Genomic DNA, 56,768 nt, shown 5'->3' with positions numbered 1-56,768 from the left:
TCTTACTATTATACTAAAAAATTGGATAGAATTCAAAAAAAGGATGCATCGAAAAGAGGTCGGGACAAAAGTCTCCAACCTCAGAAAACAATTTGATCAAGTTCAACCGTTCTCTTAGAAAATAACACGGAAGAGTCCATACAATAGCAAGATGGAACCAAGAACGATCCGGTATTTCCCAAAGACGGTGAAATCATGATTTTTCACATAATCTGTCAAGAAGCGGATGGCATACATGCTGACCACAAAGGCCACTCCCATCGCTACCAGTAGAATAAAGAGTTGCCCCAGTGCTAGTGAATGTCCGCCAAGAGCGAATTTTCCAACCTTTAAGAGGCTAGCCCCAAACATGGCTGGAATCCCCAAATAAAAGGTAAATTCTGTCACCACTGGGCGGCTAACACCATTGATCAAACCACCTACAATCGTAGCACCTGAACGGCTTGTTCCTGGAAATAGCGATAAAACTTGGAAGAGTCCGATATAAAGAGCTGTTCGATAAGGGAGCTTATGCAACTCCGTTACTGCTGGCTCAACTTGTTCCCGTCTTTCCAGATAGATAAAGGCAATCCCGTAGGTGATCAACATAATCGCAACGGAAATCGAATTGTGGAAATGCGCCTCAAACCAATCATCTAATTTAAAAACAAAGACAAGCGGAAGGGTTGCAACCGCAACTTTTGCCCATAATTGCCAAGTTCGACGTACTTCTAGTGGAGATTTACCAGGTTTGAAGGGATATAATTTATCGAAATAAATCACCACAACCGCTAGGATCGCTCCCAATTGGATCACAACATTGAACATCTCCATAAAGGCTGGATCTTGATTTTTAAACTGCACAAAATCCTGTAACAGAATCAAGTGACCTGTACTTGAGATCGGTAACCATTCTGTAATCCCCTCGACAATCCCAAAAAGAACCGCCTTGATTAATTCGATCAGAAACATCTTTTTCTCCTAAACTTACATTTGCTCTATTATATCATAAATCTATGGACTGGACCAGGCCTTCTAAACTAGAAGGGACAGAGCGACCAAGACCATTCTCAGCGCTACTTAGAAGGCGCCAAAGCCTCCTCCGCCTCCTCCGCCAGAGAAGCCTCCTCCACTACCAGAAGAAACTGTGAAATGACTAGCTGTCGATGCTGTCGATCCATAAGTAGACATGGCATGACTTGAGTGGGTCACATCATGATAGAATGGGGTGTAAACGAAGGCGTTTAAGGCTTGATTTTCTAACTGAATATTCCGAAGTTTCATGACCTTTGTGACCTGATCGGCTACACCATACAAGGCCGCATAGACCAATAAGCGATTCCATAGGACTAGAGACTGCAACTCTGCTTCGTTGAGGTGGGCAATCTCTTTCAACATCCGACCAAAACTATCCCAGTAATAGCGTTGCTCAGCACCCGCAAGATTGACAACCCCATCTCGTAAGCATGCTTTAAAGACACCATTGAAGCGCACTGGCATAAACCAAAGTATGAGGATCCCTATCAAACAAGGAACAGAGAACCAACCCATCCCAAAGATGGCAAAGATTTCTGCTCCAAGGGCGATAAACCAAGCAGCCCAACCAAAGAAGAGGCTTCGTCTAGCTTGCGCTTCTTCATTTGCCTCTAAAGGGCGATAGTAGCTTGGCAAATGGAGATCTTCCACCTTGCGATGAACATCTTTGGCTACCTGGTTGACAGCAGCATCAAAGCGACCCTGAGCCCTACTTCCTAGCGAACGAATAGCATCTTGATCTGCTTTTTTGGCATGTTTGTATACGTCATCACTAAATTCATAATTCTTAAAGAGATCTTTAACGGTACAGGAAACCTGATCCCCAAAAGCCATATTCATAAAAGAGCGTTCAAAATCATCCACATGTCCATGAGACTTCCTGGTCAAAACAACTTCATTTCCTTGTTGCTCGTAGACAATCACTCCACGATCCATCAAATCCAGCAACGTAGCTTGAAGCATTTTTTCAAATGTAAATACCGGAGGAGTCGCCTTCTCTTTATTGGTCGGGGAGGCCTCGTCTAATTCAGCTGAATAAACAACCGAACTCATAATTAGAGGTGCAATGTCCTGTGGAATCTCATAAAGACGAGTATCGGTCGGATAGGTAACACCAGGCCAAATCATTTTTTTGAACCGATTGCGACCCAAGAGAGAAAGAAGCCAGAGTGCAATAATTAAGGCTGGCAAGATCCATTTCCAAAACATGCGTGTCCAGTATTTTTCTTGTTCAATTTTGGCTTGGTTCTTATGAAATTCATCCAATTTGGTCAAACCTGTATTTCGACCAGAATCATACAAAGTAGATAAGTCTGACTTCAACCAGTATCCATACAACTCCACCGCTTTTCCCTTGCCTAAGTTATAGAAAGTAGCAGAATAGATTCCATCTTCTTTTTTTACAGTCACATCTGGTCCCATAAAGGCTGTATGGATATACAGTTCCGATTGGGCATTGGCTGGTGCGAACTTAGGAATGACACGAAATTGAACTTCATCCACCTTCTGATCACCATCAGTAATTGGTTTCCAGTTCAACTGCAAGATATCCTTGTGTGAATAAAGAAGATTTTTTAATTTCCATGTGACTTTAATTTTGACTGTATCTGTCGCCACTCCACTGTTATAAATTTTCACTCGGTAGCCATCACCTAGATTCGTAATCTCGGGTTCTCTTTGAAGATCACGGCCTTCCACCTCAACCTTTGGCGGCATCTCAATTGCAAAGCCTTGTGGCATGTTCCCCGCAGTTCCTAGGCTAACATACTGCCCTCTATAAGAATCTTTGAAATAATAGACCAACTCCTCCTCATAGGTGGCGTCGTCCCAGGTGTCCAAGGTCAAGGTTCCACCATAGTACAATACATCATAAGATGGACTAGATGCATGGACATTCTGACTGACAAAAAGGCAGGCCAGAAAGGCGAAAAAAACATACAAATACTTTTTCATTTGATCACGCTCCTTTGTATTATTATAGCATTTTTTAAATAAAAAGAGGAGCATGCTTGAAATGCAACCTATTTTACCGTACAATAGGAAGAGTTAAAATAAGGAAGAGGAGAAAAAATGAAAAAAACATTATTCGCGCTCTTAACAGGGCTTTTCATTTGCCTAGGCATCACACAGGTTGCTCATGCAGATGACTATTTACGAATCGGAATGGAAGCGGCCTACGCTCCCTTTAACTGGACCCAGGAAGATGATTCAAATGGAGCCGTGAAGATTGATGGTACCAACCAATATGCTAATGGGTACGATGTCCAAATCGCCAAAAAAGTTGCTGAGGATTTAGGTAAAAAACCTTTGATCGTGAAAACATCTTGGAACGGTTTAATTCCAGCACTCACATCTGGTAAAATCGATATGATTATCGCCGGGATGAGTCCCACTGCTGAACGTAAAAAAGAGGTCGCCTTCTCTAATAGCTACTATACCAGCGAGCCAGTCATGCTGGTCCGCAGAGACGGAAACTATGCGAATGCTACTAGTCTAGATGACTTTAAAGATGCAAAGGTTACCTCTCAACAAGGGGTCTACCTCTACTCGCTCATTTCTCAACTCAAAGGGGCAAAACAAGAAACCGCCATGGGAGACTTTGCTCAAATGCGTCAAGCGCTTGAATCCGGCGTCATCGATGCTTATGTTTCCGAACGTCCCGAAGCCCTAACTGCCGAGTCCGCTAATTCTAAATTTAAGATGATTCAATTCAAAAAAGGATTTGAAGTTGGGGAAGAAGATGCGACGATCGCTATCGGGATGAAGAAGGGTGACACTAGAATTGACCAAGTCAATGCCGCACTAGCTAAGATTTCGTCTGAAGACCAAGTCAAACTCATGGATGATATGATTAAGAAGCAACCAGCTTCCAGTGATGCTAGTGATGATAAGCAGACATTCTTTAGCCAAATGATGAAGATTTTAAAGGATAATGGCCCACAGTTCTTACGGGGAACTGGAATGACCCTCTTAATCTCCATGACAGGTACCATTGCTGGGTTGATTATCGGTTTGTTAATCGGTGTCTTCCGGACAGCTCCGAAGGCTAAAAATAAATTCCTTGCTGGATGCCAAACTGCCTTTGGTTGGTTCCTCAATGTCTACATTGAAATCTTCCGTGGAACTCCGATGATCGTTCAATCCATGGTCATTTTCTACGGTTCCGCCCAAGCCTTCAACATTTCCTTGGATCGTACCTGGGCCGCCATCTTTATCGTATCAATCAATACCGGAGCTTATATGAGTGAGATTGTTCGTGGTGGGATCCTAGCAGTGGATCCAGGTCAGTTTGAAGCAGCGACTGCTCTAGGAATGACCCATGGACAAACCATGCGCAAGGTCGTCCTTCCACAGGTTGTTCGCAATATCTTGCCAGCAACAGGGAATGAATTTGTTATTAACATCAAGGATACATCTGTTTTGAATGTTATCTCTGTAGTTGAACTGTACTTTACAGGAAATACGGTCGCAACTCAAAACTACCAATACTTCCCAACCTTTACGATCATTGCTGTGATTTACTTCGTTCTCACCTTTACTATCACACGAATCCTTCGCTACATCGAACGTCGCTTAGATTCTGATACTTATACTACAGGTGCCAATCAAATGCAAGTCAAAGAGGTGAAATAATGGCAGAAAAAATTCTTGAAATCCAACATTTAAAAAAATCTTACGGTCAAAATGAGGTCTTGAAAGATATTTCGCTCACCGTTGAAAAAGGAGAGGTGATCTCCATCATTGGGAGCTCTGGTAGCGGAAAATCAACCTTCCTTCGCTCCATCAATCTTCTAGAGACTCCTACAGCTGGAGAGATTCTCTATCGTGGACAAAATGTTCTTGATCCTGAGTATGATCTTACCCACTACCGCGAGAAATTAGGGATGGTTTTCCAAAGCTTTAATCTCTTCGAAAATTTAAACGTCTTGGAAAATACCATCGTTGCACAAACAACCGTCCTCAAGCGCGATCGTGAAACTGCAGAGAAAGTTGCAAAGGAAAACCTTGAAAAAGTCGGTATGGGATCTCAATATTGGGCTGCCCGTCCGAAACAACTTTCAGGTGGTCAAAAGCAACGGGTCGCCATCGCACGCGCCCTCTCTATGGATCCTGATGCCATTCTCTTTGATGAACCAACTTCTGCCCTAGACCCAGAAATGGTTGGGGAAGTCTTGAAAATCATGCAGGACCTCGCTAAAGAAGGACTCACCATGATTGTCGTAACCCACGAAATGGAATTTGCCCGCGATGTCTCTAGCCGGGTCATCTTCATGGACAAGGGTGTCATCGCTGAGCAAGGAGATCCGAAAGAAATCTTTAGCAATCCAAAAGAAGAACGGACCAAGGAATTTCTTCAACGCTTCTTACATTAATCTCTTGAAACAGTTTGCTTACCAGTATGGAAGCAAGCTGTTTTTGTATCGCTTCTGCTTTTGAGGCATCGAAAAAACCAGAGAGCACACTCTCTGGTTTTCAATTGGAACAACAAATTAATCTTCAAATTTTTGATGATTTTTGTCATAAAAATCAATCAATCCAAGTGCAGTTTCAAACGAGATGTTCTTTACTTTTGCACGTCCTTGAGCCAAGGCAATGATAGACATTTCACGGGCATTTGTTTCTTTGCTGATACGATACCCTGTAATTTTCTTATCACGTACCCATCCAACAACTGATTCTACTTTTTCAAAGTTCGATTTAGCCATGATCTTTCTCCTATATTATTATTTCCAATACTAATATAAATTTTTTTGCACATTTTGTCAACTAAAATCGCTGAAAATACGAACCTTTTTTAAAAAATGATAAAAAGTTTACTTTGCTTTCAGGGCTGATAATATTTGTGTACGAATGTTTTCAACGCCATCAGGGTTTGCTGGTAGGAAAATCGTATTATTCCCTTCTTTATCTGCAAAATTATTTAGGGTATCCAAGTACTGGTTGGTTAAGAGAATAGACATGATTTGTTCTTCCGTCAAGTCTACATTCGCACCTTTTAACTCTTTAATAGAGTCTGCCAATCCATCGACAATGGCCTTCCGTTGCTCGGCAATACCAACCCCGTGCAAACGGTCTTTTTCCGCCTCAGCTTCGGCAGCAGTCACGATCTTGATCTTGTCTGCTTCTGCCAATTCCTGAGCCGCCACGCGTTTTCTTTGCGCCGCATTGATCTCGTTCATGGATTGTTTCACTTCGGCATCTGGCTCAACTTTGGTGATCAAGGTTTTAACAATAATATATCCATAAGTTGACATTTCTTCTGCCACTTGTTTTTGAACTTCAAGGGCGATTTCATCTTTTTTCTCAAATAATTCATCCAAGGTCAACTTAGGCACAGAAGAACGAAGAGCATCTTCAATATACGATTTAATCTGTGATTCTGGACGCATAAGTTTGTAGTAGGCATCCTTTACGTTGCTTTCATTCACTCGGTATTGCGTCGCCACATTCATGGTAACGAACACGTTATCCTGAGTTTTTGTTTCAACCACGATCTCACTCTGCAAGACGCGCAATTGAACTCGTGCGGCAATTTTATCGATGCCAAAAGGCGCTCGCATATGAATACCACTATCGCTAATTTTTTGATAGCGACCAAAACGCTCGATGATGGCAACAGATTGTTGCTTGACCACATATAGTGAGCTGATCACAATGAATCCTGCAACCATTAGCAAGAATAAAATAAAGATAAAAAATACAGGCATAAAAAGTTCCTCCTTTTAATTTACGCATATCATATCACAAGTCTTCATAAAAAAGCAATATATTCCATAAAAATATATTGCTTAAATTGTCGATTATTTCTGCATGATACTCAGACCAGCATATTATAGAGAGTTTCATTTCCGTTCAAGTTAATGAAAGACGGATCAAAACGCTCAATACGATTGACCAAACCTGCATAGTCATGCTTATTGGCCAAAGTAACCCCAATCAAGACAGGGCCAGTCCCCTTACTAGCACGCTTGATGTATTCAAAACGTGTGATATCATCATTTGGTCCTAAGATATCATTTACAAATTCGCGAAGGGCCCCTGGACGTTGTGGGAAGTTGACGATAAAGTAGTGTTTTACTCCATCGTAGATCAAGGCCCGTTCTTCCATCTCAGGCATACGGTTAATGTCATTGTTCCCACCTGAAATAATACAACAAATGGTTTTCCCCTTGATGTATTCGCGCAAGATTTCAAGGGATGCTACACTAGCTGCTCCCGCTGGTTCGGCTACGATCCCTTGCTTAGAATAAAGATCAATCAAGGTCTCTGAAATCAAGCCTTCATCGACCCCAACAAGAGTTTCCACATGCTGGCGGGTCACTTCATAAGTCGATTGTCCTACCTTTTGCACAGCAATCCCGTCTGCAAACTTATCAATTTCTGGTAATTTGACGGGACCACCTGCTTCAAAAGCAGCCTTCATGGAGCGCGCTCCTTCAGCCTCTACCCCAATGACCTCAATCCGAGGATCCGTTTCTTTGATGTAAGTAGAAACACCTGAAATGAGGCCTCCTCCACCTACAGGAACAAGGACAGCATCAAAGGAAATCGATTCTTTTCGAGCTTCCTCAAGAATTTCATAGGCCACTGTTCCTTGGCCAGCCTGTACGTGTGGATCATCAAACGGGTCAATAAAGGTCCGTTTTTCTGCAAGAGTAAATTCTTGAGCTGCCTTAGCTGACGCGTCAAAGGTATCCCCGACCAACTTAATCGTTACATAGTCCCCACCAAAGAATCGGACTTGGCCGATCTTTTGTTGAGGTGTTGTGATCGGCATGAAGATGGTTGCTGGAATCTTCATTTCATTACAAGTATAAGCAACTCCTTGCGCATGGTTTCCCGCAGAAGCACACACTACCCCACGCTCACGCTCTTCTTTTGAGAGTTGAGAAATTGCAAAATACGCTCCACGAATCTTGAACGAACGAACACGTTGGGCGTTTTCTTTTTTCAAATAAATCTTTGCCCCATATTTTTCAGATAAATAGTGGTCGTATTCAAGGGGCGTATTGACAACGACTCCACTTAATATTTTATGGGCCTTGGCCACATCTTTTGCTGTTATCATTTCTTACCTCTGTTGCTGTGTATTGATCAAAAAAGCAAGCTAGGGTGTCCCAACTTGCTTAGTCTTCTACAGACAATTAGTTGTAGATTTTGAAGGCGTCATCGTCGTTTTGACCAACGAATGGCATTGCTTTACGCAATTCAGCACCAACTTTTTCAATTTCAAGTTCTTCAGCTTGTTTGCGGAAGGCTTTCAAACGTGGGAAACCAGCATCGTGGTCTTCAACGAATTCACGCGCAAATTTACCTGATTGGATATCAGCAAGGGCAGCTTTCATGTTTTCTTTTACTTCTGGACCGATAACACGTGGACCAGTTACGAAATCACCAAATTCTGCAGTATTTGAACATGATTGACGCATTTTCTTGAAGCCACCTTCGTAGATCAAGTCAACGATCAATTTCATTTCGTGAAGGACTTCGAAGTAAGCCAATTCAGGTGCATAACCAGCTTCTGTCAAAACTTCAAATCCAGCTTCGATCAAGCTTGTCAAACCACCCATAAGAACGGCTTGTTCACCAAACAAATCTTCTTCTGTTTCTTCTTTGAAGGTTGTTGAAAGAAGACCAACACGTGCTGAACCAACACCTTTTGCCCAGTCCATTGCGATGTCTTTCGCGTTACCAGTAGCATCTTGGTAGACAGCGTAAAGTGCTGGTACACCAAATCCTTCAGTGTAAGTACGACGTACCAAGTGACCTGGTCCTTTTGGTGCCACCATGAAGACATCTACGTCTTCAGGAGCTTTGATGTAACCAAAGTGGATATTGAAACCATGGGCAAAACCAAGAGCTTTACCAGCGCTCAAGTTTGGAGCGATTTCATCTTTGTAGATATCTTTTTGGATTTCGTCTGGTGCCAAGATCATGATGATATCAGCCAATTTAGTTGCTTCTGCAACTGGGTAAGCTTCAAATCCATCTTCTTTTGCTTTATCGAATGATTTACCAGGACGCACACCGATGATGACATCATGACCTGAATCACGCAAGTTTTGTGCGTGTGCATGACCTTGTGAACCATAACCGATAACGGCGATTTTTTTACCATCAAGTGCTGGTACTTTAACGTCTTTTTCGTATTCCATTTGAACTGCCATAAGTAAAATCTCTTTTCTATTATATTATTTGCCTTTTTAAGGCGGGGTTAACAATGTTAAGGTGAGAATTAATCTCGAGTAAATCCGGTTGCACCGGTGCGGGCGATGTTTTTAATCCCATAAGGTCGAATAACACGAATGAGGGCTTCGCTCTTTTCTGCATTTCCCGTCATTTGAACGGTGATAGAGCTTGGGGCTACATCGACCACGGTCGCACGGAAAGGTTGAATAATGGCCAAGATTTCTGCTCGCTTCTCAGCAGGTGCAGAAACTTTCACCAGGATCACTTCGCGCTCCAAGTGTGGTTTATCAGTGATATCCCGGACACGGATCACATCCACTTGGCGGTTGAGCTGTTTGATGATTTGCTCTACTTCATCATGCGAAGCAACATCAATGATAATGGTAATCCGCGATACATTAGGGTTTTCTGTTGCGCCAACAGAGATGCTTTCGATATTGACTTGACGTCTCGACAAGACTCCAGTAAAGCGGTTCAGAACACCTGAGCGGTTTTGAAGTTTGGCTGTTAACATTCTACGCATTAAACTTCACCCCCAACATCTCATGATTACTCTTACCAGCTGGTACCATCGGCAAGACATGCTCTTTCCGAGAAATGTCTACTTCGATGAACATTGGTACATCTTCTGTGATGACTTCCAAATCCTTCTCAAGAGTTTCAGGATTATCAAATTTATAATTCTTGATCCCGTAAGCTTGCGCCATCAATTGGAAATCTGGAAGGCTATCAAAGACTGACTCTGACGTCCGACCATCATAGAAGGCTTCTTGCCATTGACGGACCATTCCAAGCGAGTGGTTGTTGAGCATAACGACCTTGATCGGAACCTTATAAATATTTAAGATTGCCAATTCTTGATTGGTCATTTGGAAACCACCATCTCCGACAAAGAGAACAACTTCTTTATCTGGATTGGCAATTTTCGCTCCGATAGCTGCAGGAACACCGAATCCCATCGTTCCTAGACCACCAGATGTTACCAATTGGCGCTCATTTTGGTAAGGATAGTATTGAGCTGCCCACATTTGGTGTTGTCCAACGTCTGTGACGACAATAGCGTCTCCCTTGGTCAACTCTCCAATGCGTTCAATCACAGCTTGTGGTTGCACAACCCGTTCCTTCTTATCGTAAGAACGAACCCGGTTCTTATCTTGGGTCACCTTTTCGATCCACTTTTCAGTGTTATTATGAACCGTTGGCTCTGCTAGCAACTGTTGCAAGGCTTTCTTTGCATCGCCAACCACAGGAATGTCGACAGCAATGATCTTACCAATCTCTGCAGGATCAATGTCGATATGGGCAACCTTAGCATTTTTAGCGAAAGTCTTTGGATTCCCTGTCAAACGGTCGTCAAATCGACAACCAACACTGATCATGAAATCCGTCTCTGTCATAGCGATATTGGCCGCGAAGGATCCATGCATGCCTCCCATCCCTAGGAAAAGAGGATGACTGGTTGCAATCGTTCCTTGGCCTAACAGACTGGTCACTACCGGAATTTGATAGCGCTCTGCTAGAGCAATCAACTCTTTTGCAGCTCCAGCGTAACTCACCCCACCACCAGCAAGAAGAACTGGTTTTTTAGCCTTACTCAATTGCTTCAAAATCTTTTTGATCTGCAATTCATTGGGTTCAATGGTAGGCTGGTAGCTTGGAAGCTTCACACTTGGTTCATAGATAAAATCTGTCTCTAAAGCAGACACATCCTTTGGAAGGTCAATTACCACAGGGCCAGGACGGCCGGTCGTCGCAATATGGACAGCTTCTGTGATAATTCGTGGAATATCTGCCGTCTCACGTACTTGATAGTTGTACTTGGTGATGGGCATGGTAATTCCCACGATATCCGCTTCTTGAAAGGCGTCTTTCCCGATCCCAGCACGATTGACTTGACCAGTGAAGACTAATAGGGGAACGCTATCGCTCATGGCATCTGCAATCCCTGTAATGGCATTTGTAGCCCCCGGTCCACTAGTGACGACTGCGACACCCAGCTTTCCAGTTGATTTGGCGTAGCCTTCAGCCTCATGCAAGCATCCTTGTTCATGACGACCCAAGATATGCTGGATACCCTCAAAGCTATAGATGGCATCGTATAAAGGCAAAACCGCTCCACCAGGATAACCAAAAATCGTGTCAATGCCCAAATCACGCAGGGTTTCAAGAACGAGCTCTGAACCGGTTTTTGCAGTTTCTAAGGTAATTTTCTCCATGTCTCTCCTTTCCAGTACTTTGTATATCAAATTAGCATGCTACTATCATACCATTTTTAGAAAATATTTCAAGGAAAAATAGTAAATTTTCTGAATTTTCTATCCAAATCCGAAGAATGAGAGTTTTTCTAAAAATGCTAGGTCTATCAGAAAAAAAGTCCCTAGGAACTCCTAGAAACTTTTCTTCCTTATAACCAACCCTTTTCTTGGGCAATCTTTGCTGCCTCAGTCCGATTCTCTGCATTTAACTTGGTCAGAATGGCTGACATATAATTGCGGATGGTCCCGTTAGAGAGAAATAATCGATCAGCAATTTCTTGGTTGGAAGCTCCTTTGGCGACTTCTTTTAGGACTGCTTGCTCCTGAGAACTTAGAGGATTGGGATGGGTCAAGATTCCCTCCATTAATTCAGGAGAATATTCTTTTTGACCTGCCAAAACCGTATGAAGGGTCCCCATCAAGTCCGTGATCCGGCGTTCTTTTAAGACATAGGCATCGACTCCAGCCTTCAGGGCCCGCTCAAAGTAACCCGGTCGCTTAAAGGTGGTAACGATGACAACCTTGAGCTGGGGTTGTTGACTTTTGGCCCATTCCAACACTTCTAGCCCTGTTTTGATGGGCATCTCAATATCTAAGATAGCAATATCAACTGGATGGGTTTCGAGTAAGCGAATAGCTTCTTGCCCGTCTCCAGCCTGCAAGACTTCTTCTACATCCTCTTGCAAAAGCAAGAGCTGGCAGAGGGCATCGCGCAACATACTTTGGTCTTCAGCAACTAATAAGCGCATCTTATTTCCTTTCTTGATAGGGGATCCGTATTTCTATGCGGGTTGGCTTGTGACGACGACTGATCTCTAACTCTCCTCCCAATAAGGCAATCCGTTCGCGGATCGAGTGCAGATCCTTATCGGAAACTTTACTAAAGCCGATGCCATTGTCTTCTGCAACCATTTCTACACCTGTCTCGGTGGAGCAATAAGAGAGAAAGGCCTGCGTCGCTTTGGCATGTTTGATCATATTAGTGGCTAATTCCAGAGACACCATGGCCAGAGCAGACTCTAGGATCGGCGAGATGCTAGCTGTATCGAGCTCATTCTGAATCTCCACTTTGACTTGCGCCACTTCTAGCATTTGCTGGACAGTTTCTAGCTCTCTTGTCAGGGTTCGCTGCTTCAAGTTCTCCACAATCTCTCGGACTTGGTGCATGGACTCTTGACTGATAGCTTGAATCTCTTGCACCTGCTCCTGCGCCTTCTCAACCTGACCCAATGCTAAGAATTGATCAGCTAGGTCCGCCTTGACACTGAGCATGGCAAAGGTGTGTCCTAGACTGTCATGCAGATCGCGGCCAATCCGATGGCGCTCGTTTTCTGCCAACAAGAGATTGATCTGGGCATTTTGCTTGGCATGGTCAGCTTTCAACTCTTCCACCATCCGAATCCGAATCATGCCGTAGGTCATGGCATGGGTAAAAAAGAAAATAATGATTAAAAATACCCATTCATACTCCATCGCACTCTGTTTGAAAAAGATGGCCCCAAAAAGCAGGAATTGCGATAGAAAAACTGTCCAAAGATAGGGAGAGCGAAAATTGCGAATCTCAAAGTGATAGACCAATAGGTTGCTGATGAAGAAATAAAACCAAAAATAGTTGGCGTTAATAAAAAGAGTATTTCCTGCTACATAGGCTAGGAGGTATAGCCAACAAATCCAGGTCAGCTTTTTGTTTTCAGTAATCAAGACTCCTAGATAGGAAGCAATAAACAAGAGGGCTAAAAAGAAGTGCCAGTAGGGGACCTCCCCTAATAAAATAGAGATAAAGGGAAAGCCCATAAAGACTAGGCTAGCGTAAAACATATAATGGATACGCTTGAGTTTTTCAATCATGAACGAACCTCAGAATGATGACGATAAACAATGACAAGGGTAAACAAGACCAGGGTAAACAAGGTTAAATAGAGACTAGCAACAACATTGATCTGCCCCTTGTTTAAAAAGGTCTTGATCAGCTCCATCAATTGATAGGTTGGTAGGCATTTGCCGATGGCTTGCATCCATTCTGGAAAGAGGCTAATGGGCATCCAAAGGCCACCCATGACAGCGAGCCCCATGTAAAGGAGATTACCCACAACAGACATCAATTGACTAGAAGGAAGCAGGGTCAAGACCAGACCGAGAGCCACAAACGCTAGGCTTCCTAGGATGAGAAGGAAGGCTCCTAAGATCCAATCCTGCAGGGGCATATTCACATGCCGCACCACATGGCCTACGGTAAAGACAACTCCAATCGATAGGAGAAAATCGACAAAGAGACCCACAACCTTTATTAGATAATATTCTACCATAGATACGGGGGTATGGCGCAAGACTTTTTGCCAATTATTGAGTCGATCGGTTTCAAGAACGGTTGGAAAAGAAAAGATAGCCGTAGACATCATGGAAAAAGCCGTCATGGACAAAAGATAATCCCTCATAAAGTGAGCGGGTGCCCCTGGCGTGTCCTGGTACATCCCTGAAAAGAAAAGATAAAAGGCCGTGGGCATCCCAATTGATAACAAGTAATAAATGGCCTGGCGACTGGTCAAATGCCACTCAACCACGCCGAGAGCTTTCATGCGTTTCATCTTCTCTACCTACTTCCTTTGTATTTTCAAAAATAGAATCCAATAAACTTCGATTGGTCACTTCGATTTCTTGGATCGAACATCCTTCTTCTTGCAAGCGAGTCCACAAACGATTGGCGTCGCGTGTCACAACCTGAAGAGCATCGGGTTTAATGACCACTTGACCAATGCCTTCCATCTCTGCCACTAGAGCTTGGTAGCGTAGAGGTAGGGTGAAATGTTTTTCTACCTCTTCGCTTCTCATAGCGAGAGGTGTCGTATCCCGAAGCAAATGGCCCTGATGCAAGACCAGGATCCGATCAGCTGTATGTTCTACTTCCTCGATGTAATGCGAAGAATAGACAATGGTCACGCCTTCTTCCTTTAAATGCCCGACGATCTCCCAAAAGCGTTGGCGAGTGGACGTATCCATCCCCGCAGTTGGCTCATCTAAGAAAAGTAAGCTAGGACGACCAATCAAGGTTAGAACAAAGGATAAGAGGCGCTTTTGACCACCAGACAACTTACTAGCCAATTGTTTCTTTTGTTCTGAGCTAAAACGTAATAAATCATCAATTTCTTCCCCTGTTAAGGGTTGGGGATAAATAGAGCGAAAGAAGTTGATCAGTTCCTGCACGGTTAACTTTTGAACGATGGCATTCTCTTGAGGGAGATAGGACACACTAGCCTTTAACTGAGGATGACCAGGTGCCTTCCCCTCTACTTCAATAATCCCAGAAGTCGCCTTCATATCTCCCAGAAGACAGTTCATCAAGGTTGTTTTCCCAGCTCCGTTTGGTCCGATCAAGGCCAGACAATCCCCCCGTTCCACTGTGAAAGAAAGATCTTCTAGGATCACCTTTCCTTTGATACTTTTGTTCAAGTTCTCTACTCTAATGACACTCATGAGACTCTCCTTTCAACCAGATTTGACCAGCTGGAATGATGACAAAGACGACCAAGGTCACTCCCCAAACTGTTTGGAAAAACCAGCTAGGAAAATGGGCAGAAAACCAGCCCGTCATCATCTCAGTTGCCCAAAGGAGCAAACACAAAACAGCTACCAATCCAATTTCAAACTTCTTTTTCATTGCTCCATTTCCTTTTTAACCGCCTTGATCATTTTCAATCCTTCTTGAACCACCCAGCTCATGATGCCAATCCCAGCAAATAATTCCCAAGGAAAATGGTAATAGAGACTATCATCCTTTGAAAAGATCAAATAAACGACCATCCCAACCACTGTCAACGTAAACACCTTAAACAACCATTGTTTCATTTTTTCTTACCTCTTACTTTCTGACTTTATTATATGAAAAGAAAGAAGAGGCAACTAGATGATTTTGTCACTCGCTCACATGACAAATGTCACTAAAAAAAGCCGAGTGACTTCACTCGACTTTTTCTATTCTTCTTACTGGCCTTCTTCTTTCATGCCATGCAGTTTCAAGGCCTTGACCAAGGCATCTGCCTTCATGTTTTTCAAATCATTGAGACCAGCATCTTTGAAGTAAGAAATTTCTTCTAGAGACTTGGCATCAATTTGGTTGAGGTCAATCACACTGGTTGAGAGCAATTTTTTCTCTGGGGTGACTGTGTATTCCAAACTAAAACCGGGAACGGTTTTTAGCTTCTTATAGTCTTCATTTTGCTCCAGCAAAGCTTGAATGGCTGCTGTGAGCTCTTCAGGTGACTTTTCTGCTGCGATGGTCCCAAGTTGTTGGGGCAGATCGGCCGTCACTTCGATGCGAAGGTTTTCAACCTTGTCTCCCTTAGACTTGATGATATCCCGGTGTTTTGTTCCATTGATATCTCCTACTAAGGTTGTGGTTTTTTCTTCATTTTTTACTTCTTTTTTAACAGAGGAACTGCTAGATGAGCTAGCGGTTGTAGTTTTCTTTGTTTGGGATTGCGAACAACCAGTCAATACCAAAATGGCTAGCCCAAGGGTTACAAAAAATTTCTTCATTTTTATAACTCTCCTTTCACATACTGATACCAGTATAACATATCGCGTCTTTCTTGTCTAAAAACTCCACTGCTCAAACCATTTCCCCCTCTTTTCAAGCTCTTCCATTTGAATAAAAATCTGATGAATGTGAGACTTTTTGCAGAAACCCCTTTTTCTCACGAATAAAGCTTCCGTGTAGGGGTCGCTTCAATCTCAATCCCTCTGAATCACGCTGCTTTCATAGGGAATCTCCTCGTTTTTCTATATACAAAAAAAGGTTCCGAAAGGAACCTTCTGTTCAATTATTCTACACTAAACAAGTATGGGTAGACTGGTTGGCCACCTTGGTGGATTTCCACTTCTACATCTTCGTATTTTTCAGCAAGGGCTTGGGCCAATTCATTTGCCAACTCCTCACTGCCGTCTTCACCGACATAGATGGTCACAATTTCACTGTCTTCATCCAACATATGAGCGAATGTTTCTTCCAAGGTTTCCATCATATCTGGATTTGAAACAACGATTTTGCCATCGACCATTCCAAGATTATCATTTTCATGGATTTCAAGCCCATCAATAGTGGTATCGCGAACCGCTGTTGTCACACTACCAGACGCAACATCACCCAATGAAGCGCTCATGCGTTCGTAGTTTTCTTCGATCGATTTGCTTTCATCAAAGGCAAGAAGACTAGTCAATCCTTGAGGGATAGTCTTGGTCTCAACAACTGCTGCAGGTTGATCAATCACTTCTGCTGCAGATTGAGCCGCCATCAAGATATTTTTGTTGTTTGGCAAGATAATGATGTTGCGCGCATTCAACTCTTCAACCGCTTTGACAAAGTCTTCTGTTGATGGGTTCATGGTTTGACCACCAGAGATGATGTAATCAACTCCTTGCGCTTTAAAGATATCAGCCAATCCGTCACCCGCAACGACTGCGATGATGGCATATTCTTTTTCTTCAACTGGCTTCGCTTGACGCTCTTCTTTTTCAACTTGCGCTTCGTGTTGGTTACGCATGTTGTCGACTTTGACCTTGACCAAGCTTCCGTACTTAAGACCTTCTTGCATGACAAGACCTGGATCTTCTGTATGGACGTGAACTTTGACAATCTCATCGTCATTCACCACCAATAGGGAATCCCCAAGGTTGTTCAAATAGTTACGGAATTCATCGTAATCGAAGTCTTTGACATAGGTTGGACCTTGTTTCAAAGCGACCATGATTTCTGTACAGTAACCAAACTTGATGTCTTCAGTTGCGACATGGCCAGCGACTGACTTGTGGTGTTCTGCATTGATCATTTCTGACATGGTTGCAGGTGTTGCTTGGAACTCTTCAGAAGCGATGAATTCACCTGTCAAGGCTGACAAGAATCCTTCATAGATGAAGACCAACCCTTGACCACCAGAGTCTACCACGCCAACTTCTTTCAAGACTGGCAACATATCTGGAGTCTTGGCAAGAGCTGTTTTAGCCCCTTCAAGAGCGGCACGCATAACTTCTACTGCATCGTTGGTAGATTCTGCTTTTTTCTTAGCCCCGATGGCTGCTCCACGAGAAACCGTCAAAATGGTTCCTTCAACCGGCTTCATAACGGCTTTATAAGCAACTTCTACCCCAGATTGGAAGGCTGCTGCAAGCGCTGCTCCATCCAATTCTTCTTTGTCTTTGACACTTTGAGAAAATCCGCGGAACAATTGAGAAGTGATAACTCCTGAGTTCCCACGCGCACCCATCAAGAGACCTTTAGCGAAGATCCCTGCTGCTTCTCCAACAGTTGATGCAGAACGGTCAGATACTTCTTTGGCCCCATTTTCTATGGTCATTCCCATATTGGTTCCTGTATCTCCATCTGGTACAGGAAAGACGTTCAAAGAGTTTACATATTCCGCTTGTTTATTTAAGCGCGTAGCCCCCGCTTGAACCATTTCTTGAAATAAACTTGTAGTAATATTAGCCACGATTATTCTCCCACAATCTTGATATTTTGAATATAGACATTCACAGTATCCGTAGTGATTCCAAGTTGATTTTCCAAACTAAATTTCACACGTTCTTGAATATTTTTTGAGACTTCGCTAATCTTTGTTCCATAGCTCAAAACAGTGTAAACATCAACTGCGATAGTTCCTGCTTCCGTTGTTTTGACAACAACACCTTTAGAGAAGTTTTCTTTCCCTAGGAGGGCTTGGAAATTATCTTTGATCGCATTTTTGCTGGCCATTCCAACCACACCGAATATCTCAGTAGCAGCACCGCCTACAACAGTTGCGATAACCTCATCAGTCAATTCAATTTGACCGTCCTTTGTATTGATTTTTACTGTCATAATTTCTACCTCAAAAGTATTTTATATTCTATTTTACCATAAAAGAGATCAACTGTAAAAGGGTAGGGACTATTCTTCTCCCACTGTGACAGCTGTCTCTAGAGAAAAAGAAAAGAACCTCTATGAGGTTCTATATTCTTTATTAAACGCGTTCTACTTTACCAGATTTCAATGCACGAGCTGAAGCCCAAACTTTTTTAGGTTTACCATCGATAAGGACAGTTACTTTTTGAAGGTTTGGTTTTACGGCACGTTTTGTTTGGTTCATAGCGTGTGAACGGTTGTTACCTGATACAGTCTTACGACCTGTGAAATAACATACTTTAGCCATTTCTGTGTTTCCTCCTATTAGATCTAATATAACGGATGTGCTAGCACCACATACCGTACTATATTACCAAAAAAAATCTCTCTTGGCAAGCTTTTGGCCAAAGTTTTTCATTTCCGACTTAAGAAAACGAATTCGCTCCCACATAGATAATTTCCAGATTTCCTAAGGAGACATCGCCTGTAATGTAGAAATCCTTGCTAGTCAGAGCACTTGGATTTTCCTGATGTTGGATCGCTGAGAGGGAATTATCCACATTAACATGGACGCGCCAATCACTTGGTACATAGAGGCTCAGACTCCCAAGGGAAACATCGACAACAAACTGAGCAGAAGGACCCTCGATGCGGCAATTGTCAAAATAAACCGATGCTTCTCCCATACTCACATCTGCACTTCCGCGGGTAAAGTGTTGGTCATTGAGATATTTTGTCACTGTTGAAAAAGTGACATCAATGTCATTGCCATCCGACTTACTCATGGACCCAGCAGAATAGGAAGCTAGGCGGGCTTTTGTTTTCTTAGAGGGTTTAAACAAAATGTTGAGCCCAATCACAGCGAGAATTGAGGAAAGGATGACAACTGAATTTGAAACTGGGAGGAAATGGTATTGCCCATTGAGACAAAAGAGGGCTAAAAGTCCATAGATGAAGCCCCAACCAAAATGGCGTTTTAAGAAACTAGAGAGGGACAGGACGGCAAGCAAGGTAACCCAAGCTAAGGTCCAGATGCTGATGTCCCATTTTACAAAATAGCCCTGTAAAAGGAGTAAGGCTGCTAAAAGGATTAAGAATACTCCGATTAATTTTTTTCTCATGATATTACCTCATTTCATTTAGTCGTTCTTTTAAGAGTTGATAGTAGCGTCTGGATACGTGAACCTGCTTATGGGTCTGATAGAAATTGACCGTGCTGGTTCCTGAAAAAGACTTTTCTAGAGAATATATCTGCTTTGCGTTGACAATGGTGGATTTGGATATCCGACAAAAGGCGATGGGAAGCAGCTCCTCCAACTCATAGAGCTTCTGCTTAACCTCATAGGCCTCGTCCTTGGTGTGCCCAAAAATCTTCTCCCCGTCCGTCTCAAAAAAGAGGATCGATGCCACATCTAGAAAATACTCACTTCGATCCTTGTAGAAGGCCAAAGGAGCAACCTTTTGTTCGAGGATTCTCTCTTGCAGCTGGGTCAACTCCGGGGTCAAGCGCGGAGCTCGAATCAAGATCTCAGGCTCGTCCATTGATGGATCCAATTCGATTCTAACTTTCATAAAACTCCTTTCCCAACGTTTTGATAGTACCATTATAACAGCTGTTGAAAACAAAACAAGGGCTTTTCAGTAAGTGGCACGTTTTCCCCATCAAGAGGTCGTATTTGAGAAGTAAAAAAGAGAGTGGGACAGAAATCGGTCATTCGTTAGAATTCGATTCCGTCGTCCCACCTCCGCACAGTTGAGTAGGGCTGTATAAGCTGATGAAATCAGCGTAGTAGAGCCCACTCAACCACTGCGTCTTGCTCTACAATCCAAAGACAATTGAGAGGCTAGGATTTTTATCCCAACCTCCTTTCTTTATTTATTACTTTCCTTGTCCGGTAAAAGAAAACTTAGACCTACACAAGCGAGCACACCTGCTGTGATAACTAGACCATTTGAGACCGGCAAGAGATCGTAAATCGCATTTGCGATCATAAATGCGATCAAGGCGCAGATAACACTTGCCTTGTAATCTTTTTTCAAGAGATTTTCAAGTGTAAAGAAAGCAAATAAGAGAACAGGGAACAAAGGCCAGATATTCACATCGATCTTTGGAAAGCCAACCATTCCCATTATCACAACTGCAAGAGCAGCAAGAATCAATGAAAGTCCAAGTAATTTTTTCATCATATACCTCGTTTTCAATATTCGGAAGTTTTTTTCCTTTGATGATTCTATGATAACAGAGAGCCCCTAAGGCAACAAGGACTTTTGACTAAGTGGTCAAAAATGGCGCCTATGCGGTCAAAAAAAGGAGCGAGACCGAACGAATATGTGATCACCATCATTCGTCGTCTTGTTCCTTTAAAGCAGTTTCTTCCTATGCCGATTGCAGGGATCGAACCTGTGACCTACGCGTTACGAGTGCGTTGCTCTACCAACTGAGCTAAATCGGCGATTACCTTCTTAGTATAGCACTCTGATAGCGGATGTCAAGCACTTTTAGTTGATCTTTTTAATCAGAATCTGACATGGATTCTGTGGATCCCATAGTTGCGGAAAAATCTCTAATTTTTTAAAACCAAGACTGCGATAAAAGACATTTGTTCGGTCATAATCTTTATTTGAACCTTCTGCGACTGTTTTGACCTGTAGGTAGTCCACTTGTTTGACTGCTTCTCTTTCTATAGTCGTAATTAATTCCCTTCCAATTCCTTGACCTTGGAATGATTTTTTCACGCCTAGACAGTCAATTTCAGCACAATCTTCACTCGAATATGATAAACTTATAAACCCTACTACATCACTTTCTTGATAAGCAGCCCAAACTCGTAAATCCTTAGCTCCTTCAATGTAGGCTTGCGTGCTTTCTGGTATTCCAAACCATTCTGGCAAATCCCTTAAAATCTCAGCGACAACTGCCATTTTTTGATCTTCACCCTTGACTTCTTTAATTACAAACATCATAAGTTCCTTTCTTGATTTTAGTCTTACTTTACCTCTTACGAACCAGCACTTTCGTAGGCATCCAATCCCCTGTCCCAAAGTTTGAGGGAAATAACAAAGAAAACAAGGGAAATCAGAATCAAACCACCAATATTAAAGAGTCCATCCTTGTCCTGCAAGAAATAGCTGGCAGGATAGTAGGCCGTAAAGGCGAAAGGTACAATAAAGCTAATTAACCAACGAAGGAGCGAATTGTAAATAGAAATAGGATACTTGGCAAAATCATTAAACATATAGAAAATGTAAATCATGGCACCTGACTGCTTGGTCCAAAAAGCGATGCTGGCTGTAGCAATTTTCAAGGAAGTATAAATCAAGGTCGCAAAAGGAATACAAACTAGAAAAATCAGGAATTTTGGAAGAGTCCAAGCAATGCTAGTCGCTGTTGTCGCTAGTAAAATTCCACCGACCAAAAGTTCACCCAAGGCATCAATCTGAAAGGTCTCAACGAGGATGTGAAAGAGAGGATTGATAGGACGAGTCAGATACTTGTCAAACTCCCCTTTTCGAACTAGTCGTTGACCTAAAGCCCAGAGATTGTCAAAAAAGAGATGATCTAGTCCCTTTGGAATTAAGGAAAATCCATAGATAAAGGCAATTTCTTGAAAAGTCCAACCTTCTAGGGAGGGAATGTGTTGAAAGATGACATTGAGAAACAAGAGGTTCAGGCCTTGAGTCAGAAAGACTCCCAACACACCAACCACAAAATCTACCTTGTATTCCATGATTTGCTTGATGTACTGTCTGATAAAAATCAGATGCATGCGTTGATATTTTTTCATACTAACCTCCCTGAATGGTGATAAATGACTGGACTCGTTTCCAAATCAACTGAGACAAGCCCACCATCACTATAAGCCAGAAAAGCTGAAGCAAAAGTGCTTGAAGAATCTGACTAGCATCGTATTTCCCAACAATAATCATGACCGGAGTGTAAATTAAGGATGAGAAAGGTAAGAAGGACAGAATATCTGAAATGACCTTTGGAAAGAAAGCCAAGGGAATCAAACTCCCAGACATAAAGGCCACTATGGAAGTCTTAAGTAGGTTGGAACCCCAAAGATTTTTAAATACAAAGGCTGAAAATCCAAAGCAGATATTAAAGAAAAAGTTAATCAGATAGGCCAGCGTTAAGCTAAAAAGATAAAGGGTAGTTAGTCCCAGCACTTCTACAATCCCTTGCCCAGATAAGATTTTCATCAAAACAATGACACTTAAAAATGGCAGTCCAACAGAGATAAAAATCAACCACCTGGAACCAAGCTCCGTAAAGAGGTAAGAAGCCGCAAAATGCACTGGTCGCAACAAGCGCATGATAATGGAACCATCCTTGACCTCATCACCAATCATAAAGGAAGAATCCGACCTAGTCAGAAGATTAGTCACAAAACTCATGATGATGTAGAGGGTGATATCCGCCATACTGAAGCCCTGAATCAAAGGCTCCTGGGAGGAATCAAAGACAGCCTTCCAGAGATAGAAAGCGACAAAAGCCCCCATGACATCACCAATCCGATAGAGAATAAAGTTGACTCGATAGCTAATCAACTCCTGAATCCCTGCATTGATAAAGGGTTTATAACGTCTCCACAATTTGACCATCTTAGAGCTCCTTTCGGTAGAAGCGACGGATAATATCCTCAATATCCGTATCTACCATCTTCAAATCACGGACTTCAAAATCAGATAAGGTTTGCTTGATAATATCGGCCGACTGGTAGCAGGAACTATCGAATTCAATATTGAGAGTATTTCCTTGTCTATCAATGGACATATCAGGCAAGCCCTCATAATGAGAGAGGAGATGATTTTGACCTGGCGTCAGCTCAAAGGAGAGAGTCTTCATCTTGCCAAAGGTCTCCTTGAGCTGGCTAACCGTTCCATCAAAAATCTCTTGCCCCTTATCAATCATAAAAATCCGATCACAGAGTTGCTCAATATCACTCAAATCATGAGTAGTCAAGAGAATAGTTGTCTCTTCCTCCTGATTAATCTGAGTAACGGCCCGGCGAATGTTGTCCTTGACCGACACATCCAAACCAATAGTCGGTTCATCTAAAAAGAGAACCTTGGGATTGTGAAGTAAGGAAGCCGCAATATCCGCCCGCATCCGTTGACCTAGTGAAAGAGTCCGCACAGGATCCTTGATAAATTCCTTCAAATCCAAAACTTCATTCAAAAAGTCCATGCGCTTTTGGAAAAGCGAGTCCGGTACATCATAGATCTCTTTCAAAACCGTGTAGGTCTCTTGCAAAGCCAAATCCCACCATAGCTGGGTGCGTTGTCCGAAAACGACTCCAATATCCTTGACATAATCTTGGCGATTATCCTGGGGAATCTTGCCGTTAATCCGACAAAAGCCAGATGTGGGCTTCAAAATTCCTGTCAGCATTTTGATGGTGGTTGACTTCCCAGCACCATTTGCCCCGATAAATCCTAAAATCTGCCCTTTTGGAACTTCAAAAGTTAAATCCTTGACCGCTTCAAAGGTCTGCTTTTCAGGATGAACAAAGGAGCGCAAGGCTCCCTTTAACCCCGGCTCCTTAACTGTCTTCACAAAATTTTTCTGAAGATGTTGAACTTCTATCATTGCCATATCTATCTCCCTATCGTAAGAAGCAACATTGTATTTTTGACTACAAATATTCTAAATCCTTACTTTCTACACTTTCTCAATATTATTACAGAAGGCTTTATACCAACCTATTATAATCTAATAAAAACAGGAATGCAAGCGTTTGCTTATAGATCATGAAATTAGAGATTTCTCTCTTAAAATGAAACTTTTAATCAAAAATTCAGTTAAATAGTTTCCTTAAGACACCAAAAAACCACCCTCACGGGCAGGTTTATTGTTAAGAAAAAGAATTTTTTTTAATCGAGAAAATTAACGATTCTACTATTAATCCTCCAGCATTTAATTATTATCATCAGTCTCAATGGATTTTTTAAGCCCTCAATTATTCTCCAAAAATTCTTTAATGCGAGAAACAATAGCATCGCTTTGATAATGATAGAGGTCGTGAGGCGCATCCATATAGACGACTTGAACATTAGACTGGTCGCTTGCAAATCTCTCTGCATAACGTTGCCACTCTGATTGGCTAAAGGTCGTGCCTTCACCGTTAGAAACCAGGAGTAAGGCTGGAATTTTCGGATTAATGCTAGATGGAACTTTCTTGGCATTTTCCTTTGCCAAACGGGATTCATGAAGCATGGCTTGTGACATCAACTGCTTATATGCTAGTAATTTATATTGTTGTCGTTCAGTTTCAGTCAGAGTTGGATTTTTTATATAAAAGGACTCAGGGAAATAGCGTAATAAGCCAATCTTACTGCTCCAATAAGCCACAGTAAGCAAGGCCTGATTATCCTTTAAATCCTCATAACTTGCTGGTAATGCCCAATCCAGGCCAACCAAGGCTTTCACTTCATTAGGATATTTTTCTTGCCAAGCAAGGCTCTCAAGGCTAGCCATTGAATGAGAAACAATCACATAAGGCCCCGAAACTTCGGCTTGAGACAAAGCTTGACGGGTCTCAGAAAGAACCGTCATCACATCTCTTGATTGATCACTATCTTCACTAAAACCATATCCCGCTCGCTCTACGACGACTACTTTGTATTTTTTGGATAGGGAATCTGTTAGATTCTTAAAGTCTAATATAGGTGAAGCAATACCTGCACCTGAAAGAAATACTATCGTTTCAGATCCTTCTCCTTTAACAGAGACGTTCATTCGATGTCCATTGACCGTCACCTCTTTACCGATAGGAGTCAGAAGCTTACTTTCTTTTTGCAAACTAAGTTGGTGAAAACCAAATGTGCCTCCTAGAAAAAGGATAAGAAAAACAAAAATGATCCAGCAAAACTGTTTAAATTTTTTCATAGGCATATTGTACAAAAATTAAATCCCGGAAGCAACTTTTCCCAAACAAAAAAACAAGATCCACATGGGACCTTGTTTTCCTGTTTTTATTAAGCTTTGCCTTCTGAACCGAATACGTCGATACGTTCTTCAACAGCTGCTGTAATTGCTTCGAAACCTGGTTTCAAGAATTTACGTGGGTCGAAGAGTTTCTTCTTGTCGTATTCTGCTTCGTTTGCATCGTATTCACGTACGAATTGACGAGTAGCATTTGCAAATGCGATTTGGCATTCAGTGTTCACGTTAACTTTCGCAACACCAAGTTTGATCGCTGCTTGGATTTGATCATCAGGGATACCTGATCCACCGTGCAATACGATTGGGAATCCTGGAACAGCTTCAGTCAATTTTTGCAAGTGGTCAAGGTGAAGACCTTTCCAGTTTGCTGGGTAAGGACCGTGGATGTTACCGATACCTGCAGCCAAGAAGTCGATTCCTGTAGCAACCATTGCTTTAGCATCTTCGATTGGTGCCAATTCACCATCACCGATGATACCGTCTTCTTCACCACCGATAGTACCAACTTCAGCTTCTACTGAGATACCTTTAGCATGAGCTTTTTCAACGACATCTTTCGCCAATTTAAGGTTTTCTTCAACTGGAAGGTGTGAACCGTCAAACATGATTGAAGTGTAACCAGCTTCAATACATTCAAGAGCATCGTCGTAGTGACCATGGTCAAGGTGAATAGCAACTGGTACAGTGATACCCATTGATTCTACAAGGTTTTCAATAAGGGCTTTACATACTTTGTAACCACCCATGTATTTAGCAGCACCCATAGAAGTTTGGATAAGTACTGGAGCTTTCTTAGCTTCTGCTGCACGCAAGATAGCTTGAGTCCACTCAAGGTTGTTTGTGTTAAATCCACCAACTGCATAACCATTGTCACGAGCTGCTTGGACAAATTTTTCTGCTGAAACGATTGCCATGTGTAATAGGCCTCCTATAAATTTTTGTGGGATTGATCCCACTTACATTGTTTATTTTATCACTTTTTAGATGAAATTGCTAGCTTTTCCTGTGTCTTTAAGCACTTTCTTATGATAAATAGGGCAGAATCTCCTATCTCCTAAGGCTTTCATCCTAGCAAATAAGTAAAAGAGAGTGGGACAGAAATCGGTCATTCGTTAGAATTCGATTTCGTCGTCCCACCTCCGCACAGTTGAGTAGGGCTGTAAAAGCTGATGAAATCAGCGTAGTAGAGCCCACTCAACCACTGCGTTTTGCTCGACAATCCAAAAACAATTGAGAGGCTAGGACTTTTGTCCCAGCCTCAATTCTCTTCTTTAATTTTTTTTAGCGAAAGGAGAAAGGCGATCCCGCAAATCACAAGGAGTACTGCTACAACCCATTGAGAATAGAAATAAGCAGCAAATAATTGACTGTCGGTGAACATTTTTCCAAAAAGCCCCTTTACCAATCCCTCAAGAAAGGGAATATTCTCACACACAGCAAGGATTGACGCAAGAAAGAGAATACTGCCCGCTATCAGAAAAAGATGAAGAATCCATTTTTTGATTCTTTTTTCATCTCTGAGCAGATACTTAGAAGCAATCGCCACTAAAAAAATGAAAAGATTCCATATGTTTAAGGCGATAAAATATCTAAAAGTATCCTTGTATGCGCCTATCGCCATAGCTAAAATCATAATAGGACCGAAAAAATTAATGGCACTTCCCAATAGTGCAAAGAGGCTATCGGCCAAAACCAGATACTTCTTCTTCATTTTCTCACCTCATCTCACACCTATTCTACCACAAAGAAATTTGAAAATAAAAAAAGATAGCCAAAGCTATCTTGATCCGATGCGGAGAGAGGGACTTGAACCCTCACGACCTAAAGCGGTCACAGGATCCTTAGTCCTGCGCGTCTGCCAATTCCGCCATCCCCGCGATTGAGTACTTTACTAGTATATCAATCAACAACTTTTTTGTCAAGAATTTTTTCAAAGTTTTTTCAGAGTTTGTCATTTTTTCACAAAAAGGGAGAGTGGGACAGAAATCGGTAATTCGTTAGAATTCGATTTCGTCGTCCCACCTCCGCACAGTTGAGTAGGGCTGTAAAAGCTGATGAAATCAGCGTAGTAGAGCCCACTCAACCACTGCGTCTTGCTCAACAATCCAAAAATAATTGAAAGGCTAGGACTTTTGTCCCAGCCTCCCTTGATTTTTATTTGCTATCGTGGTTTTCAACTGCCGCTGTGATAAAGGCTGTGTAAAGTCCTTCTGGGCGGTTTGGACGGCTTGACAATTCTGGGTGGTATTGGCAAGCGACAAAGAATTTGTTTTCTGGGATTTCAACGATTTCGACCAAACGGTTGTCTGGTGAAACGCCTGAGAAGACAAAACCTGCTTCTTCGAACTGTTCACGGAAAGCATTGTTAAACTCATAACGGTGACGGTGGCGACGTTGTACCACTTCTTGATTGTCATAGGCAGCAGCTGCTTTTGATCCTCGTTTGAGTTTAGATGGGTAAAGACCGAGACGGAGCGTTCCTCCCATATCTTCCACATCGATTTGGTCCCGCATGATATCGATAATCGGATACTTGGTTTCTGGATCCAATTCGGATGAATTAGCTCCTTCCAAGCCTAAAACGTGACGGGCAAATTCGATACAGGTTAACTGCATCCCCAAGCAGACACCCAACATTGGGACGTCCTGTTCACGCGCATACTTGATGGCTTGAATTTTTCCTTCTGTTCCCCGTTGACCAAAACCACCTGGGACAATGATCCCATCCGCATCTCCAAGGAGTTCTGCCACATTTTCAGCTGTCACATCATTGGCATTGACCCAATTAATCTTGACCTCTGCATCATTGGCATACCCTGAGTGCTTCAAGGCCTCAACGACAGAAATGTAGGCATCTTGCAATTCTACGTATTTTCCAACCAAGGAAATCTTGACCTGTTTCTTAAGGTTCATGACCTTGTCGACCATTGCAGACCATTCTGTCATATCTGCTGCAGGAACATCCAATTTCAAATGGTCACAAACGATTTGGTCCATATTTTGTGCTTGCAGGTTCAATGGGATTTGGTACAAATGTTCCACATCAAGTGACTCGATGACAGCCTCTGGTGCCACATCACAGAATTGAGCCAACTTGTTCTTAATTCCTTGACCAGCTGGTTTTTCTGTACGGATGACCAACATATTTGGTTGAATTCCAAGACCACGCAATTCTTTCACAGAGTGTTGGGTCGGCTTGGTTTTCATTTCTCCCGCAGCCTTCAAGTAAGGTAGAAGAGTGGTGTGGATGTACATAACGTTTTCAGCACCAACATCTGCCTTCATTTGACGAAGAGCTTCAAGGAATGGAAGGGATTCAATGTCTCCAACTGTTCCCCCGACTTCTGTGATGATGACATCTGAATCCGTCGTCGTCGCTGCTCGTTTGATCTTTTCTTTCAAGGCATCTGTAATATGAGGAATAACCTGTACAGTCGCGCCCAAGTATTCTCCGCGACGTTCTTTGCGAAGAACTTCGCTATAAATTTTCCCTGTTGTCACATTTGAGTACTTATTCAGATTGATATCAATGAAGCGTTCATAGTGACCAAGGTCCAAGTCTGTCTCTGCACCATCGTCTGTGACAAATACTTCCCCGTGTTGGTAAGGGCTCATCGTCCCTGGGTCAATATTGATATAAGGGTCAAATTTTTGGATGGTCACTTTCAATCCACGATTTTTGAGCAAGCGACCAAGACTTGCTGCGACAATCCCTTTCCCGATGGATGATACGACACCACCCGTGACAAAAATATATTTTGTTGACATGTGCTTTCCTCTTCTTCTAATGTTGTAGAGGCCATTCCTCTTTGCAGAAAAAACAAAAATAGCTCCCTAATCCTTAGGGAGCTCCGACCTCAAAATGAGGTGCCCGAACAATATCTTACCGCAAATGGTCTACTTTGTCAAATTGAAAATTTCATGAAAATTATTTTCTCTGTTTACACGACCTTTTCCACTCCATTTTGTGTGACGAGAAATTTCTCAAATTGAAGCCGAGGCATGCAAGAAGCAAGGTCCTTGTGGATTCGCTCTAGCGCTTCTAAACGCATCTCGACTGACGTCTCGGTATTTCCTTGGATGACAAAGAGGGCGTTTTGCGTAGTCTCCTCAAATTTGTAATGGTCACTATCGCGTACATCCAACCAAGCCAAAACTCCTTTTTGATCCCGGTAGACAGGATCTGTCGGTGCGACATGTTTTTCACTAGAAAGGATCGGGAGGAAGAGATCGTCTCTTTGACTCACTGTAAATTCAATCGGTCCCTCAATCTTATCTAGGTCATGTCCTCCGATCGCGAGAAAAGACTTCAGAGATTCGACATTATAGATATCAATGATGCTATTGATCTGAGGAAGAGCTCCTCGATGCTGGATGTTTCGGATAAGAGCTAGGACCGTTGGGGGATTTTTCTTGATGCTACGCCCTACATTTTGCAAGAGGTCTGTATACCCTTTGATGACAGGAGATGCCACTACTTCTTCTGTCTGACACTGGAGCGCCCATTGTTCAAGCTCTTTCTTCTTTTCAAGAAAAGAAGGGAGCAAAACTGCTTGAGGATCCACATTTCTAGCAATTCCGACCACAACCGTATCAATACCAAGAGCTACTAAACTTTGATCTAAACGAAAGTCCATCTGGAACACCTCCTATTGGGAAACCTTACACGTTTATCATACGCCATTTCGCCACTTTTTTCAATGCAAACAAAAAGAAACAAGGAACAATTTTTTTCAGAAGATAGATAAACTATTTTTATTGACATATAAGTCAATAAATTACTTGCAATCCATCTTCTACTTTAAAAAAATCAAAGGATATTCTGAAACTTTCCACCGTGAGAAAAGTGCCTGAAACGTTTTTGTTTCAGGCACTCGGGAGTTTTGAAACCTTAGGTTCAAAACTAAGTCATGGAACTTCGTAGAAGTTCGCTGACGTCCGTACTCATCTAAGGAAAGTTTCTGGGAAAACTTCGTCTTCAATAAAAAAACAAGGAACAATTTCCTTGTTTCATATGATTTATTCTTCTTCCTCGTCTTCAGAATCCTCTTCTTCGTCGTCTTCTTCGCTTAATTCAACTTCCTCACCCAAATCATCTGGTACGATTTCATTGATTTCAGCATCGTAAGCTTCGACTTCACTCTTTTCATCATCTGGATTTTCTTCATCATATGAAAGAGCTGGATCTGCTTCGTAAACTTCTTCGTCTTCTGGATCGTCGTCGTTGTAGTCGATCGCATCTTCGTCTCCATCCATGAAGGCATTGACACGTTTTTTCTTCCGTTTCTTAGGAGTTTCATCTTCGTCTGTTTCTTCAAGAGCGATGATTTCTTCGTCAACTTCATCGATGGCATACCATGAACGAAGACCCCATTTGTTATCTCCAAGTGGGATAAAGCTTCCATCTACATTCAATTCTGTGTAGAACAATGGAAGAGCTTCACGGATCTCGCTGTTTGATTTTTCAAGGTAATTTTGAATTTCATTTACAAGATCGCTAAAGTACATTTCATGGTCACGTCCGCGTAATTCCAAAATCGCACGCGCCACTTCAATCATAGAAAGTTCACTTTTTTCTTGTCCAGCAAATACTTCTAATTCCAAGGGTAAATCTCCTTATGTTTCATTTCCTAAATGGAGAAGGATCCGGTCTTAAACCTCATCCTATCCTCAATGATAGATTGAAAACTTCTCGCCACTAAATCTATCACGCATTTTATCGTTACACTCTATTGTACGATAAATTTCCCCTTTCGTCAAAGGAAAATTCCAGGATTCTCCATGAAATCAAAAAAAGAAGAGCCTCACGGCTCTTCTTTTTTATCTAAATTATTTTACTTTTGCTGTGCTTGTGATCACGTTCACTGCTTTCTTCACTGTGATGTCATGTTTCAACATTTCTGGTGAAAGAAGGTTGCGAACTTGTTCAACTGGCATGTTGTAATCTGCTGCCAATTGTTCGATTTCAGCGTTGATTTCTTCTTCAGTTGCTTCGAAGCCTTCTGCTTTCGCTACTGCTTCAACCACAAGGTTTGTCTTCGTACGGCTTTCAGCTTCTGCTTCGTATTGTTTGTGAAGATCTTCTTGAGTTGTTCCAGTGATTTGGAAGTACATTTCAGGTGAGATACCTTGACGTTGCATGTTTCCAAGGAACTCGTTGATTGAACGGTGTACTTCTTCGTGGATCATTTCTTCTGGAAGGTCAACGATTTCAGCGTTTTCAACTGCAAGATCGATTGCTGCTGCTTCTACTGCATCGTTGTATGCTTCTTCTTTAGCTGCTGCCAATTCCTTACGGTATTTTTCTTTCAATTCAGCAAGAGTTTCAACTTCTTCGTCGATGTCTTTTGCCAATTCATCGTCAAGAGCTGGTACTTCTTTTGCTTTTACTTCGTGGATAGTTGTCACGAATTTCGCTTCTTTACCTGCAAGGTCAGCTGCTTGGTAGTCTTCTGGGAATGTTACGATCACATCAACTGTTTCACCAGCAGAGTGTCCAACCAATTGGTCTTCGAAACCTGGGATGAATTGACCTGAACCAAGTCCAAGTGAGAAGTTGTCACCTTTACCACCGTCGAATTCAACACCGTCGATAGAACCTACGAAGTCGATCACAACTGTGTCACCTTCTGCTGCAGCACCTTCTTTAACAACCAATTCAGCCAAGTTGTTGCGTTCGCGTTCGATACGAGCATCCACATCAGCGTCTGTTACTTCTTTAGAAACTTCTACTGACACTTCAAGGTCTTTGTATGCACCCAATTTTACTTCAGGTTTTGTGACAACAGCTGCTGTCAATGTCCAGTCTTGACCTTTTTCCATAGATACAACATCGAAAGTTGGTTGTGCTACCACTTCGATTCCAGCTTCTTTAACAGCTGCTTCGTATGCTGCTGGAAGAAGATCGTTCAAAGCATCTTGGTAAAGTGCTTCTTCACCAAAACGTTGGTTGAAGATTGGACGTGGAATATGACCTTTACGGAATCCAGGTACGTTCAAAGTTTTCTTAACTGACTCAAACACACGGTCCAAAGCAGGTTTGATTTGCTCTTGGCTGATTGTGAAAGTCAATACACCGTGGTTAGTTTCTTTGTTTTCAAATGATACAGACATTCTGTCTCTCCTTAAAATAATATAGTCATTCCTTATAATTTTACCACAAAACTTTGAAATTGCAAGTTTTAAAACGTTTTTGCCTCTCTTTTCATCCAAAAAAACTAGCCCTTAAAAGCTAGTTCTGATTATGATTTTCGGATGGGATCATCGAGGTAGAGAGCACGGGCGCCACCGATCAATTTTGGACGACTGGCCAGGGCTGTGACATGGGCTCCACCTAGTTCACGCAAGATAGGGCGAATCGGAACTTGCACGTGTTTGACATGCATCCCTACTGAGGTATCTCCGATGTCTAACCCGGCTTGAGCTGTGATAAATTCCACCTCAACAGGATCCTTAAAATACTTGAAAGCTGCGAGTTGTCCAGCACCTCCTGCATGGAGACTCGGAAGGACATTGACGATTTCTAGCTCCTTCTTGTCCGCCAATTCTCTTTCGACCACCAAGGCGCGATTGAGATGCTCACATCCTTGTACCGCCAGATAAATCCCTCTTGGATTCAACTCATCTAGCAAGGTCTGGACAATAGCTTCGGCAATGTCGATGTTGGAGGCCTTTCCAATTTGTCCTCCTGCAACTTCACTTGAAGACATCCCGAGGACTAGAATCTGTCCTTGGCGGAGACGACTTTTTTCCAAGACATCTACCAGGATTTCTTTTGTATCCTTCTTCAGTTGCTCCAGATCCATGAATTAGCTTCCTTTCTTTTGAAATGCATAATAGACCACATAGCCTAAAGCCATTCCAACAAAATTCTGAGCGAGGTTATTCGGAATGTCCGAGATAGCAGCACCCCAGCCATTGCCTAAAAAGAGGGCAGAAGCTAGTGCGTAACCGCCTACCATCACAACTGTCGCAAGAAGCAAGCCTAGGTAACGAGCTTTGCCCTTGAAGCCAGCGAAATAGCCTTGTCCCCCGTGAAAGAGGAGACTAAAGAACATCCACTGAGGATATCCTGAAATCAGATCCAATAAGAAGGCTCCGACACCACCGACAATAGCACCTTCCTTGCGTCCAAAATAGAAGGCTGTGAAATACACTCCAAGATCTAGCAGGGTGACGATCCCTGTCGGAGTTGGAAGTTTTGTATAGTAGCCAAGTACAACTGTCAAGGCTGTCAAAATGGAAATGCGGGCAATGAGTTGAGTTCGATTAGATGTCATATTGTACTACTCCATACTGGTCTGAATGTTGAATCGCTTGGAAAACAAAGTCTTTAGAGGCTTTAACAGCTTCAAGTGGAGATTTCCCTTGCACCAACTGGCTGGAAATGCTAGATGCAAAGGTACAACCAGCTCCTGTATTGTTCTTTTCTAAGACTGGCTCTTCAATGACGGTGAAGTCCGTCCCATCATAAAAGACATCGATGGCCTTTTCTTTATTGAGACGATTGCCCCCTTTGACCACGACATTCGCTGCTCCTAATTCGTGGAGCTTACGCGCTGCCGCCTTCATATCGTCGAGCGATTGAATCTTGCTTTGGGTCAAGATCTCAGCTTCTGGCAAGTTTGGCGTGATGATGGTCACATAAGGGAAGAATTTGATCAATTCGTCTCGAAGAGCTGAAACTTCTACATCATGGCTTTCCTTGCAGACCAAGACAGGATCTAGTACCACAGGGATCTCCGCATGGGCTTTGACATAGTCCAAGGCCAAGTCTGCCACTTGGACATTTGGTAAAAGACCGAGTTTAATAGCAGAGAAAGGAACATCTTTGAGGGAGTTGAGCTGTTGCGCAAAGGTCGTCGGATCCACCGGAATCACTTCAAAACCGTGCTCCGTCATGGCGGTCAAACAAGTCACCGCTACAAAACCATGCTGTTTGTTAGTCGTATAGGTTGCAAGGTCTGCGTGAAGACCTCCCCCACTAAAAATATCATTTCCTGAAATAGCTAGAATCAATTCATTACTCATAACGGATCTCCTTTAAATATAAGCCATTTGGCGCTGCTGTAGGACCTGCTAGATTGCGGTCCTTCTTTTCTAAAATTAGATCGATCTGCTCGATCGGCATCCGATCATTTCCAATCTTCAACAAAGTTCCCACCATATTGCGGATTTGCTTGTAGAGAAAGCCATTGCCCGAAAAGGTAAAGACAAGGCGATGATGTTCTGCATCCTCGACCAAGCGAGCCTCTGTAATCGTACGAACCTTGTCTTCCACACTGGTTCCTGAAGCTGTAAAACCAGTGAAATCATGGGTTCCCTCTAACTTTTGGATGGCTGCTTGCATCTTTTCCACATCCAAAGGATAAGGATAGTGGGTGGCATAGTGGCGCATCATGGGGTTCTTGGGACGACCATAATCCACGATAAATTCATAGGTCTTGCTGTGCTTCTTGTAGCGTGAGTGAAAGTCATCTTCTACTTGCTCCACTCGGATGAAATCAATATCCTCTGGGGTTTGGGTATCGAGGGCAAAGCGAAGCTTCTCCTCGTCCCGCGCTTGAGGGAGATCAAAATGAATCACCTGGCCAAGAGCATGGACACCGGAATCCGTTCGCCCCGCTCCATGAACGGTAACAGGGGTTCCTTGATTGAGGCGCGTCAAGGTCTTCTCGATTTCCTCTTGCACACTACGGGCATGCGGTTGGCGTTGAAACCCTGCAAACAAGGTCCCGTCATATGAAATGGTTGCTTTGTATCGTGTCATGGTTTTATTTTAGCAGGATATAGAAGGGGTTACAAGAGTGAAAAATTCAAACTGTCCGGGTACAGTTTTGCAAGTACAAAAAGAGGCTGGGACAAAAGTCCTAGCCTCTCAATTATTTTTGGATTGTCGAGCAAGACGCAGTGGTTGAGTGGGCTCTACTACGCTGATTTCATCAGCTTTTACAGCCCTACTCAACTGTGCGGAGGTGGGACGACGAAATCGAATTCTAACGAATTACCGATTTCTGTCCCACTCTCCCAACTTCGACCTGTTACAAATCAACTAGGTCTCAGTCTCTTTTTTTATTTTTCAAGTCCATTCCTGCTGCTCCTAAGATCGCTCCTAGTAAAGCGAGACCCAGATCAGATTCCACTCCTGTTTCTGGAAGTTGCTTGTTAGAAGATACTGTTTCTGGATGGACCGCTTCTTCCACAGCTGCTGGAATTGGCGTTGGGGTATTTCCTGATACTTCTGGTTGATCCTTCGCGATCACATGAGGTGTTGACTGATCTGGAACCACTTTATTTACAAGCACGTCTGACTTCACTGGTGCTTCTACTGAAGGGCTTGTTAGGATCACGACTTCTCTGGTACCGACTTCAACAATTTCTGCAACCGGCTCTGTTGCAACTTCTGTAGCGATCACTTTTCGACTTTGATCAAGCGTCGAAACCTCTACATACTCAAGACCTTGCCCTTTAACTCCAGCCTGGATTACTCTGCGTTCTCCTTTAGCGAGATCTGGATTGGTGCGTTCCACAAGGTCAAAATCAAGTTCTTTTTCTACGATTTCAAGACTTGGTTTATATTCCACTAGGGCTTTGACGTCATTTTCAGCCAAGCTACCCACTTGCGTAATTGGCTTGAGCCCTGCAAGGGCTTGGGTCAGAGTGGCCACTTCTTGATCCACCTGATCTTGATGAGCACGGCTCACATTCCAATTCAAGCTATCTAAGACTTTCGCAAGTGCTGCGCGAGATTCTGGTGTGTAAATATCTAGATCTGTTGGCACCGTAGCAACTGCTTTTCTAAGAGCAGTGAAGTCTGCCTTGAAATAGTCCTTGTTGTGGTTGGCAAAAGCTTCCATGAGATCAAAGACATTTTTTTCTATGTATTCTTCACTTGGGGTATCACACCAAACAGCTACCATGCTACCGACCATTGGCAAAGATGTTTCTGGATATGTTGTACTTGGGAGTTGTCTAAATGGAGTAGCAGCTGCATTGGCAATCGCTTTTTCAATATAACCACCACCCGTTTCAGGTGTTCTCCCCAAAACATAGTACCAGTCTCCGTTGGTATTAAGGAATTTATAACCCTTATCTGCCAAATACTGTGGTGACGCAAGGTTATAGCCCCACCATCCTTTAGACCAGTATGAAATCAAGACGTCCTTGTCAAAGGCAACATCATCTTCATCTCCATAATAGAAGCCATCGTTAAAGGCCATTGGCTGCAAGCCTTTTTCACGCGCCATGGCTGCAAGACTATTGGAATACTCCGCAAACTTACCATAGAGGTCATACCACTTGAGGTAGTACCAACCTTGCGCACTGGTAGCGTCATTGGCATATTCATCCGTTCCGTAGTTAAAGATCTTAGACTTGTCTTTGAAGTAGTCCATGTACTTTCCAATCAAGGCTTTGGTAAAGTTGACTGCTGCTTCATTGGTCAAATCCATGGTTGTTTTTGAAACCGTATCAAAGCTGGCTTGTGGATTTTCAATGCCCAATTTTTCCATGGCCACCAACAAAGCATCCATGTGGCCAGGACTATTGACTGCCGCAATCAAGCCGATTCCTTTAGCAGTAGCATAAGCATGGAGTTCATCCATTTCTGCTTGAGTCAAGGCTTGACCATTTGGATCATCGTAATAGGCCTTGGTGCCTTCTAAAATGGCTTTTTTTACATCATCACTGGCATAGGTTTTGCCATTGGCTTCCACCGTCATGTCATCGAGCACGAAGCGCATGCCATCGTTTCCAACAAGGAGGTGCAAGTCAGAATAGCCAAGCTCACTGGCCTTATCTACGATCCGTTTCAACTGATCCAGCGAGAAGTATTTGCGACCTGCATCGATCGAGATGACCTTCTTCATAGCAAGTTTTTCTGCCACTTCTTTTGCTGCAACTTCTTTCGCGTAGCTTTCCGTATACACCAAAGCATCTTGAGCTGCTTTGAGATGGTCGATCAAGGTTTTGGCCTCTGCTCGAGTGGTGTTTGCTCCTGCCCCTTCTAAAGCTTTTTTAGCTGCTGTAAAGGCTACTAGAGATTCCGGTGTATAGTGGTCCAAATCAGTTGGAGCTTCCGAAAGAGCTTTTTCGACCACTTCAGGATCTGCTACAAAGTAGTCCGCATTCTTGTCCGCGAAGGCATGCATGAGCTTAAAGAGAAGGTCTTTTTTGTAGGTTGCAGATGGCGTATCTGCCCAGGCAGCTACCATGCCACCGATGAAGGGAACCTTAGCCCCATCATTTTTTTGAACCACATCAATCGCTGACTTGGAAATTCCTTCGAGACCTTGATCAAGGTTGTACCAACCAGATCCAGCCTTGTCCCGTCCAAGCACATAATACCAAGCATCATTGGTATTAAGAATCTGATGACCTAGTTCAGACAAGAGTTTTGAAGAAGCGACATCATAGCCATTCCAGCCACCTGTCCAGTAGGACACAATGATATCCTTGTCAAAAGTACCATAGGAAGTATCGCCATTGTAGTAGATTCCATCATTGAAGGCCATTGGTTTCATCTTGTGTTTTTTCACAATGGCTGCTAGATCATTGGCGTATTGGATGAATTTTTCATAGCCTTTTTCTGGATAGCCTTCACCTGGCCAATGCTTGCTAGCTTGGAGAACCTGCCAACCATGGGCATCTGTGGCATCGTTGGCATATTCATCCAAACCAATATTGAAAATGTCTGCCTTGCCGCTGAAATAAGCCGCATACTTGTCTACCAAGGCTTTGGTAAAGTCTAAGGCTTTTTGGTTGTCCAAATCAACTGTCCGAGCTGATTTTTTAGTGCCAAAGTAATTAAAGTGAGGGTTTTCGATGCCCAATTGTTCCATGGCTGTCAGAATCGCATCCATGTGACCTGGACTATTAATAGTTGGGATGACGCCCACTTTCTTCGATTTGGCGTAGGCCAAAATATCATCCATTTGAGCCTGGGTCAAGGCTGTCCCGTTCGGATCATCGTAATAAGCTTTTGTCCCTTTTTCAACCGCATCTGTCACGGCTTGGCTAGAATAAGAAGTATCTCCCACTTTCAAAGACATATCATCCAGCACAAAGCGCAAGCCGTCATTTCCAACTAGAAGATGCAAGTCTGTATAGCCCGTCTTACTAGCTTCATCAATGATTTCCTTGATTTGCTCTGGTGAGAAGTACTTGCGACCGGCATCGATCGAAACAATCTTTTTCTTGGCTAATTTTTCTTCCTGATCAGGATCTTTAGCAGGCGTTTCCGTCGCTGGTTGAGCTGCCACATCCGACTCTGCGACAGAACTTGCTTCTTCGCGAATCAAACGGTCAAGATCTGATACCCGCAATTCACGATCAGGCAGTGTCGGTTGACTTTGATCGACGATTGGGGCAGGAGCCGTTGGTTTTTCTACTGTTGGCTGAGAAGCTTCCTCATTAAGGGAAATCGTCGACTCACCCTCGTTTGGCTGAGTTGGAACTGTCGTTGAAGGGCTGTCTGTAGCCGTTGGCGTATCAGCTGCTACAACATTCGCGCCAGCAAAAAATCCTATGAGCACCGAAGCAGCTCCTACTGCATACTTGCGAATCGCATAACGTGGTTGATCTGATTTCATCAGGACCTCCTAAATTGTCATTGTAATCGTTTTCTTAAATTTACCACGATATCTTAATAAATTCAATGAGGCTTCTCATTATTCTTTAATTAGGAGAGGAAGTTCTTGGATTCGATCCAAAATAAAACGAGCTCCTTACTCAAAAGGAAACTCGTTCATTCTTATAAATCATCTAAAGCATCTTTGACCTTGTCAAAGAACCCTTTTTTCTTTGGGTTGACCTTCAAATCACTTGCTTCCGCAAAGGCTTGAAGGGCTTCTTTTTGCTTGTCATTTAAACCAGTTGGGGTGACGACATTGACAGATACATATTGATCCCCCATAGCACCACCACGCAAGCTTGGAGCCCCTTTTCCACGGAGGCGGAATTTCTTACCGGTTTGGGTTCCTTCAGGAATGACCAAATCGACATCTCCGTGAACAGTTGGCACATGGACCGTATCTCCAAGAGCTGCTTGAACAAAGTTCAAGTCTAACTTGTAGTAGATGGTTGAGCCATCTCGTTCGAAACGATCGCTCGGCTCAACATTGACAACAACATACAAGTCCCCGTATGGTCCACCGTTAAAGCCAGCTTCTCCTTGACCAGCTAAGCGGATTTGTTGACCCGTTTCAACTCCGGCAGGAATCTTGACATTCACGCTATGAGCTTGTTTTTCATGACCTGTTCCACGACAAGTCGTACATGGATCTTTGATTTCTTGACCACGACCATGACAGACATCACAGGTCACTTGACGGCGCATCATCCCAAGAGGGGTCTGAGTATCCACATTGATGACTCCAGAACCATGACAGCGTCCACAGGTCACCGGACTAGTCCCTGGCTTAGCTCCAGAACCATGACAGGTATGGCAGCTAGCTTCCCGATGGTACTTGACTTCTTTTTCCGCACCAAAAATCGCTTCTTCAAACTTGAGATTGACGCGGTATTGGAGGTCATCCCCTTGACGAGGTGCATTTGGATTACGACTTGCACCACCACCAAAGAAGCTAGAGAAGATATCTTCAAAGCCACCAAAACCAGCACCATCAAAGCCACCAAAACCACCTGCTCCGCCACCGAAGCCACCATTGGCACCCGCAGCACCATATTGGTCATAAGCAGCCCGTTTTTGCTCGTCACTCAAAGTCTCGTAAGCTTCTTGAACTTCCTTGTACTTTTCCTCAGCACCAGGCTCCTTGTTGATATCTGGGTGATATTTTTTAGATAATTTCCGATAGGCTTTCTTGATCTCGTCTTGAGATGCATTCTTTGAAACGCCCAAACGGTCATAAAATTCAGTATTGTTCATACAAGATACTAAGAGCGAACAGAAAGCGACTGAAATTTAGGAAACCGACAAGAAATCCTGATTTCTTAGGCGGTTTATCTAATTTCCAAGCTTTCCGCTCGAGTTCAATTCCCCGAACACTCTTTGTTCCTTTCTATAATTTTCATGTACATCTTTAGAGGGTGTTTTCTATACTCTGCTTCACTTGATCAAACTCTTCATCTGATAGAGTATATATCAAATCCTCTTCTGCATACTCGTTTTGTTCTTTAAAATAGTTGTCCGTATTCTCTGCCAGCCCTAAACTTAGAATCACTTTTCTTGCAAACTCTTGATGTGCAAAACCGATAGCCGTAATGATTTGTTTATCTTGCACAAGAACTTTCGGTTGGAAATTTTCACGTGGAAGAAATTCAAAATAGTCAAAGAAGTTTTGCCAAATTCCACCTGTGAATTTCGTGTCCTTCAACAGACCTGCTTTCGCTAATAAAAGTGGCGCTGAAGAAATGGCTGCAATTAGGATATCTTGCTCACCAAGGTCCCTCAAGAACGAAATCAATTTCTCATCCTGTAAGGCAGGCCCTATATTGACCATTCCTGGCAAAATCACACAAGAATACTCTTCTATACAGATTTGATCCAGTGTTTTGGTCGGTTGACAGAGCAAGCCATCCTCAGAGACCACCATCGAATGATCTGAAGCGACATAATCAATCGTGACGTCAAAAGACAGAGCTAAAGTACTCGTTAAAGCAGTTATCTCATAAAGAGAAAAATTAGGATAAATCAAACAAAGTACTTTTTTCATAGGCAACATCCTCTATTTTACCGAAAAACAGAGGCTGGGTTGCAACCTCTGGATTTCTTTTTATCATTTAGTTGTTAAGCTGAATTGAGCACGCCCTAACCTCTTGGTGAAAAAGATAAATCTTCCTAGAAACTAAAGTTCCTGCGTCAGATTTCCTATTTTCACTGTGAGGTTTTAACGGGCTTTGCATCTTACTTTTCAGTAAACTCTCCGTCTACGACGTCATCGCCTGCGTTGCCTGATGCTTGTGCTCCTTCAGCTCCTGCTTGTGCTTGTTGTGCTGCTGCAGCTTGTTCGTAAAGTTTAACAGCCAATGCTTGTGCTTTTTCGTTCAAGGCTTCAAGTTTTGCTTTCATTTCTTCAAGGTTACCTGATTCTTGAGCTTTCTTAAGATCATCAAGTCCTGCTTGAGCTGCGTCACGTTCTGCATCAAAGCCTTTGCCTTCAGTTTCTTTGATGGTCTTTTCAGTCGCAAAGATAGCTTGGTCTACTTCGTTACGAAGGTCAACTTCTTCTTTACGTTTCTTATCTGCTTCAGCGTTAGCTTCTGCATCTTTCATCATGCGGTCGATTTCTTCATCTGTCAAACCTGAGTTTGATTGGATAACGATTGTTTGTTCTTTTTGAGTTCCAAGATCTTTCGCTTTAACAGATACGATACCGTTCTTGTCGATGTCAAATGTAACTTCGATTTGTGGGATACCACGAGGTGCAGCTGGGATATCAGTCAATTGGAAGCGTCCAAGAGTCTTGTTATCTGCTGCCATTGGGCGTTCCCCTTGAAGAACGTGGATATCAACGGCTGGTTGGTTATCTGCTGCAGTTGAGAAGACTTGTGATTTAGAAGTTGGAATTGTAGTGTTGCGGTCGATGAGTTTTGTGAAGACTCCACCCATTGTTTCGATACCAAGTGACAATGGAGTTACGTCAAGAAGGACAACGTCTTTGACGTCACCAGTGATCACACCACCTTGGATCGCAGCACCCATAGCCACAACTTCGTCAGGGTTCACTGATTTGTTTGGTTCTTTACCAGTTTCAGCTTTAACAGCTTCTACAACGGCAGGAATACGAGTTGAACCACCGACAAGGATGACTTCGTCGATATCTGACAAGCTCAAACCTGCATCTGAAAGGGCTTGACGAACTGGAGTTTTTGTACGTTCTACAAGATCACGAGTCAAATCGTCGAATTTCGCACGAGTCAAAGTCATTTCCAAGTGAAGAGGTCCAGCAGCTCCTGCAGTGATGAACGGCAAGCTGATTTGAGTTGAAGTCACACCAGAAAGGTCTTTCTTCGCTTTTTCAGCTGCGTCTTTCAAACGTTGAAGCGCCATCTTGTCTGTTGACAAGTCGATACCATTTTCTTTCTTGAATTCTTCAACCATGTAGTCGATGATTTTTTGGTCAAAGTCGTCACCACCGAGTTTATTATCCCCTGCAGTTGCCAATACATCAAAGACACCATCACCCAATTCAAGGATAGATACGTCGAATGTACCACCACCAAGGTCGAATACCAAGATTTTTTCTTCTTTATCAGTCTTATCCAAACCATAAGCAAGGGCTGCTGCTGTTGGTTCGTTGACGATACGTTCTACTTCAAGACCAGCGATTTTACCAGCGTCTTTAGTTGCTTGACGTTGAGCATCGTTGAAGTAAGCTGGAACTGTGATGACAGCCTTCGTTACTTTTTCACCAAGGTAGTCTTCAGCGTAACCTTTCAAGTATTGAAGAATCATCGCTGAGATTTCTTGTGGTGTGTATTCTTTACCATTTGCAGAAACTTTTTCAGAAGTACCCATCTTAGATTTGATAGAAATCACTGTATCTGGGTTTGTTACTGCTTGACGTTTTGCAGCGTCACCAACGATGATTTCACCGTTTTTGAATGACACTACAGATGGAGTTGTGCGGTTACCTTCTGGGTTTGCGATGATTTTTGATTCAGTTCCTTCAAGAACTGCTACTGCTGAGTTTGTTGTACCTAAGTCAATACCGATAATTTTAGACATATGTTTTTCTCCTTAAGTTTTTCTTCCTTTTTTGATATTTCCCTTAAGTGGTGGGGACGTGAGCAACTCCCTTCGGGATTTCATCACTTATTTTTGAGCCTACTGTCTCAAAAATCCCCTGTTTCAGTAGCACAAGCTACTGAAACTTTCACCACGGCGGGAAATATCTTCCTTGCAAGCCTCCGGCTTGCGTTTTATCTTTCTTTCATAGTTTAGTGTCGTTTCGGACAAGGCAGCCTAGTTATAAACCACTACCATGGCTGGGCGTAGGATGCGGTCATGGAGTTTGTAGCCTTTTTGGAAGACTTGTGCGATAGTGTCTGCTGGATGTTCGTCATCTGCAGGTAAGGTTTGGATGGCCATGTGGTAGTTATGGTCAAAGGCTCCGTCCGCTGGAATTTCTTCAATTCCTTCTTCTTTCAGAGCATGTACCAAACTTTCTTGGACCATTTCCAAGCCCTTCTTCACATCATCTGTCAATCCTTCTACGGCAAGGGCGCGTTCGAGGTTGTCCAGTGATGGTAAGATCGCTTTTGCCAAATCTTGGCTACGGTATTTTTGTAATTGCTGACGTTCTTCATTGGCACGGCGCTGAATGTTTTGCATTTCTGCATGAGCACGAAGGTATTTGTTTTCAAATTCCTCGGCACGCGCTTGTGCTTCTTCTAACTCAGAAGGTTGGTTACTTTCCTCTACAACTTCTTCAGTTGTTTGGTCAACTTCTTCTTTCACGTCTTCTTTTTTGATATCTTCTGTCAAGGCATACACCCCTTTCATTTGATCTTAATTTACTTCATAATGGTTGCTGTTGAGGTAACGGTAGTAGTCCGTCAACTTCATAACCAGTACCCGTCCGATGACATTGACCAGGCTAATCACACGCCTGTAATCCATCTCTACGGGACCGATCACATGCATGAGGGCCATCCCACGATAAGGCACTAGGAACTTGTGACTAATCACCGTCACATTTTTCAAGGCCTTTTCTTGGGATTCTGCAACCAGGATCTGGGTCATTTGGTCTTCTGGCATTCCCCCTCGTAACTCCAAGGCTACGTGTTGGGGATAATCTAAGAACTGATAGGTCTGAAGATCGGCGTAGGTTAATGATGAAACCTTTCCTTCTACAAAAACCAGTTCTTGAAACAGTTGCGAGAAGACGTAATCAAAGAGATCCAGCACATTGTCTGTCGTCTTGAAATAGCGCTGTACAATCTGTGGAATCTCTGTCCGCAGGCGGTAGTGAATATCCAAGACTGTATTTCCAATGAAACGCTCTTGAACCAGCTGATGGAAGATTTCCAAGTCACTGGTTAAGAAATTCTTTGGAATGGCAAACTGGACGGTAACAGGCTTTGATTCATCCAAGGTCAGAACCGCTAAGGCATCGTGGTTGGATAATGGAACAATCTCAAAACCGGTCAAGCGCTGACGTGTCGGTTCAACATCCTGAATCACTGCGGTGTAACCCGTCATCTGGGCTAGTAACTTAGCTGTAGCATCCAAGATATCGTCTAACTTAAAGGCTTCGAAATCAAAGGCTTTCACCACCTGGTAGACATCTTGCTCATCAATTAACTCTAGATCAAGCGAGTTCTGAACAAAATATTGAAAACCAGCTCGACTAGGCATTCGGCCACTCGAAGTGTGGGCCTTTTCTAGTAAGCCTTGTTTTTCGAGGGCAGCCATGTCGTTTCGAATGGTCGCGCTACTGGATTGAATCACATCTTGTAGCGCTTTTGAACCGACTGGTTCGTGGGTCTTGGTAAAGATATCGACAACAAGATTGAGAATCTCATTTTGACGTTCTGTAACCATGACCTCACCTCTCTTTCATTTTTTAGCACTCTAAACACTTAAGTGCTAAACCATGATTCTATTATACACCCATCCAAAAGAAAGTCAAGAGAAAAATCCAAAAAATTAGCACTCTTTTTTCAAGAGTGCTAAAAATCATTCTTAAGACCTAGAGAAGTGAATCCCCTCCTATTTTCCAGCCTTTTTCAATAGTTGAATATATTCTTCCAATACTAGCTGATGCTTGGCCATATACTGGGCATTTTCTACGCCAACATAACGGAAATGCCAATTCTCAAATTTCACCCCCGTGATGTTGCTCTTCCCATCTGGGTAGCGAAGGACAAAGCCATATTGCGGTGCGATGGCAGCCAGCTGCATGCCCAACTCATCACTTTGACCAGCTTCGACACTCATATCAATCGCAAGCCCCGTCTGGTGTTCACTAGCACCAGGGACCTGTACCTGAGTCTGCACCTGCTTTTCAGCTTCTTCGTGCGAAAGGCCGCTAGCCTCTAGTTGCGCAACACGCTCATTATAGAGCTCTGTTTGCTCGGCCACACTTCGATAGCCTGATATCAAGGTTTCTTCTGGGGCAATTTTTCGAGCCGCTTCTAAAAATTGACGAGTCGGTTCTACAATCCGACTATCCACTTTGATAGCATCCACATCTGTTAATTGTGGGTTCAGCTCAGGCTTCACATTGTCACGATTGACCAAGATCAACTGCCAGTCTTTGGTCGAAACGGCTGGTAAATCTGATTTTTCTTCCTTTTTCTTAGAAGAAGAGGGAGTCGTTACAGCTGTTTTTTTAGCCTTCCAAAACTGAAGCCCTGAAAACAAGCTTGGCTTCGCTAAGTAAACACCAATTCCTGATCCAAGGACCACAAGAAGAAAGAAACTCAATAGGTAAGGCCACCATTTCTTACGTTTTTTTCTTGCGCGTCTATACTTATTCGTCATGGCCACCCTCTAGAAGTTTTGCTCCAACCTTACGATAGGACAGATCCCCAATCTTTTCAATATGAAAGGCACCATCTTCATAGGCCAAAACCGTCACGCTTCCGTTGTCCAAGACCAATTCTTCGACCGCTTTTGGATCAATGAGATAAATCAAGGTCGTAATGGTCATACCATGGCTAACCACAATAGCATTGCCACCGCCAGCTGCTTCTACCTCTTTTGCGATAGCCTCAAATCCTTCTTTGATCCGACTACTCAAGGTTCCCCAGGATTCAGCCCAACCAGTGGTATCCACTTCGACGATCCCTTCTGCTAACTCCATCAGGCTCAACTGATGGAAATCATCGACCTTAAAGACACGGGGTAAAACTCCCATGAAGAGATCGCCATCATAAGCACCGTCAAAACTACCAAAACACCACTCGCGGATCCGTTTGTCATAACGATAAGGGATTTTCCCTGTCAGACCGAGTTCTTGAAGAATAATTCCCATGGTTTGAATGGTGCGTCCAGAATCACTCGAAACAGCCTCTTCAAAAGAAAGCCCAGCTTCCTTGAGACCAAGTCCTAATTCTCGAATCCCACGCTCTCCTGCTTCTGTCAGCGGAGTGTCTGACCAGCCCTGTGCCCGCCCAATGGTATTAAACATGGTTTTTCCATGACGAGCAATATATAATCTGGTTTTTGTCATTGTATTACCTCCGTATGTATCTCTTTCATTATATCATTTTTTGCAAAAAGAAAGTAGGAAAGCTCTTACAAGTTTTGAGAAAAAGAAAAGGCCATGACCAAAGGGTCAGCCTTTCATTATGGACTAGGATTCTTGCAAGCTTTCACCGACCTCACGGTAACTGCTATCTCCAATCCCCTTAACCGTCAATTTTCCATCTTCATATTCTACAAGAGTAACACTACCATTTGAAAGAGGCAGATTGAGATTTGGTTTTCCTTCAATTAGGCAGACCAAGGTCTGAATGGTCCAACTATGGCTGACCACCAAGGCATTGCCTCCTCCATTTTCTTCTACTTCTTTGGCAATAGCTTCAAAACCTTCTAAGATTCGGCCTTTCAAAACCTCCCAAGGTTCAGCCCAATTCGCTGTGTCCACTTGGCAGATGCCATTGGCCAAGTCTTCCAAGGTCAAAGTCTTATAGTCTTCTACATCTAGCACGCGCGGCACGACACCATGAAAGAGCTCCCCACCGTAGGCCCCATCAAAGCTACCAAAACACCACTCGCGGATCCGTTTGTCAAAGCGATAAGGGATCTGGTCTTTCAAGCCCAATTCATCAAGAATGATCCCCATGGTCTGAATGGCACGGCCTGAATCGCTGGAATAAGCTCGAGTAAACTCCAAACCGGACTCACGCAAGCCGATTCCTAGAGCTTGAATCCCTCGTTCTCCTTCTGCTGTCAAGGGTGTATCGGACCAGCCTTGAGCACGGCCAATGGTATTAAACATGGTTCTCCCATGACGAATCACAAATAATCTTGTTTTAGCCATCTTGTCTCCTTTTTCAAGAAAAAAGTCTGGAGTTTCATCATCACAGACTTTTCTATTTTCTACTATTATACTAGATTTCTCTTAGTTTTTAAAGCTATGAACCGGAGCTGGAATTTGGCCACCACGGGCAATGAAATCAGCTGAAGAAGCTTTGTTGACCTTCATTACCGGAGCAGACCCAAGAAGTCCACCGAGCTCTAACATATCGCCTTCCTTACCATAAGGAATGATCCGAACGGCTGTTGTCTTTTGGTTGATCACCCCGATAGCTGCTTCGTCGGCAATCATGGCCGCAATGGTTGTATCTGGAGTATCTGCTGGGATGGCAATCATATCTAGACCGACGGAACAGATGGCTGTCATGGCTTCCAATTTTTCCAGGTTGATATGACCTGATTGGACCGCCGCAATCATCCCTTCATCTTCTGAGACCGGAATGAAGGCACCTGACAACCCACCGACTTGGTTACAAGCCATGATGCCACCTTTTTTCACTTGGTCATTGAGCAGAGCCAGCGCTGCGGTAGTTCCGTGGGTTCCTACCACTTCAAGCCCCATGGCTTCAAGGACACGGGCAACCGAGTCCCCAACAGCTGGTGTTGGTGCGAGAGACAAGTCGACAATTCCAAACTCTACTCCTAGGCGTTCACTAGCCATTTGACCGACTAATTGACCGACACGGGTAATCTTGAAAGCTGTCTTCTTGACTGTTTCAGCCAATACATCAAAGCTAGCTCCTGGAACTTTTTCGATCGCCCTTTGGACGACACCAGGTCCTGAAACCCCAACGTTGATGACAACATCCGCTTCACCGACACCGTGGAAGGCACCCGCCATAAAAGGATTATCTTCTACTGCATTGGCAAAAACTACGAGCTTACCAGGCCCCATTGGATCTGCTTGGGATGCTTCTTTAATGATACGGCCCATATCTCGGACAGCTGTCATATTGATCCCCGTCTTGGTCGATCCAATATTGACTGAAGAGCAGACAAAATCCGTCTCTGCAAGGGCGCGAGGAATGGAATTAATGAGGATTTCATCCCCTTTTTGGTAGCCTTTTTGAACAAGGGCTGAGAAACCACCGATAAAGTTGACCCCAACTTCTTTGGCCGCACGATCTAGTGCCTTGGCAAAGGGTACATAATCTGTCGCATTGGTTGCTGCCCCAATAATGGAAATTGGAGTGACTGAAACCCGTTTATTCACAATTGGAATGCCAAGTTCTGCCGCAATCTCATCCCCAACAGCCACTAAGTCCTTGGCCTTTGTCACAATCTTATTGTAGACTTTTTCTGCCGCCTTTTCGATATCTGGATCGATACAATCTAGAAGGGAGATCCCCATGGTGATGGTCCGAACATCGAAGTTCTGCTCCTCAATCATGGCAATGGTTTCTGTTACCTGTCTAATGTCCATAAATTCTCAACCCCTATCTTACAAATTGTGCATAGCATCAAAAATCGCTGCGCTTTGGATATTGATTTTCACATGCAGAGACTGACCGAATTCTTCCAACTCTGAACGAAGCTGTGTGAAATCTTTTTTCTCATCTGACGATACGACCGCCATCATGGTAAAGTATTCATCCAATACAGTTTGAGAGATATCATCGATATTGAGTCCTAATTCTGCTACTTTCGTTGCAACACCCGCTACGATTCCTTTTTGGTCTTTACCAACGACTGTAATAATTGCTTTCATTTCACTGCTCCATTCTATCTATTTGCTTCCATTGTAGCACAATCCCCTTAAAATCGCCCTTCTCAACTGGGAACGTTCGTATATTTTTATGTGTATAAAAAAATAAAGAGGCTGGGACAAAAGTCCTAGCCTCTCAATTGTTTTTGGATTGTCGAGCAAGACGCAGTGGTTGAGTGGGCTCTACTACGCTGATTTCATCAGCTTTTACAGCCCTACTCAACTGTGCGGAGGTGAGACGACGAAATCAAATTCTAACGAATTACCGATTTCTGTCCCACTCTCTCTATTTTGATGATTCAGTTTCATCCTTTAAGAGCTCTTTCTTCACGCGCACCGTACTCTCATACTCAGCCCCAGCTAGACGGTCAAAGGGAAAGCGACGATTGAGTAAGACGATGGCAAGAGTGAGAATCAGGTACAATAAAAGCATAAAGAAGAGCAATAAAATCATGGACAGGGTTAAGAGGGAATTGTCCGTCAAGTCGCTATTCAAGAGCGAAATCAAATAGAACAACCCTTGAGGAATCAGATAGAAATAACCTACTACTAGGATTCCCCGCCAGATGGTGCGAAGCCATTTTTGCTTGTCAAAATGCAAGCGGAATTTCAATAAAGCCATTCCCAAGGTTTTGCCCCGCCACAAGGGAATCAAACCAAAATAAACAGCCAAAACCGCTACATAAGGAATCGTCTCCAAACGCTCGATTACCTCGTAAAGCAAGGATAGCATCACAAAGTCGATCAAGAAGGCAAGACCCATCCGAAAACCAGATACTCTGGTCCCTACTCGGAAAGAATGTTCGTCAATTTCGTCTCGTGTTGGCAATAACCAAACCAGGAACCAACCGAGCAAATAGCCCACTCCACCACCGGTAGTATTTTGAATAATATCATCGACATCTGCTAGGCGGTAAGGACCCGGATACAGAAAATAGAGACCTGATAACTGGGTCAGCTCCAAAAAGAGACTAAAGAGGGCTGTCAGAAGAATCGTTTTCTTAAAACCACACTTAAAATAATAGCGCAGATACATCCCAAAAGGAATCAACATCAGGACATTAAAGGCAGGCACATAAAAAGTTGGATGCTTAAGGGCTTGAATCCAAGTACCAGTCTGCGCTAAATCAAAGGGGCTCTCCTTGAAAAAATCCACCACAAAAGCAAAGGGATGGAGATTGACCATTTCCGAGTAGCTAGTATGAATCTTACTTGGATCTGGCAGAGGCAAGATCACCAAGAGATAGACCGTCATCAAGTAAAGCATAAAAGAATAGAAAATCAGCACCCGCAATTTATTGACCGAACCATATTTTCGATAATTCAAAATCATGTAGGGCAAGGTCAGCAAAAATGCCAGGAAAGGAAAGAGCTGAACAGCCGTTTTAATAGTAGAGATATACCCCATTGTGTCTCCTTTTTTCGTTATAAAATCACCCTTTGCACAATGACAAAAGGTGATTTCTTCATTGATATAGAATATTATACGGCCCGGTAGAAGAAGAGTCAAGGAAGTACGATGAAAACCTCACTAAGTAGCCGTCTTAATGGTTAGCTTCTCCCCTTCAAGACTTTACTTCCGATAAAGACCAATAGATAACTCACAATCCCTGAAAGATGCAATAGTGTTGAGATCCATCCGGTGATTGCTGGTAAGAGCATGAGGCCAGATAGAAAAATTAAGAATAGATAAAACAGTTTTACGGTGCGTGAAAATTCTTTCCACACGTTTGGCAGGAGCATAATCCCTCCGGTTACAAAGGCGTATCCTACAGCAGAGATCCCTGTTGCCTGAATGTCTTGCCCCTGGGTTAAGAGGTGAAAAACGATGGAAGAAAGGACTGTCGCCGTCACAAAAACAATCAAGACTTGTCTGGAGCCTCTTTTTCTTTCTAGCAGTCCTCCGAAAGGAAGGATCATGAGTCCATTTAACAACAAATGGACCCATAAAAACCAGATAGGTGCGCCTTTACTACCGTGCATCAGGGTCCCACTGACATATTGCCAACCATAGACCGGCTTCGAATGAAAGGCCAATAGGTCATACATAGCATCCCCATTAAAGGAAGTCAATAGACCAAGCAACAAACAGATTAGAGCTAAAGTGCTGATAATAGGGTAGGTTGTGAGGATTCTTTTCATGTTTCTCTTCTCTTTTTCAAAAAATAGCGTTACGATGTATCCATTCACGACCATTATACCATTTATTTTATTGGAGACAGAAAAGTTTTTGGCTTCTTTCGTTATCTTTGCTGGAAATCCTGAAAGTCGTGACCTATTAGTCGATCATTATTCAGACCTCATCCCTATTATTAGAATGCCGGAGCGGATATTTGACTTTCCATTTCAGAGGGCATATAATTATACTAATCTGAACTAAATAGTTTTAATTTTTTAAATGAACTGTCTTAAATTCAGATTAAAAAACTATTTACTTAACGGAGGTGACGCTATGTCATTAGAAGAAAAATTGAACCAAGTGAAGGGTTCTGTTAAAGAAGGCTTCGGTAAATTAACCGGTGATACAAAAACAGAAGCTGAAGGCACTGCTGAAAAAGTTGCTTCAAAAGCAAAAGAAGTTGCTGAAGATGCAAAAGAAGCTGTTGAAGGAGCTATCAAGGGCGTTAAAAATATCTTTCATAAAGACGACAAATAGTCTTTAACATCCTAGACCCACTCTATTTTCTACAGTCATGTTTGACTGTGAAAGATAGGGTGGGTTTTTGTTTATCTTTCATTTAGTTTGGGTGTAGAAAAAACACCCCGAAGGGTGCTCATTGTAATGATTAGCATTCTTTTAAAAGAACGTTTACTAAAGCTACTTTACAAACTTTTTAGAATTTTGTGTTTAGCTCTATCTTGGAATGAGATTTATTTTGATTGATTCATTCCTTTCAACATCGTCACCTACATTTGCGACACGATTCATAGAAACCCCTGTTATTTAAAGTAACGTTTTGTTTTTCCTAATTGTGCAATATTGATATAGAGATGGATGACAGCAGTTATAAGGGCAGCAACTAACTGTACTTCTCCAAGAATAATGGATAGGGCAAACAAGATGATATAGACAGATGGTAAGATTAGCTGATTGAGTTTGAACAAGATTAAATAAGCCTCTACCATTTCCGCTTGTTTCTCTCCCTCGTCATAGGTTTCTAGATAATCTAATACCTCTTTTGGTGTGGCTAAAATAGAGAGTTGGTAATTACGAATTTTGCTCGTTGTTTTGATGCAGAAACTTCCAACAAGAATGGTTAATACTGCTAAGAGAAAAGCTGATATTGGTAAATCGTGGCTAGGCAACACTGTAAGCAAGCTAAAAAGCATACTAACTTGCAAAACATTGTAAGCAACTGTCCCATAATCTAGAGAGCGATACATCTTAATATAAGCTAGCTCGTTTAATTCATCATCTTCTTCTGCTAGGTAGCTAGCATAAACTTTCCTACTATTCATGATAAAATAGAGAGCTACTATTGTCGATAGTATTCCCAGATAGAAAAAGATGGTCGTCAAAATAAACTGTACTTGCTCTTGAGAAATGTTTAAATGAAGATTCGTAAAGGTAGCACCAAACATTCCGATTAAACCACCCAACAATAAACTTCCTAACAATAGTAATAAATGTTTCTTTTTCATTTTCTATCTTCTTTCTAAAATAAACCTAGCAGTCCTTGAACCAGAGCATGCCCAAATCCAAAAGTAGCTGTTAACACTTGATCACCAAAACTATTCAGGAGAATGGAAACTAGATAGAAAAATAGAATCTTGTACCCTGATTTTTTGATGACTACTTCAAGAGATTCATTTCCCATCCAGCCAGCTAAAAAAGCATAACTTATCACTGTGAGAAGACTAATTTCTATCGAAGATAGAAAAAGCAAAACGGCTAATGCATGAATCATCAGAGGGTCTACATTGAAATAACGGGCGATACCGGCACAAACCCCTGCAATTTCTTTATGTTCGGTATCTACTTGAAAATCTGCCAAAAACTCTTTCATAATCTTACTCCTTTTATACTCTTTCTTTTACTTTCTTTTCTATCCGCTCAAATACTAAACTAAAAATCAAGCCACTCCAGAAAAAATAATTACTGTCTAAAATGTGAAACCATCCCATCAAGGTCCCGATCATCATCGAAACATTTGCTATAAAGGCAATGATACAAAGATAATAAATTACTCTATATTTGTTCATGATTCTTCCTCCTCTAAGCGAAATACCGACTCTACTGGCTCATGAAATATCTGAGAGATTTTCAAGGCGATAATAATAGAGGGGGTATACTCATCACGCTCTAGCAAACTAATGGTCTGCCTAGATATACCTGCTAGCTTTGCAAGCTCGGTTTGGTTTAAACCATCACGAGCGCGAAGCTCTTTTAAACGATTTTTTAGCTTCATATTTACCATTGTCATCAAACTCAGCCACTTCGCTTAGATATCCCAAAAATGGTAGAATCTGATTTTTCCTCCTTTGTTATTATATAAGATATTATTACCGATATCCTCATAGTTTCTCCGTTCAAAGTCTTATTTCTTTAACTTGATTACATTGTAACATATCTTTTTATTTTTGACAATGATAATAGTCAAAAATATCATTATTTTTGTCATTTTGTAAATGATTTAGGTCAAAACTCTTATCCTGAATAAGAATTGATTTGATATTTTTCTAAATAGAGATGAAATGGATACTTGAAATCAAAAAAATAACGGGGTCAACTTTGTATTTTTGAAACAAAAAAAGACATCCAAGAGAATACTCTTGAATGTCTGTAAACGTTGATAGTATCGTGTTGATTAACGTTTTGAGGTAATTGACTTCGTCGAATGACAGCCGTAATTGTAAGCGGCTAAAGCCACAACAACTACGTCAACTACCACAATTTAGTATGAAAATACAAAAAGAACACCTCGAAAGGTGCTCTTTGTAAGTATTGTAATTCTTTCGAATTAACGTTTACTAAATTGTGAAGCTTTACGAGCTTTCTTAAGACCTGGTTTGGAAAGTATGGATTTCAGTTGGACTAAAAACAGCGTAATATCAAGGATTTTCTGAACGAAATCTACTTATTCATTTCATAAAATTTGAATCAATATTGTTTTAATAGGGGAATAGTTTAGGTCTGTAAGCATTAAAATAATACACCTAACTTTGGTCACCGTTTTCTAGTTATTCACTCTTTTTTCAGATAGTGTTTTTAAAGTTATGATGTAAAATGCCGCAATTAAAACACTATACATCATAATCGGAGGATAGAGAATTAAGGATAGAATCAATCCCACTCCTTTAATTATTTGGTCAGGTATCAATAACTTTCTATATTGTGCGTTAGCTTCAAGTAATTCTTTCTGATCTATATTGGGTTTATCAATTACTTTATGTAAAAACCAGTTTGCTACCGTTGAAACAATAACGATCAGTCCATAAAAGAGCTGTGCCGTATGATTCATGAAATGACTACTAACTATTCCAGTAGCATAGGACATAAATGAAACAAAAAATAAAAGATACAAATCCTTTCAAATTCCTCCCTTTTCAACTTGGCTAACTTGACCTGCATTACCTAGGTCGCTTTGCTTTAAATTATACTTTTTTCTTAAACATTTGCTACGAGCAGGTCTTTCTTGTGAGTAATTTTCATCAAAAAATTTCATAGATAAGTCCTATATATAATCATGGAAAAGTAGTAAAAATAGTTATTATCCTAGTTGATTAAAAAAATCTCTGATTTCCTCATCTTTTATAAAATAATATATAATTTTCCCCTCTCTTCTAGTATCCAAGATGTTTTGATTGGCTAGTTTACGAAGATGGTGAGAGGCAGATGCCATACTGAGATTTAGTAAACAGGCTATATCACAGACACAGAGTTCTTCAACAGCAAGGAGATAAAAGATGATATTTATCTGTTTATTATCGGTAAACTTTGATAAAATACGAAGTGATTTTTGGACTTTTTCCTTTTCAAGGTAGTTCGTTGCGGTTGTAACATTTTGTTGATTAATAACATCCACTTGACAGATACTATCTTTTTTCATAATTTTTTCTCCTAGCCTAACACAGCCCATAGCATGTCAAAGCTGTTGTTTTCAATCAGGATATACATCCCCAATCCTAAATAGACAACGGCAATAAACCATCTGCTATATTTTTCCAAAGTTTCTCCAACAGAAGGGACTTGTGCTAATTTTTGGGCAGAAAAAACCAAGAGATAAATCATGACTAGAAAAGTAAGTAAAGTCACTATCAAATTCGCTAAATTTAAGGTGGTAAAATATGGGACAAAGACACCAATATTGTCAGCGCCACAACTTGCAAAAGTAATCATAGCGACTAGAAAAATCAGGTTTTTATTGTCTTTTCGCAAACCATCTTTTGCAATAGCTTCTCCATCAGAATCTCCTAAAAGCAAAACTTTGAGGCCTAGGAAAATTGGAATCAAACCGAGTAAACCTAAAATCTCTTTACTAGGAATATAATTCAAGACAAATGCAAAAAGCAAACTTAGGAATATTAGACTAACAGAGCCTAGAAATTGTCCTAAATAGATGTTAATGATGTCCTTTCTGCTTTTTCTTTTGGCAAAAAATAACATTAGGATAATAAGTAAGTCTACGGCTGTCCCAGAATACAGGATTATTGAAGTAACAACATTTTGAACCATAAAGCACCTCATTCAAATATATTTTTGAATGTATTTTAACATTAAACTTTGTAGATGTCAACTTAAAATCCACCAATTAATAATTGCATGTCAATATTTGTATTGTGAAACTAGTTTCAGAAATATATAGTCTTAAAGTATGTCCACTGCCAATGGTTTTTTCAATATTTAAAAGGAGAGAACCAATTTGGTCCTCTCCAGGGTATAATTTTCCACCAACCCACTACAGTTGACAAAGAGCCGTTATTCTCAAATGAGACAACTCCTTTTAGTTTTTATAACCTCAGCTTCTCGGTCTCTTACCTACTTTTAATAGAAAGACTACGAAGGACGATTCTTAAAGTAGTCAGATTGTGCAATATCGAAAGATTAGATGGGCTTAACCAATTTAACAACCCAAATCCAATTAAACTTCCATTTATTACAACTGTTTCTTGAATATTTCTTTGAATTAATTTCTGCAACGATTCAGATAAAGAATTCAATTCCTCGAAGAAATCTAAACGATTATCTAATAATAAAATATCACTCATCTGCTTAGAAATATCAGCACTTTCATTCATCACAACCCCAATATCTGCAAGCGTCAAGGCAGCAGAGTCGTTTAACCCGTCTCCAACCATCAAAATAGTTCGGCCAGCTTTCTGTAATTCCTGAACCAACTGAAACTTACCATCTGGTTTTAAATCAGTATAAACGTTGTCAAATGGCAGATCTTTAACCAACTCTTCTGTTCTAGCCAACGTATCACCAGTTGCCAGAATCAGTTTTTTCCCTTGGCGCTTTAGCTTTTTCAATGCAACTTTCGCCTCGCTTCTCAAGGGAGTGTGGATACAAAACATCCCAATTAATTCTTTCTTATAAGCCAAAAACAATAAATTGTAATGAGTCTTATATTGCTCAATCAAGGCCAGCTGCTCAGAACTAATTCTTACCTGTTCGTCTTGCATTAGTACATAATTTCCAATGACAACCGATTGACCATCAATTTGCGATTTAATCCCTTTGCTTGCAACATACTGAAGCTTGCCATGCATTTCTTCGTGTTCAATGCCTTCAATTTCAGCTTGTTTAACAATTGCATTGGCAATAGGATGATAGATATGTTCCTCCAAACATGCACTTATTCTTAAAATATCTTTCTCAGTATAATCTCCGA

Annotated in this window: 61 protein-coding genes and 2 tRNA genes (1 of these 63 running past the window's edge); 3 read left to right on the top strand and 60 right to left on the bottom strand. The window is 42.2% G+C overall.

Annotated elements, in window-relative coordinates; translation table 11 throughout:
* Positions 1 to 114 precede the first annotated feature (114 nt).
* The gene (locus tag RIN70_RS02315) at positions 115 to 951 is read right to left on the bottom strand and encodes an undecaprenyl-diphosphate phosphatase (RefSeq protein WP_013904699.1); all 837 of its coding nucleotides are present in this window, start codon (positions 949 to 951) and stop codon (positions 115 to 117) included.
* A gap of 108 nt (positions 952 to 1,059) precedes the next feature.
* Positions 1,060 to 2,967, bottom strand: coding sequence for a DUF2207 family protein (locus RIN70_RS02310; RefSeq protein ID WP_313790656.1), 1,908 nt, complete (start codon positions 2,965 to 2,967; stop codon positions 1,060 to 1,062).
* 117 nt (positions 2,968 to 3,084) lie between these two features.
* On the opposite strand from RIN70_RS02310, the gene RIN70_RS02305 reads away from it, so the two are divergent.
* Both RIN70_RS02305 and RIN70_RS02300 read left to right on the top strand, forming a co-directional pair.
* Complete coding sequence (locus tag RIN70_RS02305; RefSeq protein WP_313790655.1) at positions 3,085 to 4,647, top strand: ABC transporter substrate-binding protein/permease; 1,563 nt, start codon at positions 3,085 to 3,087, stop codon at positions 4,645 to 4,647.
* Positions 4,647 to 5,387, top strand: coding sequence for an amino acid ABC transporter ATP-binding protein (locus RIN70_RS02300; RefSeq protein ID WP_003010256.1), 741 nt, complete (start codon positions 4,647 to 4,649; stop codon positions 5,385 to 5,387). Before RIN70_RS02305 ends, RIN70_RS02300 begins: the two co-directional genes overlap by 1 nt.
* A 117-nt stretch (positions 5,388 to 5,504) precedes the next feature.
* Here the strand turns inward: RIN70_RS02300 and RIN70_RS02295 are convergent, their stop codons facing one another.
* From RIN70_RS02295 to RIN70_RS02055, 49 genes are all read right to left on the bottom strand, one after another.
* Complete coding sequence (locus tag RIN70_RS02295; RefSeq protein ID WP_003004771.1) at positions 5,505 to 5,720, bottom strand: capsule biosynthesis transcriptional regulator; 216 nt, start codon at positions 5,718 to 5,720, stop codon at positions 5,505 to 5,507.
* 108 nt (positions 5,721 to 5,828) lie between these two features.
* Complete coding sequence (locus tag RIN70_RS02290; RefSeq protein ID WP_049485789.1) at positions 5,829 to 6,722, bottom strand: SPFH domain-containing protein; 894 nt, start codon at positions 6,720 to 6,722, stop codon at positions 5,829 to 5,831.
* Positions 6,723 to 6,832: 110 nt separating this feature from the next.
* The gene (gene ilvA / locus RIN70_RS02285; protein ID WP_031576453.1) at positions 6,833 to 8,083 is read right to left on the bottom strand and encodes a threonine ammonia-lyase IlvA; all 1,251 of its coding nucleotides are present in this window, start codon (positions 8,081 to 8,083) and stop codon (positions 6,833 to 6,835) included.
* Between the two features lie 76 nt (positions 8,084 to 8,159).
* Positions 8,160 to 9,182, bottom strand: coding sequence for a ketol-acid reductoisomerase (gene ilvC, locus RIN70_RS02280; protein WP_003004157.1), 1,023 nt, complete (start codon positions 9,180 to 9,182; stop codon positions 8,160 to 8,162).
* A gap of 68 nt (positions 9,183 to 9,250) precedes the next feature.
* A complete protein-coding gene (gene ilvN / locus RIN70_RS02275) occupies positions 9,251 to 9,727 on the bottom strand; it encodes an acetolactate synthase small subunit (protein ID WP_003010242.1) in 477 nt (158 codons plus the stop codon).
* Positions 9,720 to 11,420 carry an acetolactate synthase large subunit gene (locus RIN70_RS02270; protein ID WP_003004603.1) on the bottom strand — a complete coding sequence of 567 codons (1,701 nt, stop codon included), beginning with the start codon at positions 11,418 to 11,420 and terminating at the stop codon, positions 9,720 to 9,722. The genes ilvN and RIN70_RS02270 overlap by 8 nt, the downstream gene beginning before the upstream one ends.
* A 188-nt stretch (positions 11,421 to 11,608) precedes the next feature.
* A complete protein-coding gene (locus RIN70_RS02265) occupies positions 11,609 to 12,208 on the bottom strand; it encodes a response regulator transcription factor (RefSeq protein ID WP_129270464.1) in 600 nt (199 codons plus the stop codon).
* A 1-nt stretch (position 12,209) separates the two neighbouring features.
* On the bottom strand, positions 12,210 to 13,307 hold the full coding sequence (locus tag RIN70_RS02260) for a sensor histidine kinase (protein WP_048714776.1): 1,098 nt from the start codon (positions 13,305 to 13,307) through the stop codon (positions 12,210 to 12,212).
* Positions 13,304 to 14,044, bottom strand: a complete 741-nt coding sequence (locus RIN70_RS02255) for an ABC transporter permease (protein ID WP_313790654.1) — start codon at positions 14,042 to 14,044, stop codon at positions 13,304 to 13,306. The genes RIN70_RS02260 and RIN70_RS02255 overlap by 4 nt, the downstream gene beginning before the upstream one ends.
* A complete protein-coding gene (locus RIN70_RS02250) occupies positions 14,013 to 14,930 on the bottom strand; it encodes an ABC transporter ATP-binding protein (RefSeq protein ID WP_313790653.1) in 918 nt (305 codons plus the stop codon). The genes RIN70_RS02255 and RIN70_RS02250 overlap by 32 nt, the downstream gene beginning before the upstream one ends.
* Positions 14,917 to 15,114: a hypothetical protein gene (locus RIN70_RS02245; RefSeq protein ID WP_150905358.1), complete on the bottom strand. Its 198-nt coding sequence runs from the start codon at positions 15,112 to 15,114 to the stop codon at positions 14,917 to 14,919. Before RIN70_RS02245 ends, RIN70_RS02250 begins: the two co-directional genes overlap by 14 nt.
* The gene (locus RIN70_RS02240) at positions 15,111 to 15,302 is read right to left on the bottom strand and encodes a hypothetical protein (RefSeq protein ID WP_313790652.1); all 192 of its coding nucleotides are present in this window, start codon (positions 15,300 to 15,302) and stop codon (positions 15,111 to 15,113) included. Before RIN70_RS02240 ends, RIN70_RS02245 begins: the two co-directional genes overlap by 4 nt.
* A gap of 135 nt (positions 15,303 to 15,437) precedes the next feature.
* The gene (locus tag RIN70_RS02235) at positions 15,438 to 15,992 is read right to left on the bottom strand and encodes an SP0191 family lipoprotein (protein WP_023919327.1); all 555 of its coding nucleotides are present in this window, start codon (positions 15,990 to 15,992) and stop codon (positions 15,438 to 15,440) included.
* A gap of 284 nt (positions 15,993 to 16,276) precedes the next feature.
* Positions 16,277 to 17,941 carry a DAK2 domain-containing protein gene (locus RIN70_RS02230; RefSeq protein ID WP_014712937.1) on the bottom strand — a complete coding sequence of 555 codons (1,665 nt, stop codon included), beginning with the start codon at positions 17,939 to 17,941 and terminating at the stop codon, positions 16,277 to 16,279.
* 2 nt (positions 17,942 to 17,943) lie between these two features.
* On the bottom strand, positions 17,944 to 18,309 hold the full coding sequence (locus RIN70_RS02225) for an Asp23/Gls24 family envelope stress response protein (RefSeq protein WP_003004393.1): 366 nt from the start codon (positions 18,307 to 18,309) through the stop codon (positions 17,944 to 17,946).
* A 142-nt stretch (positions 18,310 to 18,451) separates the two neighbouring features.
* Positions 18,452 to 18,640, bottom strand: coding sequence for a 50S ribosomal protein L28 (rpmB, locus tag RIN70_RS02220; RefSeq protein WP_001140948.1), 189 nt, complete (start codon positions 18,638 to 18,640; stop codon positions 18,452 to 18,454).
* Between the two features lie 118 nt (positions 18,641 to 18,758).
* Positions 18,759 to 19,454 carry a LiaF transmembrane domain-containing protein gene (locus RIN70_RS02215; protein ID WP_070665165.1) on the bottom strand — a complete coding sequence of 232 codons (696 nt, stop codon included), beginning with the start codon at positions 19,452 to 19,454 and terminating at the stop codon, positions 18,759 to 18,761.
* Positions 19,455 to 19,458: 4 nt separating this feature from the next.
* A complete protein-coding gene (locus RIN70_RS02210; RefSeq protein ID WP_003004160.1) occupies positions 19,459 to 19,905 on the bottom strand; it encodes a LytTR family DNA-binding domain-containing protein in 447 nt (148 codons plus the stop codon).
* A 300-nt stretch (positions 19,906 to 20,205) separates the two neighbouring features.
* Entirely contained in the window at positions 20,206 to 20,517 is a 312-nt protein-coding gene (locus tag RIN70_RS02205; RefSeq protein ID WP_118228620.1) for a LiaF transmembrane domain-containing protein, read from the bottom strand.
* 196 nt (positions 20,518 to 20,713) lie between these two features.
* Positions 20,714 to 20,786: transfer RNA gene (locus RIN70_RS02200), tRNA-Thr, on the bottom strand.
* 46 nt (positions 20,787 to 20,832) lie between these two features.
* Positions 20,833 to 21,294, bottom strand: a complete 462-nt coding sequence (locus RIN70_RS02195) for a GNAT family N-acetyltransferase (protein WP_003017336.1) — start codon at positions 21,292 to 21,294, stop codon at positions 20,833 to 20,835.
* A 38-nt stretch (positions 21,295 to 21,332) separates the two neighbouring features.
* A complete protein-coding gene (locus RIN70_RS02190) occupies positions 21,333 to 22,118 on the bottom strand; it encodes an ABC transporter permease (RefSeq protein WP_003017328.1) in 786 nt (261 codons plus the stop codon).
* A 1-nt stretch (position 22,119) separates the two neighbouring features.
* Positions 22,120 to 22,938 (bottom strand): ABC transporter permease, encoded by an 819-nt coding sequence (locus RIN70_RS02185; RefSeq protein ID WP_023919334.1) that lies wholly within the window; start codon positions 22,936 to 22,938, stop codon positions 22,120 to 22,122.
* Between the two features lies 1 nt (position 22,939).
* The gene (locus RIN70_RS02180; RefSeq protein WP_313790651.1) at positions 22,940 to 23,932 is read right to left on the bottom strand and encodes an ABC transporter ATP-binding protein; all 993 of its coding nucleotides are present in this window, start codon (positions 23,930 to 23,932) and stop codon (positions 22,940 to 22,942) included.
* Between the two features lie 360 nt (positions 23,933 to 24,292).
* On the bottom strand, positions 24,293 to 25,231 hold the full coding sequence (locus tag RIN70_RS02175) for an alpha/beta fold hydrolase (protein ID WP_313790650.1): 939 nt from the start codon (positions 25,229 to 25,231) through the stop codon (positions 24,293 to 24,295).
* 83 nt (positions 25,232 to 25,314) lie between these two features.
* Positions 25,315 to 26,196, bottom strand: a complete 882-nt coding sequence (locus RIN70_RS02170; protein WP_003004573.1) for a class II fructose-bisphosphate aldolase — start codon at positions 26,194 to 26,196, stop codon at positions 25,315 to 25,317.
* A 344-nt stretch (positions 26,197 to 26,540) separates the two neighbouring features.
* Positions 26,541 to 26,993 (bottom strand): hypothetical protein, encoded by a 453-nt coding sequence (locus tag RIN70_RS02165; RefSeq protein ID WP_313790649.1) that lies wholly within the window; start codon positions 26,991 to 26,993, stop codon positions 26,541 to 26,543.
* Between the two features lie 80 nt (positions 26,994 to 27,073).
* Positions 27,074 to 27,159 (bottom strand) — tRNA-Leu (locus tag RIN70_RS02160).
* A gap of 277 nt (positions 27,160 to 27,436) precedes the next feature.
* Complete coding sequence (locus tag RIN70_RS02155) at positions 27,437 to 29,050, bottom strand: CTP synthase (protein ID WP_003004055.1); 1,614 nt, start codon at positions 29,048 to 29,050, stop codon at positions 27,437 to 27,439.
* Between the two features lie 173 nt (positions 29,051 to 29,223).
* Positions 29,224 to 29,919, bottom strand: coding sequence for a B3/B4 domain-containing protein (locus tag RIN70_RS02150; RefSeq protein ID WP_070465049.1), 696 nt, complete (start codon positions 29,917 to 29,919; stop codon positions 29,224 to 29,226).
* 382 nt (positions 29,920 to 30,301) lie between these two features.
* The gene (rpoE, locus tag RIN70_RS02145) at positions 30,302 to 30,886 is read right to left on the bottom strand and encodes a DNA-directed RNA polymerase subunit delta (RefSeq protein WP_003010182.1); all 585 of its coding nucleotides are present in this window, start codon (positions 30,884 to 30,886) and stop codon (positions 30,302 to 30,304) included.
* A 225-nt stretch (positions 30,887 to 31,111) separates the two neighbouring features.
* Complete coding sequence (gene tig / locus RIN70_RS02140; RefSeq protein WP_003017990.1) at positions 31,112 to 32,395, bottom strand: trigger factor; 1,284 nt, start codon at positions 32,393 to 32,395, stop codon at positions 31,112 to 31,114.
* Positions 32,396 to 32,523: 128 nt separating this feature from the next.
* On the bottom strand, positions 32,524 to 33,087 hold the full coding sequence (locus RIN70_RS02135; protein WP_049497648.1) for a TIGR01440 family protein: 564 nt from the start codon (positions 33,085 to 33,087) through the stop codon (positions 32,524 to 32,526).
* Positions 33,088 to 33,090: 3 nt separating this feature from the next.
* Entirely contained in the window at positions 33,091 to 33,561 is a 471-nt protein-coding gene (locus tag RIN70_RS02130; protein ID WP_313790648.1) for an ECF transporter S component, read from the bottom strand.
* Complete coding sequence (locus RIN70_RS02125; protein WP_003010172.1) at positions 33,551 to 34,312, bottom strand: bifunctional hydroxymethylpyrimidine kinase/phosphomethylpyrimidine kinase; 762 nt, start codon at positions 34,310 to 34,312, stop codon at positions 33,551 to 33,553. Before RIN70_RS02125 ends, RIN70_RS02130 begins: the two co-directional genes overlap by 11 nt.
* Positions 34,305 to 35,051, bottom strand: a complete 747-nt coding sequence (gene truA / locus RIN70_RS02120; protein WP_003004657.1) for a tRNA pseudouridine(38-40) synthase TruA — start codon at positions 35,049 to 35,051, stop codon at positions 34,305 to 34,307. The genes RIN70_RS02125 and truA overlap by 8 nt, the downstream gene beginning before the upstream one ends.
* Before the next feature lie 289 nt (positions 35,052 to 35,340).
* Positions 35,341 to 38,871 carry a family 20 glycosylhydrolase gene (locus tag RIN70_RS02115; protein WP_272144978.1) on the bottom strand — a complete coding sequence of 1,177 codons (3,531 nt, stop codon included), beginning with the start codon at positions 38,869 to 38,871 and terminating at the stop codon, positions 35,341 to 35,343.
* 161 nt (positions 38,872 to 39,032) lie between these two features.
* Complete coding sequence (gene dnaJ, locus RIN70_RS02110; RefSeq protein WP_003004734.1) at positions 39,033 to 40,166, bottom strand: molecular chaperone DnaJ; 1,134 nt, start codon at positions 40,164 to 40,166, stop codon at positions 39,033 to 39,035.
* Positions 40,167 to 40,320: 154 nt separating this feature from the next.
* Positions 40,321 to 40,953, bottom strand: coding sequence for a DJ-1/PfpI family protein (locus RIN70_RS02105; protein ID WP_195623624.1), 633 nt, complete (start codon positions 40,951 to 40,953; stop codon positions 40,321 to 40,323).
* A gap of 191 nt (positions 40,954 to 41,144) precedes the next feature.
* On the bottom strand, positions 41,145 to 42,968 hold the full coding sequence (gene dnaK / locus RIN70_RS02100; protein ID WP_021154445.1) for a molecular chaperone DnaK: 1,824 nt from the start codon (positions 42,966 to 42,968) through the stop codon (positions 41,145 to 41,147).
* A gap of 237 nt (positions 42,969 to 43,205) precedes the next feature.
* Positions 43,206 to 43,727: a nucleotide exchange factor GrpE gene (grpE, locus tag RIN70_RS02095; RefSeq protein WP_045768727.1), complete on the bottom strand. Its 522-nt coding sequence runs from the start codon at positions 43,725 to 43,727 to the stop codon at positions 43,206 to 43,208.
* Positions 43,728 to 43,751: 24 nt separating this feature from the next.
* Positions 43,752 to 44,786 carry a heat-inducible transcriptional repressor HrcA gene (gene hrcA / locus RIN70_RS02090; protein ID WP_031576020.1) on the bottom strand — a complete coding sequence of 345 codons (1,035 nt, stop codon included), beginning with the start codon at positions 44,784 to 44,786 and terminating at the stop codon, positions 43,752 to 43,754.
* A gap of 168 nt (positions 44,787 to 44,954) precedes the next feature.
* Complete coding sequence (locus RIN70_RS02085; protein ID WP_272144982.1) at positions 44,955 to 45,728, bottom strand: M15 family metallopeptidase; 774 nt, start codon at positions 45,726 to 45,728, stop codon at positions 44,955 to 44,957.
* Positions 45,718 to 46,419: a histidine phosphatase family protein gene (locus tag RIN70_RS02080; protein WP_031576016.1), complete on the bottom strand. Its 702-nt coding sequence runs from the start codon at positions 46,417 to 46,419 to the stop codon at positions 45,718 to 45,720. The genes RIN70_RS02085 and RIN70_RS02080 overlap by 11 nt, the downstream gene beginning before the upstream one ends.
* A gap of 123 nt (positions 46,420 to 46,542) precedes the next feature.
* Positions 46,543 to 47,232 carry a histidine phosphatase family protein gene (locus RIN70_RS02075; RefSeq protein WP_031576013.1) on the bottom strand — a complete coding sequence of 230 codons (690 nt, stop codon included), beginning with the start codon at positions 47,230 to 47,232 and terminating at the stop codon, positions 46,543 to 46,545.
* An 81-nt stretch (positions 47,233 to 47,313) separates the two neighbouring features.
* Positions 47,314 to 48,651, bottom strand: a complete 1,338-nt coding sequence (locus RIN70_RS02070; RefSeq protein ID WP_070595600.1) for a PFL family protein — start codon at positions 48,649 to 48,651, stop codon at positions 47,314 to 47,316.
* 18 nt (positions 48,652 to 48,669) lie between these two features.
* Positions 48,670 to 48,936: an ACT domain-containing protein gene (locus tag RIN70_RS02065; RefSeq protein ID WP_003004214.1), complete on the bottom strand. Its 267-nt coding sequence runs from the start codon at positions 48,934 to 48,936 to the stop codon at positions 48,670 to 48,672.
* Positions 48,937 to 49,219: 283 nt separating this feature from the next.
* Positions 49,220 to 50,341, bottom strand: a complete 1,122-nt coding sequence (locus tag RIN70_RS02060) for a VanZ family protein (RefSeq protein WP_070590493.1) — start codon at positions 50,339 to 50,341, stop codon at positions 49,220 to 49,222.
* Between the two features lie 143 nt (positions 50,342 to 50,484).
* Complete coding sequence (locus tag RIN70_RS02055; protein WP_070590491.1) at positions 50,485 to 51,075, bottom strand: rhomboid family intramembrane serine protease; 591 nt, start codon at positions 51,073 to 51,075, stop codon at positions 50,485 to 50,487.
* 310 nt (positions 51,076 to 51,385) lie between these two features.
* Here RIN70_RS02055 and RIN70_RS02050 point away from each other — a divergent pair, with 310 nt between their 5' ends.
* Positions 51,386 to 51,589 carry a CsbD family protein gene (locus RIN70_RS02050; protein ID WP_003014014.1) on the top strand — a complete coding sequence of 68 codons (204 nt, stop codon included), beginning with the start codon at positions 51,386 to 51,388 and terminating at the stop codon, positions 51,587 to 51,589.
* A 284-nt stretch (positions 51,590 to 51,873) separates the two neighbouring features.
* Here RIN70_RS02050 and RIN70_RS02045 read toward each other — a convergent pair whose 3' ends face one another.
* From RIN70_RS02045 to RIN70_RS02005, 9 genes are all read right to left on the bottom strand, one after another.
* A complete protein-coding gene (locus tag RIN70_RS02045; RefSeq protein WP_272144989.1) occupies positions 51,874 to 52,575 on the bottom strand; it encodes a DUF3169 family protein in 702 nt (233 codons plus the stop codon).
* A gap of 14 nt (positions 52,576 to 52,589) precedes the next feature.
* On the bottom strand, positions 52,590 to 52,940 hold the full coding sequence (locus RIN70_RS02040) for a PspC domain-containing protein (RefSeq protein WP_272144991.1): 351 nt from the start codon (positions 52,938 to 52,940) through the stop codon (positions 52,590 to 52,592).
* A 13-nt stretch (positions 52,941 to 52,953) separates the two neighbouring features.
* Positions 52,954 to 53,136, bottom strand: coding sequence for a hypothetical protein (locus tag RIN70_RS02035; RefSeq protein ID WP_049499707.1), 183 nt, complete (start codon positions 53,134 to 53,136; stop codon positions 52,954 to 52,956).
* Entirely contained in the window at positions 53,133 to 53,342 is a 210-nt protein-coding gene (locus RIN70_RS02030; protein WP_031576108.1) for a helix-turn-helix transcriptional regulator, read from the bottom strand. The genes RIN70_RS02035 and RIN70_RS02030 overlap by 4 nt, the downstream gene beginning before the upstream one ends.
* A 768-nt stretch (positions 53,343 to 54,110) precedes the next feature.
* A complete protein-coding gene (locus tag RIN70_RS02025; RefSeq protein WP_229041728.1) occupies positions 54,111 to 54,395 on the bottom strand; it encodes a hypothetical protein in 285 nt (94 codons plus the stop codon).
* 69 nt (positions 54,396 to 54,464) lie between these two features.
* Positions 54,465 to 54,599, bottom strand: a complete 135-nt coding sequence (locus RIN70_RS02020) for a hypothetical protein (protein WP_003004655.1) — start codon at positions 54,597 to 54,599, stop codon at positions 54,465 to 54,467.
* 45 nt (positions 54,600 to 54,644) lie between these two features.
* Positions 54,645 to 54,983, bottom strand: coding sequence for a Cd(II)/Zn(II)-sensing metalloregulatory transcriptional regulator CadX (cadX, locus tag RIN70_RS02015; protein WP_000711078.1), 339 nt, complete (start codon positions 54,981 to 54,983; stop codon positions 54,645 to 54,647).
* 11 nt (positions 54,984 to 54,994) lie between these two features.
* Positions 54,995 to 55,609, bottom strand: coding sequence for a CadD family cadmium resistance transporter (locus RIN70_RS02010; RefSeq protein ID WP_045759101.1), 615 nt, complete (start codon positions 55,607 to 55,609; stop codon positions 54,995 to 54,997).
* A gap of 299 nt (positions 55,610 to 55,908) precedes the next feature.
* Positions 55,909 to 56,768, bottom strand: the end of a protein-coding gene (locus RIN70_RS02005; RefSeq protein ID WP_002893754.1) for a heavy metal translocating P-type ATPase. The gene runs 1,204 nt beyond the window's last position; the window shows 860 of its 2,064 coding nt (coding positions 1,205-2,064); its start codon lies beyond the right edge, outside the window; its stop codon occupies positions 55,909 to 55,911.

Origin of the sequence: Streptococcus parasanguinis (assembly GCF_032163505.1) — a bacterium.
Classification (GTDB): Bacteria; Bacillota; Bacilli; order Lactobacillales; family Streptococcaceae; genus Streptococcus; species Streptococcus parasanguinis_V.
Note: the sequence above shows the minus strand (reverse complement) of the source record. Positions and strands in the feature narration are given on the sequence as shown.

Excerpts from the sequence above, each read along its gene's own strand:
- RIN70_RS02315 (WP_013904699.1), bottom strand. The coding sequence starts at position 951 with ATGTTTCTGATCGAATTAATCAAGGCGGTTCTTTTTGGGATTGTCGAG.
- RIN70_RS02310 (WP_313790656.1), bottom strand. The coding sequence starts at position 2,967 with ATGAAAAAGTATTTGTATGTTTTTTTCGCCTTTCTGGCCTGCCTTTTT.
- RIN70_RS02305 (WP_313790655.1), top strand. The coding sequence starts at position 3,085 with ATGAAAAAAACATTATTCGCGCTCTTAACAGGGCTTTTCATTTGCCTA.
- RIN70_RS02300 (WP_003010256.1), top strand. The coding sequence starts at position 4,647 with ATGGCAGAAAAAATTCTTGAAATCCAACATTTAAAAAAATCTTACGGT.
- RIN70_RS02295 (WP_003004771.1), bottom strand. The coding sequence starts at position 5,720 with ATGGCTAAATCGAACTTTGAAAAAGTAGAATCAGTTGTTGGATGGGTA.
- RIN70_RS02290 (WP_049485789.1), bottom strand. The coding sequence starts at position 6,722 with ATGCCTGTATTTTTTATCTTTATTTTATTCTTGCTAATGGTTGCAGGA.
- ilvA (WP_031576453.1), bottom strand. The coding sequence starts at position 8,083 with ATGATAACAGCAAAAGATGTGGCCAAGGCCCATAAAATATTAAGTGGA.
- ilvC (WP_003004157.1), bottom strand. The coding sequence starts at position 9,182 with ATGGCAGTTCAAATGGAATACGAAAAAGACGTTAAAGTACCAGCACTT.
- ilvN (WP_003010242.1), bottom strand. The coding sequence starts at position 9,727 with ATGCGTAGAATGTTAACAGCCAAACTTCAAAACCGCTCAGGTGTTCTG.
- RIN70_RS02270 (WP_003004603.1), bottom strand. The coding sequence starts at position 11,420 with ATGGAGAAAATTACCTTAGAAACTGCAAAAACCGGTTCAGAGCTCGTT.
- RIN70_RS02265 (WP_129270464.1), bottom strand. The coding sequence starts at position 12,208 with ATGCGCTTATTAGTTGCTGAAGACCAAAGTATGTTGCGCGATGCCCTC.
- RIN70_RS02260 (WP_048714776.1), bottom strand. The coding sequence starts at position 13,307 with ATGATTGAAAAACTCAAGCGTATCCATTATATGTTTTACGCTAGCCTA.
- RIN70_RS02255 (WP_313790654.1), bottom strand. The coding sequence starts at position 14,044 with ATGAAACGCATGAAAGCTCTCGGCGTGGTTGAGTGGCATTTGACCAGT.
- RIN70_RS02250 (WP_313790653.1), bottom strand. The coding sequence starts at position 14,930 with ATGAGTGTCATTAGAGTAGAGAACTTGAACAAAAGTATCAAAGGAAAG.
- RIN70_RS02245 (WP_150905358.1), bottom strand. The coding sequence starts at position 15,114 with ATGAAAAAGAAGTTTGAAATTGGATTGGTAGCTGTTTTGTGTTTGCTC.
- RIN70_RS02240 (WP_313790652.1), bottom strand. The coding sequence starts at position 15,302 with ATGAAACAATGGTTGTTTAAGGTGTTTACGTTGACAGTGGTTGGGATG.
- RIN70_RS02235 (WP_023919327.1), bottom strand. The coding sequence starts at position 15,992 with ATGAAGAAATTTTTTGTAACCCTTGGGCTAGCCATTTTGGTATTGACT.
- RIN70_RS02225 (WP_003004393.1), bottom strand. The coding sequence starts at position 18,309 with ATGACAGTAAAAATCAATACAAAGGACGGTCAAATTGAATTGACTGAT.
- rpmB (WP_001140948.1), bottom strand. The coding sequence starts at position 18,640 with ATGGCTAAAGTATGTTATTTCACAGGTCGTAAGACTGTATCAGGTAAC.
- RIN70_RS02215 (WP_070665165.1), bottom strand. The coding sequence starts at position 19,454 with ATGAGAAAAAAATTAATCGGAGTATTCTTAATCCTTTTAGCAGCCTTA.
- RIN70_RS02210 (WP_003004160.1), bottom strand. The coding sequence starts at position 19,905 with ATGAAAGTTAGAATCGAATTGGATCCATCAATGGACGAGCCTGAGATC.
- RIN70_RS02205 (WP_118228620.1), bottom strand. The coding sequence starts at position 20,517 with ATGAAAAAATTACTTGGACTTTCATTGATTCTTGCTGCTCTTGCAGTT.
- RIN70_RS02195 (WP_003017336.1), bottom strand. The coding sequence starts at position 21,294 with ATGTTTGTAATTAAAGAAGTCAAGGGTGAAGATCAAAAAATGGCAGTT.
- RIN70_RS02190 (WP_003017328.1), bottom strand. The coding sequence starts at position 22,118 with ATGAAAAAATATCAACGCATGCATCTGATTTTTATCAGACAGTACATC.
- RIN70_RS02185 (WP_023919334.1), bottom strand. The coding sequence starts at position 22,938 with ATGGTCAAATTGTGGAGACGTTATAAACCCTTTATCAATGCAGGGATT.
- RIN70_RS02180 (WP_313790651.1), bottom strand. The coding sequence starts at position 23,932 with ATGGCAATGATAGAAGTTCAACATCTTCAGAAAAATTTTGTGAAGACA.
- RIN70_RS02175 (WP_313790650.1), bottom strand. The coding sequence starts at position 25,231 with ATGCCTATGAAAAAATTTAAACAGTTTTGCTGGATCATTTTTGTTTTT.
- RIN70_RS02170 (WP_003004573.1), bottom strand. The coding sequence starts at position 26,196 with ATGGCAATCGTTTCAGCAGAAAAATTTGTCCAAGCAGCTCGTGACAAT.
- RIN70_RS02165 (WP_313790649.1), bottom strand. The coding sequence starts at position 26,993 with ATGAAGAAGAAGTATCTGGTTTTGGCCGATAGCCTCTTTGCACTATTG.
- RIN70_RS02155 (WP_003004055.1), bottom strand. The coding sequence starts at position 29,050 with ATGTCAACAAAATATATTTTTGTCACGGGTGGTGTCGTATCATCCATC.
- RIN70_RS02150 (WP_070465049.1), bottom strand. The coding sequence starts at position 29,919 with ATGGACTTTCGTTTAGATCAAAGTTTAGTAGCTCTTGGTATTGATACG.
- tig (WP_003017990.1), bottom strand. The coding sequence starts at position 32,395 with ATGTCTGTATCATTTGAAAACAAAGAAACTAACCACGGTGTATTGACT.
- RIN70_RS02135 (WP_049497648.1), bottom strand. The coding sequence starts at position 33,087 with ATGGATCTGGAGCAACTGAAGAAGGATACAAAAGAAATCCTGGTAGAT.
- RIN70_RS02130 (WP_313790648.1), bottom strand. The coding sequence starts at position 33,561 with ATGACATCTAATCGAACTCAACTCATTGCCCGCATTTCCATTTTGACA.
- RIN70_RS02125 (WP_003010172.1), bottom strand. The coding sequence starts at position 34,312 with ATGAGTAATGAATTGATTCTAGCTATTTCAGGAAATGATATTTTTAGT.
- truA (WP_003004657.1), bottom strand. The coding sequence starts at position 35,051 with ATGACACGATACAAAGCAACCATTTCATATGACGGGACCTTGTTTGCA.
- RIN70_RS02115 (WP_272144978.1), bottom strand. The coding sequence starts at position 38,871 with ATGAAATCAGATCAACCACGTTATGCGATTCGCAAGTATGCAGTAGGA.
- dnaJ (WP_003004734.1), bottom strand. The coding sequence starts at position 40,166 with ATGAACAATACTGAATTTTATGACCGTTTGGGCGTTTCAAAGAATGCA.
- RIN70_RS02105 (WP_195623624.1), bottom strand. The coding sequence starts at position 40,953 with ATGAAAAAAGTACTTTGTTTGATTTATCCTAATTTTTCTCTTTATGAG.
- dnaK (WP_021154445.1), bottom strand. The coding sequence starts at position 42,968 with ATGTCTAAAATTATCGGTATTGACTTAGGTACAACAAACTCAGCAGTA.
- hrcA (WP_031576020.1), bottom strand. The coding sequence starts at position 44,786 with ATGGTTACAGAACGTCAAAATGAGATTCTCAATCTTGTTGTCGATATC.
- RIN70_RS02085 (WP_272144982.1), bottom strand. The coding sequence starts at position 45,728 with ATGACGAATAAGTATAGACGCGCAAGAAAAAAACGTAAGAAATGGTGG.
- RIN70_RS02080 (WP_031576016.1), bottom strand. The coding sequence starts at position 46,419 with ATGACAAAAACCAGATTATATATTGCTCGTCATGGAAAAACCATGTTT.
- RIN70_RS02075 (WP_031576013.1), bottom strand. The coding sequence starts at position 47,232 with ATGGCTAAAACAAGATTATTTGTGATTCGTCATGGGAGAACCATGTTT.
- RIN70_RS02070 (WP_070595600.1), bottom strand. The coding sequence starts at position 48,651 with ATGGACATTAGACAGGTAACAGAAACCATTGCCATGATTGAGGAGCAG.
- RIN70_RS02065 (WP_003004214.1), bottom strand. The coding sequence starts at position 48,936 with ATGAAAGCAATTATTACAGTCGTTGGTAAAGACCAAAAAGGAATCGTA.
- RIN70_RS02060 (WP_070590493.1), bottom strand. The coding sequence starts at position 50,341 with ATGGGGTATATCTCTACTATTAAAACGGCTGTTCAGCTCTTTCCTTTC.
- RIN70_RS02055 (WP_070590491.1), bottom strand. The coding sequence starts at position 51,075 with ATGAAAAGAATCCTCACAACCTACCCTATTATCAGCACTTTAGCTCTA.
- RIN70_RS02050 (WP_003014014.1), top strand. The coding sequence starts at position 51,386 with ATGTCATTAGAAGAAAAATTGAACCAAGTGAAGGGTTCTGTTAAAGAA.
- RIN70_RS02045 (WP_272144989.1), bottom strand. The coding sequence starts at position 52,575 with ATGAAAAAGAAACATTTATTACTATTGTTAGGAAGTTTATTGTTGGGT.
- RIN70_RS02040 (WP_272144991.1), bottom strand. The coding sequence starts at position 52,940 with ATGAAAGAGTTTTTGGCAGATTTTCAAGTAGATACCGAACATAAAGAA.
- RIN70_RS02035 (WP_049499707.1), bottom strand. The coding sequence starts at position 53,136 with ATGAACAAATATAGAGTAATTTATTATCTTTGTATCATTGCCTTTATA.
- RIN70_RS02030 (WP_031576108.1), bottom strand. The coding sequence starts at position 53,342 with ATGAAGCTAAAAAATCGTTTAAAAGAGCTTCGCGCTCGTGATGGTTTA.
- RIN70_RS02025 (WP_229041728.1), bottom strand. The coding sequence starts at position 54,395 with ATGAATCATACGGCACAGCTCTTTTATGGACTGATCGTTATTGTTTCA.
- RIN70_RS02020 (WP_003004655.1), bottom strand. The coding sequence starts at position 54,599 with ATGAAATTTTTTGATGAAAATTACTCACAAGAAAGACCTGCTCGTAGC.
- cadX (WP_000711078.1), bottom strand. The coding sequence starts at position 54,983 with ATGAAAAAAGATAGTATCTGTCAAGTGGATGTTATTAATCAACAAAAT.
- RIN70_RS02010 (WP_045759101.1), bottom strand. The coding sequence starts at position 55,609 with ATGGTTCAAAATGTTGTTACTTCAATAATCCTGTATTCTGGGACAGCC.